The organism is Arthrobacter sp. AQ5-05 (assembly GCF_003287975.1).
Taxonomy (GTDB): domain Bacteria; phylum Actinomycetota; class Actinomycetes; order Actinomycetales; family Micrococcaceae; genus Paeniglutamicibacter.
Window position 1 is genome coordinate 111,624 of record NZ_QMKQ01000006.1, and the last position, 56,611, is coordinate 168,234.

Annotated in this window: 50 protein-coding genes and 4 tRNA genes (1 of these 54 running past the window's edge); 18 read left to right on the forward strand and 36 right to left on the reverse strand. The window is 65.8% G+C overall.

The window, feature by feature from the left end; translation table 11 throughout:
* From DQ353_RS08240 to DQ353_RS08255, 4 genes are all read right to left on the reverse strand, one after another.
* A protein-coding gene (locus tag DQ353_RS08240) for an FAS1-like dehydratase domain-containing protein (RefSeq protein WP_113762278.1) crosses the window boundary here: on the reverse strand, positions 1–390 show its 5' portion. 60 nt of this gene lie to the left of the window's left edge; only the first 390 of its 450 coding nucleotides appear in the window; it begins with the start codon at positions 388–390; its stop codon lies beyond the left edge, outside the window.
* Between the two features lie 67 nt (positions 391–457).
* Complete coding sequence (locus DQ353_RS08245) at positions 458–751, reverse strand: hypothetical protein (RefSeq protein ID WP_113762279.1); 294 nt, start codon at positions 749–751, stop codon at positions 458–460.
* A 32-nt stretch (positions 752–783) separates the two neighbouring features.
* Positions 784–1,719, reverse strand: coding sequence for a DUF2797 domain-containing protein (locus DQ353_RS08250; RefSeq protein WP_113762280.1), 936 nt, complete (start codon positions 1,717–1,719; stop codon positions 784–786).
* A gap of 1 nt (position 1,720) precedes the next feature.
* Positions 1,721–3,736 (reverse strand): MinD/ParA family ATP-binding protein, encoded by a 2,016-nt coding sequence (locus DQ353_RS08255; RefSeq protein WP_113762281.1) that lies wholly within the window; start codon positions 3,734–3,736, stop codon positions 1,721–1,723.
* 284 nt (positions 3,737–4,020) lie between these two features.
* Here DQ353_RS08255 and DQ353_RS08260 point away from each other — a divergent pair, with 284 nt between their 5' ends.
* Positions 4,021–4,629, forward strand: a complete 609-nt coding sequence (locus DQ353_RS08260) for a DedA family protein (protein WP_113762331.1) — start codon at positions 4,021–4,023, stop codon at positions 4,627–4,629.
* A gap of 68 nt (positions 4,630–4,697) precedes the next feature.
* On the opposite strand, the gene DQ353_RS08265 is transcribed toward DQ353_RS08260, so the two are convergent.
* The 7 genes from DQ353_RS08265 to DQ353_RS08295 form a co-directional block, all read right to left on the reverse strand.
* Positions 4,698–4,769, reverse strand: a tRNA-Thr gene (locus tag DQ353_RS08265).
* Between the two features lie 181 nt (positions 4,770–4,950).
* Positions 4,951–5,619 carry a VTT domain-containing protein gene (locus tag DQ353_RS08270; protein WP_113762282.1) on the reverse strand — a complete coding sequence of 223 codons (669 nt, stop codon included), beginning with the start codon at positions 5,617–5,619 and terminating at the stop codon, positions 4,951–4,953.
* A gap of 351 nt (positions 5,620–5,970) precedes the next feature.
* A tRNA-Met gene (locus DQ353_RS08275) sits at positions 5,971–6,047 on the reverse strand.
* 71 nt (positions 6,048–6,118) lie between these two features.
* Positions 6,119–6,190: transfer RNA gene (locus tag DQ353_RS08280), tRNA-Thr, on the reverse strand.
* Between the two features lie 999 nt (positions 6,191–7,189).
* Positions 7,190–9,208 (reverse strand): DEAD/DEAH box helicase, encoded by a 2,019-nt coding sequence (locus DQ353_RS08285; protein ID WP_113762283.1) that lies wholly within the window; start codon positions 9,206–9,208, stop codon positions 7,190–7,192.
* Between the two features lie 342 nt (positions 9,209–9,550).
* Positions 9,551–10,237: an MOSC domain-containing protein gene (locus tag DQ353_RS08290; protein WP_113762284.1), complete on the reverse strand. Its 687-nt coding sequence runs from the start codon at positions 10,235–10,237 to the stop codon at positions 9,551–9,553.
* Positions 10,238–10,246: 9 nt separating this feature from the next.
* A complete protein-coding gene (locus tag DQ353_RS08295; protein ID WP_113762285.1) occupies positions 10,247–10,519 on the reverse strand; it encodes a metal-sensitive transcriptional regulator in 273 nt (90 codons plus the stop codon).
* Positions 10,520–10,649: 130 nt separating this feature from the next.
* Here DQ353_RS08295 and DQ353_RS08300 point away from each other — a divergent pair, with 130 nt between their 5' ends.
* Both DQ353_RS08300 and DQ353_RS08305 read left to right on the forward strand, forming a co-directional pair.
* A complete protein-coding gene (locus DQ353_RS08300; RefSeq protein WP_113762286.1) occupies positions 10,650–11,090 on the forward strand; it encodes a hypothetical protein in 441 nt (146 codons plus the stop codon).
* Between the two features lie 61 nt (positions 11,091–11,151).
* Positions 11,152–12,339 (forward strand): amidohydrolase, encoded by a 1,188-nt coding sequence (locus DQ353_RS08305; protein WP_113762287.1) that lies wholly within the window; start codon positions 11,152–11,154, stop codon positions 12,337–12,339.
* Between the two features lie 94 nt (positions 12,340–12,433).
* Here DQ353_RS08305 and DQ353_RS08310 read toward each other — a convergent pair whose 3' ends face one another.
* Positions 12,434–13,591 (reverse strand): cystathionine gamma-synthase, encoded by a 1,158-nt coding sequence (locus tag DQ353_RS08310; RefSeq protein ID WP_113762288.1) that lies wholly within the window; start codon positions 13,589–13,591, stop codon positions 12,434–12,436.
* A 19-nt stretch (positions 13,592–13,610) separates the two neighbouring features.
* Positions 13,611–14,987, reverse strand: coding sequence for a cystathionine beta-synthase (locus tag DQ353_RS08315; RefSeq protein WP_113762289.1), 1,377 nt, complete (start codon positions 14,985–14,987; stop codon positions 13,611–13,613).
* Between the two features lie 95 nt (positions 14,988–15,082).
* Here DQ353_RS08315 and DQ353_RS08320 point away from each other — a divergent pair, with 95 nt between their 5' ends.
* Positions 15,083–16,075, forward strand: coding sequence for a DNA-3-methyladenine glycosylase family protein (locus tag DQ353_RS08320; RefSeq protein ID WP_113762290.1), 993 nt, complete (start codon positions 15,083–15,085; stop codon positions 16,073–16,075).
* A gap of 13 nt (positions 16,076–16,088) precedes the next feature.
* Here the strand turns inward: DQ353_RS08320 and trxA are convergent, their stop codons facing one another.
* Positions 16,089–16,460: a thioredoxin gene (gene trxA / locus DQ353_RS08325; RefSeq protein ID WP_113762332.1), complete on the reverse strand. Its 372-nt coding sequence runs from the start codon at positions 16,458–16,460 to the stop codon at positions 16,089–16,091.
* Between the two features lie 350 nt (positions 16,461–16,810).
* Between trxA and DQ353_RS08330 the strand changes: the two genes are divergently transcribed.
* On the forward strand, positions 16,811–17,224 hold the full coding sequence (locus tag DQ353_RS08330; protein WP_113762291.1) for a hypothetical protein: 414 nt from the start codon (positions 16,811–16,813) through the stop codon (positions 17,222–17,224).
* Positions 17,225–17,395: 171 nt separating this feature from the next.
* Here DQ353_RS08330 and DQ353_RS08335 read toward each other — a convergent pair.
* A tRNA-Tyr gene (locus DQ353_RS08335) sits at positions 17,396–17,477 on the reverse strand.
* 158 nt (positions 17,478–17,635) lie between these two features.
* On the opposite strand from DQ353_RS08335, the gene DQ353_RS08340 reads away from it, so the two are divergent.
* Entirely contained in the window at positions 17,636–18,124 is a 489-nt protein-coding gene (locus DQ353_RS08340; protein WP_113762292.1) for a YajQ family cyclic di-GMP-binding protein, read from the forward strand.
* Positions 18,125–18,248: 124 nt separating this feature from the next.
* Here DQ353_RS08340 and efeB read toward each other — a convergent pair whose 3' ends face one another.
* From efeB to DQ353_RS08365, 5 genes are all read right to left on the reverse strand, one after another.
* Positions 18,249–19,571 carry an iron uptake transporter deferrochelatase/peroxidase subunit gene (efeB, locus tag DQ353_RS08345; protein WP_113762293.1) on the reverse strand — a complete coding sequence of 441 codons (1,323 nt, stop codon included), beginning with the start codon at positions 19,569–19,571 and terminating at the stop codon, positions 18,249–18,251.
* Positions 19,572–19,576: 5 nt separating this feature from the next.
* The gene (gene efeO, locus DQ353_RS08350) at positions 19,577–20,737 is read right to left on the reverse strand and encodes an iron uptake system protein EfeO (RefSeq protein ID WP_113762294.1); all 1,161 of its coding nucleotides are present in this window, start codon (positions 20,735–20,737) and stop codon (positions 19,577–19,579) included.
* A gap of 31 nt (positions 20,738–20,768) precedes the next feature.
* Positions 20,769–21,614 carry an iron uptake transporter permease EfeU gene (gene efeU, locus DQ353_RS08355; protein WP_113762295.1) on the reverse strand — a complete coding sequence of 282 codons (846 nt, stop codon included), beginning with the start codon at positions 21,612–21,614 and terminating at the stop codon, positions 20,769–20,771.
* Positions 21,615–21,994: 380 nt separating this feature from the next.
* Positions 21,995–22,867, reverse strand: a complete 873-nt coding sequence (gene htpX / locus DQ353_RS08360; RefSeq protein ID WP_113762296.1) for a zinc metalloprotease HtpX — start codon at positions 22,865–22,867, stop codon at positions 21,995–21,997.
* Between the two features lie 106 nt (positions 22,868–22,973).
* Positions 22,974–24,254, reverse strand: coding sequence for an MFS transporter (locus tag DQ353_RS08365; RefSeq protein ID WP_113762297.1), 1,281 nt, complete (start codon positions 24,252–24,254; stop codon positions 22,974–22,976).
* A gap of 71 nt (positions 24,255–24,325) precedes the next feature.
* Between DQ353_RS08365 and DQ353_RS08370 the strand changes: the two genes are divergently transcribed.
* Both DQ353_RS08370 and DQ353_RS08375 read left to right on the forward strand, forming a co-directional pair.
* Positions 24,326–24,754, forward strand: coding sequence for a Fur family transcriptional regulator (locus DQ353_RS08370; protein WP_113762298.1), 429 nt, complete (start codon positions 24,326–24,328; stop codon positions 24,752–24,754).
* Positions 24,755–24,794: 40 nt separating this feature from the next.
* Positions 24,795–26,306, forward strand: a complete 1,512-nt coding sequence (locus tag DQ353_RS08375; protein WP_502696387.1) for a catalase — start codon at positions 24,795–24,797, stop codon at positions 26,304–26,306.
* Positions 26,307–26,544: 238 nt separating this feature from the next.
* On the opposite strand, the gene DQ353_RS08380 is transcribed toward DQ353_RS08375, so the two are convergent.
* Entirely contained in the window at positions 26,545–27,942 is a 1,398-nt protein-coding gene (locus DQ353_RS08380) for an FAD-dependent oxidoreductase (protein WP_113762300.1), read from the reverse strand.
* A 357-nt stretch (positions 27,943–28,299) separates the two neighbouring features.
* Here DQ353_RS08380 and rarD point away from each other — a divergent pair, with 357 nt between their 5' ends.
* Positions 28,300–29,253: an EamA family transporter RarD gene (gene rarD / locus DQ353_RS08385; protein ID WP_113762301.1), complete on the forward strand. Its 954-nt coding sequence runs from the start codon at positions 28,300–28,302 to the stop codon at positions 29,251–29,253.
* Between the two features lie 173 nt (positions 29,254–29,426).
* Here rarD and gabT read toward each other — a convergent pair whose 3' ends face one another.
* From gabT to DQ353_RS08400, 3 genes are all read right to left on the reverse strand, one after another.
* Positions 29,427–30,767, reverse strand: a complete 1,341-nt coding sequence (gene gabT / locus DQ353_RS08390; RefSeq protein ID WP_113762302.1) for a 4-aminobutyrate--2-oxoglutarate transaminase — start codon at positions 30,765–30,767, stop codon at positions 29,427–29,429.
* Between the two features lie 276 nt (positions 30,768–31,043).
* Positions 31,044–31,181 (reverse strand): methionine/alanine import family NSS transporter small subunit, encoded by a 138-nt coding sequence (locus tag DQ353_RS08395; RefSeq protein ID WP_113762303.1) that lies wholly within the window; start codon positions 31,179–31,181, stop codon positions 31,044–31,046.
* Complete coding sequence (locus tag DQ353_RS08400) at positions 31,178–32,755, reverse strand: sodium-dependent transporter (RefSeq protein WP_113762304.1); 1,578 nt, start codon at positions 32,753–32,755, stop codon at positions 31,178–31,180. The genes DQ353_RS08395 and DQ353_RS08400 overlap by 4 nt, the downstream gene beginning before the upstream one ends.
* 111 nt (positions 32,756–32,866) lie before the next feature.
* On the opposite strand from DQ353_RS08400, the gene DQ353_RS08405 reads away from it, so the two are divergent.
* The 3 genes from DQ353_RS08405 to DQ353_RS08415 are packed head-to-tail and all read left to right on the forward strand — an operon-like array spanning position 32,867 to position 35,262.
* Positions 32,867–34,273: a PucR family transcriptional regulator gene (locus tag DQ353_RS08405; RefSeq protein ID WP_113762305.1), complete on the forward strand. Its 1,407-nt coding sequence runs from the start codon at positions 32,867–32,869 to the stop codon at positions 34,271–34,273.
* Between the two features lie 26 nt (positions 34,274–34,299).
* Positions 34,300–34,734 (forward strand): SMI1/KNR4 family protein, encoded by a 435-nt coding sequence (locus tag DQ353_RS08410; protein ID WP_113762306.1) that lies wholly within the window; start codon positions 34,300–34,302, stop codon positions 34,732–34,734.
* A 12-nt stretch (positions 34,735–34,746) separates the two neighbouring features.
* Positions 34,747–35,262 carry an HIT family protein gene (locus tag DQ353_RS08415; protein WP_113762307.1) on the forward strand — a complete coding sequence of 172 codons (516 nt, stop codon included), beginning with the start codon at positions 34,747–34,749 and terminating at the stop codon, positions 35,260–35,262.
* A gap of 20 nt (positions 35,263–35,282) precedes the next feature.
* Here DQ353_RS08415 and DQ353_RS08420 read toward each other — a convergent pair whose 3' ends face one another.
* Positions 35,283–36,380 carry a polyprenyl synthetase family protein gene (locus DQ353_RS08420; protein WP_113762308.1) on the reverse strand — a complete coding sequence of 366 codons (1,098 nt, stop codon included), beginning with the start codon at positions 36,378–36,380 and terminating at the stop codon, positions 35,283–35,285.
* A 187-nt stretch (positions 36,381–36,567) separates the two neighbouring features.
* A complete protein-coding gene (locus DQ353_RS08425) occupies positions 36,568–37,266 on the reverse strand; it encodes a demethylmenaquinone methyltransferase (RefSeq protein WP_113762309.1) in 699 nt (232 codons plus the stop codon).
* A gap of 118 nt (positions 37,267–37,384) precedes the next feature.
* Here DQ353_RS08425 and DQ353_RS08430 point away from each other — a divergent pair, with 118 nt between their 5' ends.
* The 4 genes from DQ353_RS08430 (at position 37,385) to DQ353_RS08445 (ending at position 41,366) form a co-directional block, all read left to right on the forward strand.
* Positions 37,385–38,722: an isochorismate synthase gene (locus DQ353_RS08430; protein ID WP_113762310.1), complete on the forward strand. Its 1,338-nt coding sequence runs from the start codon at positions 37,385–37,387 to the stop codon at positions 38,720–38,722.
* A gap of 165 nt (positions 38,723–38,887) precedes the next feature.
* The gene (locus DQ353_RS08435) at positions 38,888–39,679 is read left to right on the forward strand and encodes an ABC transporter substrate-binding protein (RefSeq protein WP_113762311.1); all 792 of its coding nucleotides are present in this window, start codon (positions 38,888–38,890) and stop codon (positions 39,677–39,679) included.
* 92 nt (positions 39,680–39,771) lie between these two features.
* On the forward strand, positions 39,772–40,566 hold the full coding sequence (locus DQ353_RS08440) for an amino acid ABC transporter permease (protein WP_113762312.1): 795 nt from the start codon (positions 39,772–39,774) through the stop codon (positions 40,564–40,566).
* A gap of 11 nt (positions 40,567–40,577) precedes the next feature.
* Complete coding sequence (locus DQ353_RS08445) at positions 40,578–41,366, forward strand: amino acid ABC transporter ATP-binding protein (RefSeq protein ID WP_113762313.1); 789 nt, start codon at positions 40,578–40,580, stop codon at positions 41,364–41,366.
* Between the two features lie 265 nt (positions 41,367–41,631).
* On the opposite strand, the gene DQ353_RS08450 is transcribed toward DQ353_RS08445, so the two are convergent.
* From DQ353_RS08450 to DQ353_RS08460, 3 genes are all read right to left on the reverse strand, one after another.
* Positions 41,632–42,600 (reverse strand): carbohydrate ABC transporter permease, encoded by a 969-nt coding sequence (locus DQ353_RS08450; protein WP_286166686.1) that lies wholly within the window; start codon positions 42,598–42,600, stop codon positions 41,632–41,634.
* Complete coding sequence (locus DQ353_RS08455; RefSeq protein ID WP_113762314.1) at positions 42,597–43,526, reverse strand: carbohydrate ABC transporter permease; 930 nt, start codon at positions 43,524–43,526, stop codon at positions 42,597–42,599. The genes DQ353_RS08450 and DQ353_RS08455 overlap by 4 nt, the downstream gene beginning before the upstream one ends.
* A gap of 76 nt (positions 43,527–43,602) precedes the next feature.
* On the reverse strand, positions 43,603–44,931 hold the full coding sequence (locus tag DQ353_RS08460) for an ABC transporter substrate-binding protein (RefSeq protein WP_113762315.1): 1,329 nt from the start codon (positions 44,929–44,931) through the stop codon (positions 43,603–43,605).
* Positions 44,932–45,235: 304 nt separating this feature from the next.
* On the opposite strand from DQ353_RS08460, the gene DQ353_RS08465 reads away from it, so the two are divergent.
* Complete coding sequence (locus DQ353_RS08465) at positions 45,236–46,255, forward strand: LacI family DNA-binding transcriptional regulator (RefSeq protein WP_113762316.1); 1,020 nt, start codon at positions 45,236–45,238, stop codon at positions 46,253–46,255.
* Between the two features lie 59 nt (positions 46,256–46,314).
* The gene (locus DQ353_RS08470; protein ID WP_113762317.1) at positions 46,315–48,177 is read left to right on the forward strand and encodes a glycoside hydrolase family 35 protein; all 1,863 of its coding nucleotides are present in this window, start codon (positions 46,315–46,317) and stop codon (positions 48,175–48,177) included.
* Between the two features lie 95 nt (positions 48,178–48,272).
* Here the strand turns inward: DQ353_RS08470 and menD are convergent, their stop codons facing one another.
* From menD to DQ353_RS08505, 7 genes are all read right to left on the reverse strand, one after another.
* A complete protein-coding gene (menD, locus tag DQ353_RS08475) occupies positions 48,273–49,970 on the reverse strand; it encodes a 2-succinyl-5-enolpyruvyl-6-hydroxy-3-cyclohexene-1-carboxylic-acid synthase (RefSeq protein WP_113762318.1) in 1,698 nt (565 codons plus the stop codon).
* A 43-nt stretch (positions 49,971–50,013) separates the two neighbouring features.
* The gene (locus DQ353_RS08480) at positions 50,014–51,132 is read right to left on the reverse strand and encodes a hypothetical protein (protein ID WP_113762319.1); all 1,119 of its coding nucleotides are present in this window, start codon (positions 51,130–51,132) and stop codon (positions 50,014–50,016) included.
* Positions 51,125–51,652, reverse strand: a complete 528-nt coding sequence (locus DQ353_RS08485; RefSeq protein ID WP_113762320.1) for an RNA polymerase sigma factor — start codon at positions 51,650–51,652, stop codon at positions 51,125–51,127. The genes DQ353_RS08480 and DQ353_RS08485 overlap by 8 nt, the downstream gene beginning before the upstream one ends.
* A 186-nt stretch (positions 51,653–51,838) precedes the next feature.
* Positions 51,839–53,914 carry a PhoX family protein gene (locus tag DQ353_RS08490; RefSeq protein WP_113762321.1) on the reverse strand — a complete coding sequence of 692 codons (2,076 nt, stop codon included), beginning with the start codon at positions 53,912–53,914 and terminating at the stop codon, positions 51,839–51,841.
* 205 nt (positions 53,915–54,119) lie between these two features.
* A complete protein-coding gene (locus DQ353_RS08495; RefSeq protein WP_113762322.1) occupies positions 54,120–55,118 on the reverse strand; it encodes an o-succinylbenzoate synthase in 999 nt (332 codons plus the stop codon).
* 28 nt (positions 55,119–55,146) lie between these two features.
* Positions 55,147–55,833 carry an SRPBCC domain-containing protein gene (locus DQ353_RS08500; RefSeq protein ID WP_113762323.1) on the reverse strand — a complete coding sequence of 229 codons (687 nt, stop codon included), beginning with the start codon at positions 55,831–55,833 and terminating at the stop codon, positions 55,147–55,149.
* The gene (locus DQ353_RS08505) at positions 55,830–56,420 is read right to left on the reverse strand and encodes a winged helix-turn-helix domain-containing protein (protein WP_286166687.1); all 591 of its coding nucleotides are present in this window, start codon (positions 56,418–56,420) and stop codon (positions 55,830–55,832) included. The genes DQ353_RS08500 and DQ353_RS08505 overlap by 4 nt, the downstream gene beginning before the upstream one ends.
* Positions 56,421–56,611 lie beyond the last annotated feature (191 nt).

Sequence of the window (56,611 nt, forward strand, 5' to 3'; positions counted from 1 at the left end):
GGTGGTGGCGATCTCGGCGCGGGTGGAAATCATGGCCCCGCCGCCCATGGCGCGCACGGTGTCCACGTGCAATTCGGCAACCAGCTGGTCCCCGGCCACGATGGGACGGTGGTGGGTGAAGCGCTGGTCGGCGTGCACCACGCGGGAGAAGTCGATGCCGCTGTCGGAATCGTTGACCAGCAGCGCGTCGGCGCGCTGGGCCACGATGATCGCGAAGGTCGGCGGTGCCAGCAGGTCTCCGTGGCCCAGCTGCGCCGCGGCGTCCAGGTCGTAGTGGGCCCGGTGGGTGGCCTTCACGGCTGCGGCGAATTCGCGGATCTTTTCGCGGCCCACCACGTAGGGCTCCTGGGCCGGGTAGTTCCGGCCTGCCAAGTCGGGATTGATGCTCATCGGTTGTGCCGCTCCTGTGTGGGACGAGTGCTGCTGCTTGGGTGAAAGATGTGGGCCCGGGGATCGGCTAGGGGGTGTCCCCGGGGGTGTTGTTGTTGCGCTTGCCGCGCTTGGGCGGCCGGGGCCGGACCAGTCCCTGGGAGACGCGCCAGGCCCTGGCGTCGCGGGCGCGGATCACCATCCCGATCAGGTGGGCCACCAGTCCGATGCCGATGATGCCCATGGCCGTGTACATCAGCGGCCGGTTGTGCGTGTTGGCACCGATCAGGGCCAGGACGATGCCAGTGCCCGAAACCACCATCGACCCGATGGCCAGTTTCTTGTACAGTCCGGAAGAAGCTTCCCAGGGGGTATTGGTCATGCTCCAATCCTAATTCAGCGCCGCAAATCGGCTTAGAACAGTGCGCCCTGGACCGGTGGCGACTGTGTCGCATGTTCACCCAGCGCCAGTTTGCGCCCCTTCAACACAGCCGCATTGGCCACGAACATCTCCGGTTGCCCGCCCAATTCCATGCCCAGCACCTGCCCGGAGACCGCGGCCACGCAAAAACCGTGGGGTCCTTCGGCGAGGTTCCCCGGGTAGGGCTGCAGCCGGCGGGCGTCGAAACCGGCCAGCAGGACCTGTCCTTGGGGCGGCGGGGTCCAGGTCTCCTCGACCGTGTGCGAACCGGCCAGGGTTCCCGGGTCCAGCGACGCGAGAAGGCTGCGCGCGGCCTCCGCCCTGGAAGCGTTCAGCGCATCGAGTTCCACGGTGCCCACGTGGTTTTCCAGCAGGCCGCGGACCTTGGAGTTGGCCCTGACCTGTTGGGTGAATCCGAGCTCGCTGGTGAGAAGGTCCTCGAGGTCGCGCACCGAGACCCCGTCGGGGCACCAGGCGACATAGCGGGCGCTGATCGCGCCCTGTTCGGCCAGGCGGCGCCACTTGCTGGGGTTCGCGGCAGTGCCGACCTTGGTGGTTCCCTGGGCAAACGTCGCCACGTAGAGCCAGTGCGGTTGGTCCAGGTAGTCGCGCAGGCCCGGACCGGCGCGGCCCGTGCGATGGAATTCATGCATCGGCCGTGATTGGTCGGCGGCCGCGCAAGGTGCGCACTGGGTGCCGCTGGCAATCAGGGAGCCGGTCGGGCAGGGCACCAGGGTGCGGTGGGTCCTGTCGGCGATCAGTTGGTGGCCCAGGCACCAGCGGCCGGGCAGCACCCTGAAGCCAAGCCGCGTTTCCGGTTCCAGCACCACGTCGCGGGCGTGCCGGTTTTCATCATCGAGCACCAGCGACGGGGTTCCGGGGGCCGCGGGCCAGCGGATCCCGCGGCAGAGCAGGGCGCGGGTTTCCACCTCAGCCGTGCAGTGCCCCGGCCACGGCGGCGGTGGCGTGCAGCCAGGCCCGGCGTGTTGCCGGGCGCAGTCCCTCAAAGCGGATCTGCCCCTTGACCAGTGCCGCGTCGTAGGGGACGGTGACCACGGAGCGGGCCAGGCGGCCGAAGCCGTGGGCGATGCGGTCAAGCTGTTCGCTGTTGCCGTGGGGCTGGTGCTGGGAGACGATGACGACGGCGTTTTGGGCCAGCTCGGCGTAGTGTCCCCCGCGCTTGGCCAGGGCCTCGAGCAGCAGGGCGCCGGCCTCGGCGTGTTCCTCCACCGTGGTGCTGGCGATGACCAGCTGGTCGGTGTGGTCGATCATGCGCATCCAGCGTTCGGCCGACTCGTCGTTGCCCGAGTCCATGATGGTCAGGGAGAAGAAGCGCGAGGCTATCGAGTGCAACGCGTCGAAGTCCGCGGCGTTGACGAACTGCTCGCTGGCCAGCAGCGTCGGGTCGGTGCGCAGGACGCTGTAGCAGTCCTCGGGCTGGTAATGCGTGTAGTCGTGGATGACCGGGTCCCCGACCTTCACGTCCTTGAGCCGCGGTGCGGCAGCCAGCAGGTCCATGGAATGGGCGGTGTGCGGCCCCTGGCTGGTGCGCCAGCCCAGGGTTCCGCGGGTTCCGTTGTTGTCCCAGACCAGGACCGGGTCCCCGGTGTTGCGGCCGAAGACGGCCGAGAGCAGCACCGCGGTGGGGGTCTTGTTGGCTCCGCCCTTGCCGTTGACCACGGAGATGGTCTTGGGTTCGGTGAGCCGGGTGCCGACGACGCGGCGCCATTTGCGTTCCTCGACCTCCTCGGCCGAAGGTTCCATGTTGAAGCCCAGACGCGTGAGGAAGCCGCGGAAACCGCGTTCGGCACGGAACGTGGTCTCGTCCTCGGGGCGCAGGAACGTGTCGCGGGTCCCGGCTGCCGGGTTCATCTCGCGGAAGGCCTGGCGGCGCCCTTCGGGCGTCGTGAGGTCCTCGGCCGGTGCTGAGCTGTCCGCCGTCTTGGCCGCTGCCGCGGCGGGCGCGGCGGGGTTTCCGGCGGCCTTGGGTGCGACCGGCTTCGGAGCAACCGGCTTGGGCGCAGCAGGCTTGGCTGGGGCAGCAGCAGGCTTGTTGTCTGTCGTGGCCGTCGGCTTGGCGGGTGTTGCCGCGGGCTTCGCGCCCGGTGCGGCTGCCGGTTTGGCGGCCGCGGGAGCAGGCCTTGCGGCGGGGATGGCTGCCGTCGGAGCCGGCTTTGCCGCGGTAGGTGCGGGCTTTGCTGCGGCTGGAGCGGGTTTCGCTGCCGGTGTGGCGGCGGCCTGTGCAGGCTTTGGCTCCACGGGAGCCGGCTTGGTTGCGGGGGTGGCTGCAGGCTTGGCGGCTTCCGGCTTCGCGGCCGGGGCCGCGGGCTTGGCCGGTGCAGCGGGCTTGGCCGGTGCAGCGGCTGCGGCAGGTTTCGGGGAAGCAGTGGCTGCGGGCGCGGGTGGCTTGGCGGCGCTTACGGCGGGGGCCGCGGGCTTGGCCCCGGTTGCAGGCTGTGTCTCGGCCTTGGGCGGAACGGCCTTGGCATCCGGTGCTTTTGCTGCTGCTGGCGCCGGTGCTGCTGGTTTGGCTGCGGGCTTGGCATTTGCCGGCGCCGGTGCAGCGGGCTTGTTCACGGTCTTGGTGGCGTTGCCGTCCTTTTCCGGGGCTGGCGCGGCGGCTGCGGGCCTTGCCGGAGCCGACGGAGCCGGTTTGGGTTGCGGCTTTGCGGGGGCCGTTGCGCTCGACGCGGCCGTCGGTGCGGTCTTGGCGTTTGCGGCGCCTGCGGTGTTGACCGGGCTGGCTGGTCCGGGCTTGGCGGTTGCGGCCGGGGCTCCTTCGAGGCCGGCTTCGGGAACGGCATCGAATTCGTCCGGCACCCGGGGCTTTGCCGCGGCCTTCTTCGCGTCGTCCTTGGCCTGTTCTTGGGCTGCCACTTCGGCTTGGCGGGCGCGCCGCAGGGAAGCACGGGTCGGGAACTCTTGGTTGAAGTCCGCTTTCGGCATGTGCTTCGTCCTCTCCTGGAGATTCATGGTCGTCGAGAGCGAATGACCCCAACGAGTCCAACCTTCCAGGTCGGGCACGCATGATTGCGGCTTTCGCACTTCGTCCATCTTATCGGGCAACCCACGTGAACCGCCGGATTGAGTCGGCTTGATCACAGGCGCCATCAAAGTAGGAAATGGTATGTGTCGTGGCTAGCCTTGGAGGTGGAAGCCCGCGTTGACCTACATTGGGAGCCCGGGACACTGAACGAACAGGATTTCTCTTGGACTTTTTCTCCACTGCCTTGGACGCACTAAGTGCCTTCATCTTCGCTGCTGCAGGAAACCCCCTGTCGTACTTGATGATTTTCCTGTTTTGCGCGATTGACGGCTTCTTCCCGCCGGTGCCCAGCGAATCGCTGGTCGTGGCCTTGGCTTCCCTGGTGCCAACCCACGGAAATCCGAACCCCTGGCTACTGGGGCTGGTCGCCGGCCTCGGCGCCTTCGTCGGTGACAACGTGGCATACCTGATCGGGCGCGGCATCGGAACCGACAGGTTTGCGTGGATGCGCCGGAAGCGGCTTCAGCACGCCTTTGCCTGGGCCGGCTACGAATTGCGGCTTCGCCCGGTCTCCCTGATCCTGGTTGCCCGGTTCGTTCCCATCGGTCGTGTCGCGGTGAATCTGGTGGCGGGAGCCACGGGTTTCCCGCGCCGGACCTTCATCATCCTGACCTGCTTTTCCAGCCTGGGCTGGGCAACCTATTCCGTCCTCATCGGGATCCTGGCCGGCCGGTGGTTCGAGGAACACCATCTCCTGGGCATGGCGGTCGCCGTGGCGGTGGCCATCGGACTGGGGATCCTCATCGACCGGATCGTTTCCAGGGTCAGCGGGAACACGTCGTTGCGGAAATAGCCGGAGCCGACGCAAAACAAAAACCGCGGCTGGACCCGTTATCCGGGCCAACCGCGGTTTTTTTGTCGAGCCCCCCACCGGAATCGATCCGGTGACCTCGTTCTTACCAAGAACGCGCTCTACCACTGAGCTAGGGGGGCAACGAGAAAACACTCTACCCAATGATCGACCTAAATTGCACATCGAAAACCGCGGACATGACCAACGCCACATTTTGGCGCCTTCGACAGTGCGTTTCCGCCCGTTCGAAGCCGGCAGCCGCCCCCCTCCGGCTCTGTATCCGGGGGCCGTGCCGACCCGCAATCCGGATGGCCCGGTGCCTCAGCTTTCGGTTGCCTTGCGCCGCCCGGCCTTCAGCAGCTCGAGCCCAATGGGGATGACGGAGACGAGAACGATCGCGATGAAGATGACATCAATGTTCTTGCCGACCCACTCGTATTGGCCCAACCAGAAACCCAGCAGTGTCACGCCCACGCCCCACAGCAGGGCTCCCAGGAGGTTGTAGAGCGCGAAGACTCGGTAGCGCATGTGCGCCACCCCGGCGATCACCGGGGCGAACGTCCTGATGATCGGGACGAATCGGGCAAGAACCACGGCCCGCCCGCCGAAGCGTTCGAAGAAGACATGCGCCTTGTTGACATGCTCCCTGTGGAAAAACCTTGAATCGGGCTTGTTGAAGATTGCGGGGCCGGCCTTGCGGCCGATCAGGTATCCGGTTTGGTCACCGGCGAAAGCCGCAATAACGATCAGCAGCGCAAACAGCGGCAGGCCGACATCCAGGGCGCCGGTGGCGACCAGAAGCCCTGCGGTGAAAAGCATGGAATCACCGGGCAGGAAGAAACCCACCAGCAGTCCGGTCTCGGCAAACACGATGCCGCAGATCAGCAGGATCACCCACGGGCCCAATGCGGGATTCCGCAAGAAGACATCGGGGTTCAGCCAGTCCGGCAGGAAACTCGCCGACGCCGGCCGCACCGCAATCGCAGCCATCGTTGCATGCAGATTCAGAAGTTGGATCACCGAACAAACCATACGGCACCACATCGTCTCACGAGCAGGACTACACCGATCGGAACCGGTTTCCCAGCCGATTCACGGCCTGCACTCGGACATGCCCCGCGGGTTGAGCCCCGGCGCGAAAGTCGCGTTTCGCCACAGCCGTGCAACTGCCCGCGTCGTTCACTCAGCGGATAGGTCCAAGGGGGCCAATGGAAGGAACGCGCCGGATGACAAAAAGGGGCGCGCCGTCGGGTGCACCCAGGCCTGCACTTGGGCACTTTTTTGCCTGTTTTTGGGCAAAGAAAAAGCCCCGGAATCGTTGAGATTCCGGGGCTAAGTCCTTGGTAGCGGCTCCGGGACTCGATCCCGGGACCTCACGATTATGAGTCGTGCGCTCTAACCAGCTGAGCTAAGCCGCCACGAATGATGAGACCCGCGTCCGCGCCAGGTTCCCTTGCGGGCCGACTTGGACGCGGGCCATTCCATTCAGAGCCCCCCATCGGAATCGATCCGATGACCTCGTTCTTACCAAGAACGCGCTCTACCACTGAGCTAGGGGGGCAACGAGTAAGAACTCTACCAGCAATTTTCGACGCTGTGAAATCGGGATGGCACTTTGTGATCGACCACACAAAATCCCTTGAAAGCGGCACGTCAGGGTGTCATTCGGGTCGGAATGCAGTGATGCGAATCACCAGGCAATTGGTCGGGGCGGTGCCGCAGAACGCTCCTGTTCCCGTGATGGCGGCGACGGAGGCCAAGGGTCTCGTCTTCGGGACACCTTGGCCGGGAGGTTCAGTCATGCGCCGGTCCGGAATCGCGCCTGGCTCCCCATCCGCCTTCTCCCTGCGTTGCGACTGGTTGCCGTTGGCGGAAATAGGCAGGCATCGGATCCGGACCATTCTCCCGCACCATGGATGGGCTCCGTGACGCCTCCGGATGCACCGGGAACCTTCCAGGTGGGACCGCATCCTGGAGGCACCGTGGGTTCTGCACGGGAGCCGAAGGAACTGAAAAGAGGACGCGAATTCGCGCGGAGGTCCCGCAAGCACCCGCAGGCGCGAGCAGCTTCTGTTGGAGTCGCGGGGCCCGCCGCGCGCGCTGCTGCAGCCGTGGCGGCAGTGCTCACCTCCCGAATCCGTGAAACCGTCCCCGGCCACCTCACGAAAGCCTCCATGGATGGCCGGCAGAGGCCGCGGCCGCCCCCGCCAAGTCGCCCATGGGCCGGGGAACGGTGCAGGTCCATGCTCGTCGTCCGGGGCCACCTGGCGGCCCTGCCAGTGCACGCCCCCGCAACCCACAGGGGCCGCAGGATGTCACCCCCGGGGGAATCCAGCGGTTCCGCGAAGGCACCTTCCATTTCCGGTTGGCACCCGTGGTTGCAGGTGATCCCCGACGGCATGGACGCATCGGGTTCATGGCCTGCCGGCTCCTCGCCGCACGGCGGGGAACGGGCCCAACACGCATCCGGGCCGGGGCCGGGAAAAGCAAGACCCCCGGCGGGAGTGCCCCTCCTTGCCAGGAAGGACACCCCTCACCGGGGGTCGTGGCTGTTTAGTGCCTAGTAATCGCGACGGCGCGGGCCGCCGGTGGTGCGTGGCTTGCGCGAGGAGCCGCCGAAGCTGCGCTCACCTGCGCCGGCACCGGCGTTGCCGCGGTATCCACCGCTGCGCTCGCCACCGGCGTTGCGGTCGTAGCCGCCGCGGTCGCCCTCGGAGGAGCCGCCTTCGGTACGACGGTCGTTGCCACCGCGGTAGCCACCGCCGCCACCGCTGCGTGCGCCGCCCTGGTAGCCGCCGCCACCGCCACGGCCGCCGCTGTAGCCGCCGCGTCCGCCGCCACCCTGGTAGCCGCCGCCGCCTTCGCGGTCGGACTTCGGGCTGCGGCCGTTGTCCAGCTCGAGGTGGATCAGTTCGCCACCGATGCGGGTGCGGGACAGCGAGCGGATCTGCTCCGAGGAGAGGTCTGCCGGCAGTTCCACCAGGGTGTGGTCGGCACGGATGTCGATGCCACCGATCTGGGCGGAGGTCAGGCCGCCTTCGTTGGCAAGTGCGCCAACGATGGAGCCGGGCATGACGCGCTGGCGACGGCCCACCGCGATGCGGTAGGTGGCGTTGCCTTCGGTCAGGGAGCGGGACGGTCCGCGGGAGTTGAATCCGTCGCGTCCGCCACTGGCCAGGCGTGCCTGCTTGGCCGGGGCCGCAGGCATTTCCTGCATGAGCAGCGGGCGGCCGCCCTGTGCCATGTGGGCCAGCGCCGCGGCGATCTCGACCTCGGTGATGTCCTCGTGCTCGGCCGAGTACTTTTCCACCAGGTTGCGGAAGACCGTCAGGTCCTGCGAGGAGATGGTCTCGCCGATCTGGTCGGCGAACTTGGCCAGGCGCTTGTCGTTCACTGCGTCAACGCTCGGCAGGTGCATGTGCTCCACCGTCTGGCGGGTGGCCTTTTCGATGGCACGCAGCAAGTACTTTTCGCGCGGGGTCATGAAGAGGATCGCGTCGCCCGAGCGGCCGGCACGGCCGGTGCGGCCGATGCGGTGCACGTAGGACTCGGTGTCGTGCGGGATATCGAAGTTGATCACGTGGGAGACACGCTCCACGTCAAGGCCGCGGGCCGCAACGTCGGTGGCAACCAGGATGTCGATCTTGCCATCGCGAAGGTTCTCGATGGTGCGCTCGCGCTGCTGCTGCGGGATGTCACCGTTGATGGCTGCGGCGGTGAAGCCGCGGGACTTGAGCTTGTCGGCCAGGTCCTCGGTTGCCATCTTGGTGCGCACGAAGGCGATAACGCCCTCGGACTTCTCCGACTCCAGGATGCGGGTCATGGCATCGAGCTTGTGGGCTCCCATGACCTGCACGTAGCGCTGGCGGATGTTGGTGCCGGTCGAGGTGTTCGACTTGACCGAGATTTCCTGCGGGTTGCGCAGGTACTGCTTGGAGATGCGGCGGATCGAGGACGGCATGGTGGCCGAGAACAGCACCACCTGCTTCTCTTCCGGGGTGGCCTCGAGGATCTTGTCGACCTCTTCGGCGAAGCCCATGCGCAGCATTTCGTCGGCCTCATCCAGGACCACGTACTGCAGGTCCGACAGGTCCAGGGAACCCTTGTTGATGTGGTCGATGACGCGGCCCGGGGTGCCAACGACAACCTGGGCGCCGCGGCGCAGGCCTGCAAGCTGCGGGCCGTAGGCGGATCCGCCGTACACGGGAAGGACGGTGAAGTCGCCCATGTGCTTGGCGTAGGAGGTGAAGGCCTCGGCGACCTGGAGCGCGAGCTCGCGGGTCGGGGCAAGGACCAGGACCTGGGTCTTGCGGGCGGTGCCGTTGAGGTCGGCCAGTTCGGCCATCTTCGACAGCGCGGGAAGGGCGAACGCGGCGGTCTTGCCGGTGCCGGTCTGGGCAACGCCCACGACGTCGCGGCCTTCGAGCAGCAGCGGGATGGTGGCTGCCTGGATCGGGGAGGGCTTTTCGTAGCCCAGGTCGGAGACGGCGGCGAGAACGCGGCCGTCGAGGCCCAGATCGGCGAAGAGGATCGAGTCTTCTTCGGTCTTGGTTTCGGCGGTGGGCTGGTTTTCGGGCATGTCAGAAGACAAAGAGAATTACCTCATTCATAGGGGCGGATGGACCCCGTATCAACGAGGTTCCGCAGCACAATCGGACTCAATCACTTTGGTCCGGCGACTCCCCTATGAAAGGAACAACCCGCATCAGATGGCGGGCTCACACACGACAGCTCCTGCCTCAAGAATTGGGCAGAATGCGAGGGAAGCCGGATACAGTGAACACCTAATCTTATCGCCCTTGGCGCAACATGGGGTACTTAATGCCGGTGAGGTTGCGCACACGGTGTGGCAAACCGGACTATGATGTGCCCGTTCACGGCTTTAAACCTTCCCGTTTCCCGGGGGTGGACCCCTGGCCGGCTACCGCCCCGCGGCGCCGGGCAGCGTGCGAAGGACCTTCTCCGGAAGCCGGTGGCCGGTGGCCGCCTGGTGGGCCAGCAGCGCCTCGGCCTGCACGGGCGTGGGGCCGAAGAAGACGTCGCGGATCCGCACCCCGTGCCCGGGACGCGAAAGCACCACGACCTCGTCGCCCGCGCGGACCTTGCCGGTGCGGATGACCTTCAGGAAGCAGCCTACGTCCCCGCGTTCGGTGAACCGGGGCACCCAGTTTTCCGCCTCGAGATGCCGGGCAAAGGTGGAGCAGGGAACCCGCGGGCAGGTGACCTCCAGGACCACGGAGGCGCCGATCCGCCAGCGCTCCCCCACCACGGCGTCGGACGTTTCGACGCCGGAGATCCGCAGGTTCTCCCCGAAGAGCCCGGCGACGACTTCCCGACCCAGATCCGCACTCCAGCGTTCGGCCTCGGCCGTGGAGTAGGCGTAGATCGCCTGGTCATAGCCGCCATGGTGTTCGCGATCCACCTGGGTGTCGGCGTAGAGCCCGAGCTTGCGCACCTTGACCGGTCCGGCGACGGGCCGTTTGTCGATGGCGGTGATTCCAACCGCGCCGGCGTCGGGCTTCAGCGCGTGCACGATGCACACCGCCTCCAGGCGCCCACTGGCGATGTCGGCGGATTCGGGGTGTCCGGTGGCGGGGTTCGGGCTCATGGAAAAAGCCTATGCCAGGGACAGAAAGAGTTTCTCCAGCTTGTCCCGGTCCAGCTGCGCGGACCCGGGCTCCCGGGCCTCGGCAAGCATGCAGGATTGCAGGCCGCTGGCGATGATGCTGAAGCCGGCCCGGTCCATGGCCTTGGAGGCGGCCGAGAGCTGGGTGATGACCTCGCTGCATTCGCGCCCGTCCTCGATCATCCGGATCACGGCGGCCAGCTGGCCCTGGGCGCGCTTGAGGCGGTTGAGTACCGGTTTCAGTTCAACGGGGTCGAGTTCCATGCCCCCAGAATATACACCCCGGGGTACGGACAAGAAGCGCGCCACGGCGCAGGGCCGAATCCGCGCACCGGCATTCATCGGGTAACCTGCGGTGCATGGAGAAGAAGCAAAACGCCCTCGGGGCAGCGAAGTGAAAACCGCCAAGGACGCGCTGCCGGCCTCGCTGCGCACCGCCCGCTGGTGGTGGGCCGCCGCCTGCGCCTCCGCGCTGGCATTCGCCGCCGGGTTCTTCCTCAATGCAGCCTCGCGCCCGGCCAACGAGGCGCCCGGATTCTGGGGCGCGGGCATCGCACTGGTCGGGCTGGGCCTGGTCATCGGGTACTGCACCTTCCAGCTCTGGTTGGGCAAACTGGCCGGGCGGATCTCCCTGACCTGGTGCGGGATCATCGTGGGCATCCCGCTGCTGACCCGCGGGGTGCGGTTGGGCATCTTCGGCGCGCTGCTGCTGGTGGGCGTCGCGCTGCTCTGGAGCCCGGGAGCCACCAGGTACTTCGCCCCGCAATCCAAGGCCGCCCGCGCCAGGCGCCGGGCCGAACGCAGTGCCGAGAAGGCCCGCAACCAGCGTCGGTGACTCCCCGGGACCCGGGCATCGACCCATGTCGGAGCGCGGCAAACCATGGCAGAGTGCACCCATGAACACTTTTGCGATCACCAATGCACATGTCGTCCCGATCATCGGGGAACCGTTCACCGGGACCGTCGTGGTCACCGGATCCGTCATCACCGCGCTGGGCCCCGCGGCGAAGGTCCCGGCCGGCGCGCAGGTCCTCGACGCGGACGGAGCATGGCTGCTGCCCGGGTTCATCGACGCGCACGTGCACCTGGGCATGCACCCGGAGGGCGAGGACGGTTCCGGAGCCGACGTGAATGAGATGACGGACCCGAACATGGCAGCGGTGCGCGCCATCGACGCCGTCGACCCCTTCGACCCCGGCTTCGACGATGCCCTTGCCGGCGGGGTGACCACCGTGAACGTGAACCCCGGGTCCGGGAACCCGATCGGTGGACAGACCGTGGCGATCCACACGCACGGGCGCTACGTCGATGAGATGGTGCTGCGGGCCCCCAGCGGCATCAAGTCGGCCCTGGGCGAGAATCCCAAGCGCGTATACGGGGCCAAGGACAAGACGCCCTCCACCCGGCTGGGCACCGCAATGGTGATCCGCCAGGGGTTCATCGAGGCGCAGAACTACCTGGCCGCCAACGACCCGGACAAGCGCGACGCCAAGCTCGAGGCCCTGGGCATGGTGCTGCGCCGGGAGATCCCGTGGCGCCAGCACGCCCACCGCACCGACGACGTGGCCACCGCGCTGCGCCTGGCCGCGGAGTTCGGCTACGAGCTGGTCCTTGACCACGGCACCGAGGCGCACGTGATCGCCGATGTGGTGGCCGCCGCCGGGGTGCCGGTGCTCATCGGCCCGCTGTTCACCACCAAGTCCAAGGTGGAGCTGCGCGGCCGCTCGCTGGCCAACCCGCGCCGGCTCGCCGAGGCCGGGGTGGAGATCTCGATCATCACCGACCACCCGGTGATCCCGATCAACTTCCTGATCCACCAGTGCACGCTGGCGGTGAAGGAGGGCCTGGACCGGGACACCGCGCTGCGCGCCGTGACGATCCACCCGGCGAAGGTGCTGGGGCTTGCGGGGCGCATCGGTTCGCTGGAAGCCGGCAAGGACGCGGACCTGGTGCTGTGGAGCGGGGATCCGCTCGATGTCTTCTCCCGGGCGCTGCGCGTGTGGATCGGCGGGAAGCAGGTCATGGAATACGATGCGGCCACCCGCACCCCTGTCGTGGCCGCCCGCAAGGTCGTGCCCGAATAGGCGCAAGCCGGCCCGGAGCCCAACCACGCGAGGTGCGTGCCTGGCGGAATGTCCCGTCGGGCACGCACCTCGCGTGGTTGCTGCGGCCTGGTGCCTACAGCCGGGCGAAGGCCTGCTCGAGGTCGGCGAGCAGGTCGGCGATGTCCTCGATGCCCACCGAGAGGCGCAGCAGGTTCACCGGAACGGCCAGCTCGGTGCCCTTCACCGAGGCGTGGGTCATCTCCGAGGGGTAGTTCATCAGCGATTCGATGCCGCCCAGGGACTCGGCCAGGGTGAACACGCGGGTCGCCTCGGCCACGGTGCGTGCCGCGTCCTCGCCACCGGTGAACTGCACCGAGACCATGCCGCCGAAGCCGCTCATCTGCTTCTTGGCCAGCTCGTGCTCCGGGTGGGACTCCAGGCCCGGGTAGTGCACGGCCTCGACCTCGGGGCGCTGTGCCAGCCAGCGGGCCACGGCCATCGCGTTCTCCGAGTGGGTGCGCATGCGCACGCCCAGGGTCTTCAGGCCCCGGGTGGTCAGGAACGCGTCCATCGGGCCGGAGACCGCGCCGACGGCGAACTGGATGAAGCCGATGGCCTCGGCCAGCACCGGGTCCTTGACCACCACGGCGCCGCCGACCACGTCGGAGTGCCCGCCGATGTACTTGGTGGTGGAGTGCACCACCACGTCCGCGCCCAGGTCCAGGGGCTGCTGCAGCGCCGGGGAGGCGAAGGTGTTGTCGACCACCAGCAGGGCGCCGGCATCGTGGGCGATCTTGGCGACCGCAGCGATGTCGGTGATGCGCATCATCGGGTTCGAGGGGGTTTCCACCCAGACCAGGCGGGTCTTGTTGGCCGCAATCGCTGCCTTGAGCGCGGCGTGGTCGGACATGTCCACCGGGGTGTTGCCGATGCCCCAGCCCCCAAGCACCCGGGAAATGAGCCGGTAGGTTCCGCCGTAGGCGTCGTTGCCCAGCACGATGTGGTCCCCGGGTTCGGCCAGCGCGCGGATCAGCGAGTCCTCGGCGGCCAGGCCCGAGGAGAACGAGTAGGCGTGGGTGCCGTGTTCCACCGCGGCGAGCTGTTCCTGCAGGGCGTCGCGGGTGGGGTTTCCGCCGCGGCCGTATTCGTAGCCGGCGCGCAGGTTGCCGATGCCGTCCTGGGCATAGGTCGAGGAGAAGTGCAGCGGCGGGACCACGGCCCCGGTGCGCGGCTCGAACGCCTGCCCGGCGTGGACGGCGCGGGTGTTGAATCCTTGGATGTTCTCAGTCATGAAAGGGGAGCCAACTTTCTTAGTGGGTGAGGTAGGTGAGCAGGTCGTGGCGGGTGACGACCCCGGCCGCGGCCCCGTCGTCGGTGACCAGCAGGGCGTCATGCTGGGAGAGCTGTTCCTTGGCCCGGTCAATGGTTTCGTGGATGCCGATCAGCGGCAGCGCGGTGGCCACCAGCGGGCCCACCGGGTCGGTCAGGGAGATCTCGTTGCGGAAAAGCTTTTCGGTCAGCGTGCGCTCGTCGATGTAGCCGCGGACCTCGCCCAGGCGCACCGGGGGTTCGGCGGAGAGCACCGGCAGGGCCGAGACCCCGTATTCGCCCATGATGCCGATCGCGTCGCGGACCGACTCGTTGGGGTGGGTGTGGACCAGCGCCGGCAGGCCCGCGGGCTTGGCGGCCAGCAGCGCACCGACGGTGTCCGTGGCGTCGTCGCGCAAAAAGCCGTAGGAGCGCATCCAGGCATCGTTGAAGATCTTGCCCAGGTAGCCGCGCCCGCCGTCGGGCAGGATCACCACGAGAATGGCCTCGGCCGGAAGGTCCTTGGCCACCTGCAGGGCGGCAACCACGGCCATGCCCGAGGAGCCTCCCACCAGCAGGCCCTCCTCCTTGGCCAGGCGGCGGGTCATCGCGAACGCGTCCGCGTCGCTCACGGCGATGACCTCGTCGGGGACCTTCGGGTCGTAGTTCCCCGGCCACATGTCCTCGCCGACGCCCTCGACGAAGTAGGGCCGGCCGGTGCCCCCGGAGTAGACCGAACCGTCCGGGTCCACGCCGATGACCTTTACCGGGCCGGCGGCGCGGTCGGCGGAGATGTCCTTGAGGTAGCGACCGGTGCCGGTGATGGTGCCACCGGTGCCGGCGCTGATGACCACGTGGGTCAGCGTGCCGTCGGTGTCATTCCAGATTTCCGGTCCGGTGGTTTCGTAGTGGCTGGCCGGGGCCGCGGGGTTGGAGAACTGGTCGGGCTTGTAGGCCCCGGGGATCTCGCGCACCAGGCGGTCCGAGACGCCGTAGTAGGACTCGGGGGAATCGGGGGCGACCGCGGTGGGGGTCACCACGACGTCGGCCCCGTAGGCGCGCAGCACGTCGCGCTTTTCCTCACCGACCTTGTCGGGGGTCACGAAGATGGTCTTGTAGCCCTTGAGCTGGCCGACCATGGCCAACCCCACCCCGGTGTTGCCGCTGGTGGGTTCCACGATCGTGCCCCCGGGGAGCAGCTGCCCGGCGGCCTCGGCGTTTTCCACCATCTTCAGGGCGATGCGGTCCTTGATGGATCCGCCGGGGTTCAGGTATTCCAGCTTGACCAAGACCGTGGCCTCGATGTCGGCGGTGACCGAATTGAGCTTGACCAGCGGCGTATTGCCGATCAGGTCCAGGACTGTGCGCGCATACTTCATGGCGCCACTCTACCGGCGCGCCGTCACATTGAAGACGCCGTTCGTAGTGAATCTTCATGCGCCGAAACGCGGTGGCCCGGTGGGAGTATGGAGCTATGCCCGATTCGTCAGCAACAGCCTTGCCGGGGTGCGATGCGCACGCCTCGTGGAAGCCGCACCGCTCGTATTCGCTGCGCCAGTCCCTGGGCATCCTGCAACGCGGTGCCGGCGACCCGGCCGCCAAGGTCACGGACTCAACGGCCTGGCTGTGCTTCCACGCCCCGAGCGGACCGGTCACGCTTCTGGCCAGGCACCCTGCGGGTCGCGACACCGAGGTCTTCCTCAAGGCCTGGGGCCCGGGCGCGGAGCATGCGGTGGAGCGCGGGCTGCATCTGCTTGGCGCCTACGACGACTGGCGCGCCTTCGACGCCCCTGAAACCTCGGCGTTGCTGCACCCGGTGGTGGCCCGGAGCAGGAAGTTCAATCCGGGCCTGAGGTTTCCATCCACCGGGCGGGTGTTCGATGCACTGCTGCCGGCCATCCTCGAGCAGAAGGTCACCGTTACCGAGGCCCACTTCGCCTGGCGCCACCTCTGCCTTGCCGTTGGCGGGATCCCCCCGGGTCCCGCACCGGCGGACATGCGATTGCCCCCGTCCCCGGCGGCCATCCGTTCCTTGCAGCCGTGGCAATGGCACCAGGCACGTGTGGATTCCAAGAGAGCTGCCACCGCGGTTCGTGCGGCGGAGGCCGCCGCAAGCCTCGAACGCTGGGCGCTGCTGGAGCTGGGGGCCGTGCGTGAAAACGTGATGGGCGAAGGGACCCTGGCCGCCGCGCTGGGATCGATTCCCGGGGTGGGCCCGTGGAGCGTTGCCGAGGTGCTGCAGCGCACCCATGGCGCGCCCGACCATGTGTCGGTGGGTGACTACCATCTGGCTGCATTCGTCGGCCAGGTGCTCACCGGCCGTCGGGTGGATGATGCCGGGATGCTGGGGTTGCTGGAGCCATTTGGCGGGCATCGTCAGCGTGTGGTGCGCCTGATCGGCCTTTCCGGGCAGCGCAAGCAGTCCTTTGGTCCTCGGCTGGCGCCCATGGACCATCGACACCGCTAGTGAAGTGTGGAAGCTACTTGGCTTCGGCTTCCTGCTGGGCGATCTGTGCGTGGACCTGCTGCATGTCGATGCCCTTGACGGCAACCACAAGGTCGTCCAGCTGCGAGGCATTCATGGCACCGGGCTGCGAGAAGACCAGCACCTTGTCGCGGAAGGCCATCAGGGTGGGGATGGAGGTGATGTTCGCGGCGCGCGCCAGGCCCTGTTCGGCTTCGGTGTCCACCTTGGCGAACTTCACATCGGTGAATTTCTCGGAGATTGCGTCGTATACCGGGGCAAACTGGCGGCAAGGTCCGCACCACGCTGCCCAGAAATCTACGAAGACAATGTCATTTTCTTCCAGCGTCGTCGTGAACTCAGACTCGGTGATATTGATAGTAGCCATGTACCAACGGTACCGCGTGATGCCCTTGGTGCCGCAGTCGGGCCCGGGTTTTCGGCGTGCATCGCCCCTGTCCACGACGGCACGGGGCCGGCGGTGGATACTTATCCACAGATTCGCGGCTTCGCCCCCACGGGCTTTCGCACGACCTTATGCTCGAAGGAATCCTCGTCACCACCCGAAGGAGGCCGCCATCGACCGCACCACCAAGGAACCCACGGGCATCGCAGCCCCATCGGGTTCGCCAGAGCGCCCAGCTCCCCTGTCGGGAGCACCGGTTCCATGGATAACAGGAAGGATGCATCCGGGCCGCGGCCGTATTTTCGGGAAGGCGGCAGGATGCCGACAAGGACATGACACGCTGCACATTGTTGCTGGTAACCACGGGAGGGTCCGGACGCAAGGCGCTCTCCGAGGGAATGCTGTTGGCCGAGCGCTACGTCGATGCGCTCCCCATGGATTTGGCCATCGTCGAGTCCACGCCGTTCGCGGTCGCCCCGTCGTTGCGGATCCAGGAACGGGTGTCTGTTCCCGTTCCGCTCGAAGACAGCTCGGCCGCGGCCACGTCCGTTGGCCCGCTGCAGGCCATCTGGGACGGGAGCCGGTGGCTCACTCCCGGATCGTGCCCTCCCGGGCCGCGGGATGGCAACGGGGCCACCGAATGGCAGTGGGCCCACTATCACGCGGTGTTGGGGGCCCCGAAGGACTCGATCATGTTGCTCTGGGACATCTATGTGGTGCCGATGAGCGAGCAGATGGCGGCCTGAAACTTGGGTGGCCGGGGAATTGCCACAGGATGTTGATGTGGGTCGCATCCCGGGGTGCCTCTTCGGTCCGCCCAACCCTCGTTGCCCGTGTGACTTGCGTCAACGTCTGGAGGGCATGAAAAAAGTCCGTGTTCGAATCCTGGGATTCGAACACGGACCTTGTTCATTCGGTGGCAGATACTGGATTCGAACCAGTGAAGGCGTTGCCAGCTGATTTACAGTCAGCCCCCTTTGGCCACTCGGGTAATCTGCCGAATGTTCTCTTCGGAACGAGTAGAAACTCTACATGCCTTTTTCCCAAAAATAAAATCGGGGGCCTCCCGAGGGGTAAACCTCCGGTTTTTCGGCCATTTGCGGCTCCCCGGTATTCTTGTAGGCAAAGCACACATTCCCTACTACGAGGAGGCTCACATGGCGAGCGATTCAACTTTTGATGTTGTCAGCAAGGTCGACAGCCAGGAGGTGTCCAATGCAATGAACCAGGCACAGAAGGAAATCGTCCAGCGCTACGACTTCAAGGGCATCGGTGCCGAGATCGACTTCAGCGGCGAGAAGATCCTGATGAAGGCAAACTCCGAGGAACGCGTCAAGGCCGTTCTCGACGTGTTCCAGTCCAAGCTGGTCCGACGGAACATTTCCCTGAAGTCCCTGGAAGCCGGCGAGCCGTTCGCCTCGGGCAAGGAATACCGCATCGAGGCCGAGATCGTCGAGGGCATTGCCCAGGACGTGGCCAAGAAGATCAACAAGCTCATTCGCGACGAGGCGCCCAAGGGCGTGAAGTCCACCATCCAGGGTGACGAACTGCGCGTGTCTTCGAAGTCCCGCGATGACCTGCAGACCACCATGGCGTTGCTGCGCGGCTTTGAGGAAGCAGACCTGCAGTTCGTGAACTTCCGCTAAGCGGATCTTCCGCTCCCCCGGGCCCGCCGTATCCAAGAGGAAGGATGTCCGGGACCACCATTGGTGGTTCCGGACATCCTTCCTTTTTGCGTTAACGATGGGTGTCGGGCCGGGTTTCGTGCCCTCAGGAAAACAGCGACTGCCCCAGGTACTGGCCTTGGGAGATTCCCGGAGGCACCGCAAAGAGACCGGATCCGGTGTGTTTCAAGTACTCCACGAGCGCATCGTTCTTGGCCATGGCGTTTTGCATCGGCACATAGTGCGTGCGCGGGTCGATGACGAAGGCAATGAAGAAGAGCCCGGCGTCCAGCCGGCCCAGTCCGTCGGATCCGTCGGTGTAGTTGAATCCGCGGCGCAGCATCTGCACCCCGCCGTTGGCCGAGGGGTGGGCAAGTGCCACGTGTGAATCCACCGGCATGATCGGTCCGCCGCGTCCGGGCATGGCGAAGTCGGGTTCGGAGAATTCCGTGCCGCCGGACAACGGCGCCCCCTCGCGCTTGGTCCGGCCGAAGATGGTTTCCTGCTCACCCAGGGACGTCCTGTCCCAGGTTTCGATGTGCATGCGGATGCGCCGGGCCACCAGATAGGTTCCCCCGTTCATCCACGCTTCGTTTCCAGTGTTGCCGCCGACCCAGACGTGCGTATCCAGCGCCTTTTGCTCCTCGGCCTTCAGGTTTGCCGTGCCGTCCTTGAACCCGAAGAGGTTTCGCGGGGTCATCTGGCTGGTGGAGGTCGAGGAGGTGCGCCCGAACCCGATTTGGGACCATCTCACCCGGGCCCGGCCAAATCCGATGCGTGCCAGGTTGCGGATGGCGTGGACCGCGACCTGCGGGTCGTCGGCGCAGGCCTGGAGCACGAGGTCTCCCCCGCTGCGGGCTTCCTCCAGCGCGTCGCCGGGGAAATGCGGCAGGTCGATCAGTGCGGCGGGGATGCGCCCCTGCAGCCCGAAGCGCGGCCCGCGGGAATCCTCGAAGAGGGACCGCCCGAAGCCGACGGTGACGCTCAGGTGGCTGGCTGGCAGCCCGATGGCCTCGCCGGTGTCTTCCGGCGGGGCATCGTAGCTGCCGCCGGTCGCACCGAACTCCCCGACGTCCGCGCCCTTCATCAGGTGCTCGATGGCAGCCGTCCAGTCCTTCAGCAGCGACACGAGCTCGTCCCGGCTTTCGACCGTGACATCGAAGGCCGCGATGTGCATGCGGTCCTGCATGGGGGTTGCGATGCCGGCCTGGTGCTGCCCGTGGAACGCGACGATGTCATCGGCCTGCGCTCCCGAGGAGGCTTCCGCGCCCAGGACAGCATGTCCCAGCGCCCCCGCGGCGATTCCGAGACCGCCGGCCCCGGCGGCGACCAGCAGCGAACGGCGGCTGGGCGCGGCCTTGGGCGCAGCCTCGTCAGGCTGGGTGTTCTGGCCCGGGCCCTTGGCACCGGTGGTGTTCCTGCCGCGCATGCTTCCTACTTCACCACGGCGGCGGTCAACTTGGACAGCGGCTCGGCCAGCGCGTCAACCGCGGCGCTCAGTTCCTGCACCTGGGCCTGGTCCAATTCGTCGTAGAACTCGAAGCCCTGGCCCTTCTTGTGGCCGTCGAGCAGCTTCTGCAGGGCGTCGAAGTTCTTTTGCAAGGTGGCGTCGAGATCGGCGTCGGAGTCGGTCAGCAGCGGCTTGAGGTCCTCGTAGGCGATGCGGGCGCCATCGACGTTGGCCTGGAAGTCCCAGAGATCGGTGTGCGACCAGATTTCCTCCTCGCCGGTGACCTTGCCGGTGGCAACCTCGTCGAGCAGTTCCTTGGCGCCGTTGGCGAGCTTGTCCGGGGTGTAGGTCAGCTCGCGGGTACGTGCGTAGAGTTCCTCGGTGTCGGCGACCATCTTGGTGGCCAGCGCGGCCCGCTCGGCATCGCTCATGGCCTTGTAGCCGGAGGCCGGAGGCCAGAGGTCCTTTTCCGCGCGGTGCCATCCGGTCCAGTCCTGCCCCTTTTCCAGGTCCGCCTCGCGGGCGTCCAGGATCGGGTCGAGGTCGCCGAAGGATTCGGCGACCGGTTCGATGCGTTCCCAGTGCATGCGCACGTTGGGGTAGAGGTCCTTCGCGGTGGCGGTGTCCCCCGCGGCGAACGCCTGGGCAAAGTCCTTGGTGCCGGTGAGAAGCTGTTCGGTTTGGTCCTTGACATAGGCGGCGTACAACGTGACGGCCTGCTTCTGCTTTTCGGCCCGGTCGGTGCTGACGCTCTGGCCCGCCGGTGCCGCACCCAGGGCAAGCTCGGCCCGGATGCCGTCTCCCACCATGCCCGGCTTGCAGGCGGTGATGTAGTTGCCTTCGGGAGCCACCACGACCAGGTCGCGGCTCAGGCCCGGGCCGATGTTTTCGACTTCACCGATGATCCGCAGCCCGTCCTGGGCCAAAAGGTAGAACTCGGTGACCTGGGTGCCCTCGTTCTTGACGGTGAACTTGACCGTTCCGCCCGGCGCGCTGGTGGTCGAGAGCGTGCAGGCGTCTGCAGTGCTGGTGACCGCGATGGCCCCGTCGCCATCGGCCTCGGGTGTGTTGGTGGTGCAGCCGGTGATGGACAGGGCTGCCACGGACAGTGCCGCGGTGATCTGCAGCGGGAGAGCGAGTTTCATGAAGGTCCTCGGGATTGGGTGCGAGAGGGTGTCAGGCGGAGACCGGCTGCGGGGATGCTGCCCGCTTGGCTCCATTGTGGGTGTGGATCTTGCGGAAATAAAGGATTGTCACCGGCACGACGTAGGCGACCCAGGTGGTGGCCTCGACCCAGGTGGTGGCGGGCGAGAAATTGAAGATGCCCTTGAGCAGGGTGCCGAGGAAGCCGGAGGGGGCAATGAGGTGCGAGACATCGAAGGCGAGGTGGTGCAGGCCCGGGAGGATTCCGGCCTCCTGCAGGTCATGCACTCCGTAGGCCAGGACGCCGCCGGCGACGACGATCAGCGCGGCCCCGGTCCAGGTGAAGAACTTCGAGAGATTGATGCGCAGCACGCCGCGGTGCAGCAGCGCACCGAGCACCACGGCGACCAGGATTCCCAGGGTGGCGCCCAGCAGCGGCTGCCAGGTTTCCCCGGTGGCCCGCGTCGCGGCCCAAAGGAACAGCGCGGTTTCCAGGCCCTCGCGCCCCACGGCCAGGGCAGCGACCAGCACCAGCGCCCAGCCCGAACCTTCGGCGGCTTCATCGACCTTGCCGCGCAGGTCGCTGGCCAGCGTCTTTGACGCGCTCGCCATCCAGAAGACCATCCAGGTCACGAATCCGACGGCGAGGATCGACAGTCCTCCGCCGATGGCTTCCTGGGCCTCGAAGGTCAGGCCCCGCGGCCCGAAGGTCAGCAGAGCTCCGAAACCCAGCGAGACGGCGATTGCGACCGCGACGCCGGTGAAGATCCGCGGGATCAGCGCGGTGCGTCCGCTTTTGCGCAGGTAGGCCAGCAGGAGGACAACGAGGAGTACCGCTTCAAGGCCTTCGCGCAGGCCGATAAGGAAGTTTCCGGTCATATCTGGGGTACCTTCGTGGTTCACCGCCGGTCGCAAGGGGCCTGTGGGGCAGGTCGCTGGTTGGACTTAGGCGTGGCTGGGTTCAATAGGCCATGCACCTATTGCCTAATGAGGTTACGCCCGACTTAGTTCCCGCCGCAAACCGAAATCCGTTGCGATTCGGACGCCGCACAACGCGCCACGACTGCCCTTGGGCGACAAAACGACATTTCACTTGGGCGGATAAGGAAGCGCCCGGGAAAATGCCGATCCCCGAAGATTGCGTGGAAAGTAGAGGCCCCGGCCCATGATGCTTCCGCAGCCGAAACTCCGCGGCACGGCAAAGGCGGTTCCCAAAGGGAACCGCCTTGACGTTTGCTTGTTCGGTGTTGTCCGCCGGGTCAGTAGCCCAGGGACTGGCCTGCCATCTTTTCCAGCCGGGCAATGCGGTCGTTCATCGGCGGGTGGGTGGCGAAGAGCTTCTTGGCTCCGCCCAGGAAGGGGTTGGCGATCATCAGGTGCGACGTGTTCACCAGGCGCTGGTCGTCGGCCGGCAGCGGTGCGCGCTGAACCCCGCCCTCGAGCTTGCGCAGGGCCGAGGCCAGCGCCAGCGGGTCGTTGGTCAGCTTGGCCCCGTCCTCGTCCGCGTCGTATTCGCGGGTGCGGCTGATGGCCATCTGGATGACGGCGGAAGCCAGCGGGGCGAGCAGCGACATGGCGATCAGGGCGATGGGGTTTGCGTTGCGCCGGTCCCCTCCGCCGAAGAAGAGCATCATCTGCGCCACGGAGGTGATGACACCGGCCACGGCAGCGGCAACCGAGGAGGTGAGGATGTCGCGGTTGTACACGTGCATGAGTTCGTGGCCCAGCACCCCGCGCAGCTCGCGCTCGTTGAGAAGCTGCAGGATTCCCTCGGTGCAGCAGACCGCGGCGTTTTCCGGGTTGCGCCCGGTGGCGAAGGCATTGGGGGCGTTGGTCGGTGAGACGAAGAGGCGCGGCATGGGCTGCTGGGCGGCAACCGAGAGCTCGTGCACGATCCGGTACATGGCCGGCTGGTCCGCCTCGGTGACCGGGTAGGCCTGCATCGAGCGGATCGCCAGCTTGTCGGAATTCCAGTACCCGTAGGCGGTGGTGGCCACACCGATAAGCGCGAAGATCCAGATGAAGCTGCTGCTTCCGGTTCCCGACGCCAGCAAGGCACCAATGGCCAGCAGCAGCGCGAACAGGCCGCCGAGCAACCCCGCCGTCTTCAGGCCGTTGTTGTGATTGTGCACTGCGGTTCACTCCTCGTTAGACGTTCCGGACTTGCCGGATCGATGCTTGCATATAGTTTACTAAGATCTACTGTGTGCTGGCTTTGTTCCCGCTGGGGCCCGGCTTTCAGGATCGTGGGCACCTGGCGTCGTATCGCAGGAACCCCGGTTCCCAGCGCATCAAGGAGGCCGCCACCACGATGCACGCGACGCCGCCGACCAACAGCGTGGTGCCCTCACCCAGCCCGCTGGCCACGGTCCCGGAGAGCATCTCCCCCAACCGCGGCCCGCCGGCGACCACCACGATGAACACCCCCTGCAGCCGTCCGCGCAGGTGGTCGGGGGTCGCGGTCTGCAAGATCGTGGTGCGGAAGACCGAGGAAATCGCGTCCGCGACCCCGGCCAGCGCCATGCAGGCGGCGGCTGGCCAGATGCACACGCCGGCCGAACCGTCGGCGGGGATCGGTCCGCGTGCGGCCAGGATAACCACCACACCGAACAGGCCGATGCTTGCGCCCCACACGCTGACGCAGACGAACACCGCCACGCCCTGGCGGTGGATGCGGCCCACCGGCCCGGAGAACAACCCGGCCAGGAACGCGCCCATGGCGGTTGCCGCAAGCAACAGGCCCATGGTCAGCTCGCCCCCGCCGATCAGCACCGCGCCGATGGCCGGCAGCAGCGCGCGCGGCGCGGCGAGCACCATGGCCGCCAGGTCGATGAGGAACGTCATGCGCACGTTGGGCTGGGAACCCAGGAACCTGAACCCCTCAATGACCGACCGCAGCCCCGCCTTGGCCGGGGTGCCGGAGGGAGGCAGCGACGGCAGCTTGTACACGGACCAGACGGCGGCGGCGTAGGTGAGCACATCGATGGAGTAGGTCCAGCCAAAACCGACCTGGGCGACCAACAGCCCGCCGAGCAGCGGGCCGACCATCTGGGCGATGCCGAAGGTGACCATGTTCAGCGAGTTCGCCGCCGGAAGCAGCTTCAGGCCCACGATGGCCGGGATGATGGCCCCGCGGACGGGCTGGTTGATGCCGCCGGCCGCCGAGTGGATGGCCACCAGCCCGTAGAGCACCCAGACGTTGTCCACGCCCAGCCAGGCCTGGGCCGCGATGGCGGCGGTGGCCGCCCACAGCACCAGCGCGGAGCCCAGGGCGACCTTGCGCCGGTCATGCGCATCGGCGATCGATCCGCCGTACAGGCCCGTGAGCACCAGCGGCACCAGGGCGAAGGCACCGAGCAGCCCGACGTGAAGGCTGGAGCCGGTGAGCGCATAGACCTCGAGACTGACCGCCACCAGCGTGAGCTGGCCGCCGACCGCCGCGAGGGCATTGCCGATCCACAGCCGCTTGAATGCGGGGCTTTCGCGCAAGGGGGTGAGGTCAGCCAGGAGTCGTGCCACGAATCGAGTCTAGCCACCGGCGCCACGCCGAAACGACAGCTATCTTGACATATTCAAAATAAGAAGGTGGAATGGATCACATGGACTATTCGGCGCAGATGCGGGACCTCGGCCTGCGGGTTACCCGCGGCCGCCTTGCCGTGCTCGAGGTCCTGGACGAACACCCGCACTCCTCGGCGGAGAAGGTTGTCGAGGCGGTCCACCACGCGTTGCCCGATGTTTCCATCCAGTCCGTTTACAACGTGCTTAATGATCTGACGGAGCAGGGCATGCTGCGCCGCTTCAGCCCCCCGCACTCGCCGTCCCTGTACGAGACCCGCGTGAACGACAACCACCACCATGCCCTATGCACCAGCTGCGGCCGGATCGAGGATGTGGAATGCGCGGTGGGCCACGCCCCCTGCCTGACCCCCTCGGACAGCCATGGCATGGTCATCCAGATTGCTGATGTCCTCTACCAGGGCATCTGTGAAGACTGCAGGAAGACCGGCGCCGCCTAGCTGCGCTCCGGGACACCGGCAGAAGAGTTACCAACCCACAATGAAGGAGAATCTCTTGAGCGAGAACTTCACCACCACCCAGTCCGGTGCCCCGGTCGCCAGCGACGCACACTCGCTGACCGCAGGTCCCGACGGCATCACCGCGCTTCACGACCGCTACCTGGTCGAAAAGCTCGCCTCGTTCAACCGCGAGCGTGTCCCGGAGCGCAACCCGCACGCCAAGGGCGGCGGAGCCTTCGGTGAACTGGTTATCACCGAAGACGTTTCGAAGTACACCCGTGCCGCGGTCTTCCAGCCGGGCGCCACCTCCGAGACGCTGCTGCGCTTCTCCTCGGTGGCCGGCGAGCAGGGCTCCCCGGATACCTGGCGCGACGTGCGTGGTTTCGCACTTCGCTTCTACACCACCGAAGGCAACTACGACATCGTCGGAAACAACACCCCGGTGTTCTTCATCCGCGACGGCATCAAGTTCCCGGACTTCATCCACTCGCAGAAGCGCCTGGGCGCCTCCGGCCTGCGCGATGCCGACATGCAGTGGGACTTCTGGACGCACTCCCCCGAGTCCGCACACCAGGTGACCTACCTGATGGGCGACCGCGGCCTGCCGACCTCCTGGCGCGAGATGAACGGCTACGGCTCGCACACCTACCAGTGGATCAACGCCGAAGGCGAGCGCTTCTGGGTGCAGTACCACTTCCACTCCCGCCAGGGCGTGCACAACATGTCCAACGAGGAAGCCGAGAAGCTTGCCGGCTCGGACGCCGACTACTACCGTCGCGACCTGTTCGACAACATCGCCGCCGGAAACTTCCCGACCTGGGATGTCTCGGTGCAGATCATGCCGTACGAAGAGGGCAAGACCTACCGCTTCAACCCGTTCGACATCACCAAGACCTGGTCGCACAAGGACTACCCGTTGATCCCGGTCGGCCACTTCACGCTGAACCGCAACCCGCAGAACTTCTTCGCCGAGATCGAGCAGGCAGCCTTCTCGCCGTCGAACCTGGTTCCGGGCATCGACATCAGCCCCGACAAGATGCTGATGGCCCGCGTGTTCTCCTACCCGGATGCACAGCGCAACCGCATCGGCACCAACTACAACCAGTTGCCGGTCAACCAGCCGCACGCCTCCAAGGTCACCACCTACATGCACGAAGGTGCCATGCAGTACACCTTCAACGCCCCCGAGGCCCGCGTCTACACCCCGAACTCCTTCGGCGGACCGGAAGCCGACGCAGCACGCGCCGGTGAAGGCAGCTGGGAAAACGACGGCGAGCTCGTGCGCGCCGCAGCGACCCTGCGCTCCGAGGACGACGACTTCGGCCAGGCCGGTACCCTGTACCGCGATGTCTACACCGCCGAGTCCAAGGAACGCTTCCACGCGAACCTCCTGGGCCAGTGCAACGGCATCACCATCGAGTCCATCCGCGAAGGCTTCTTCCAGTACTGGACCAACGTCGATGCAAACCTCGGCCAGATCCTGCGCGACGGCTACGCAGCCGGCATCGCAGGCTCCACCGACGGTGCAGCTGAAATGGCCGGCAAGGCCTAACCCGCCCCTGGCATGCACCAAGTAACAACGGTTCGGCCCGGCCTCCCCGCACTGGGGAGGCCGGGCCGAACCGTTTCATGCTGCCAACCCGCCAGGCGGGCCTGGCCCGGGCCTCGAGCCGGTTCCGATGGACATCCGGCCGCTGCAACGGCTGCCGGGAAGCCTTTCGGAATCACGCAAGAACAAGGGCCCATGTTCTCCGCTACTTCGGAAAACACAGGCCCTTGCGCTATACAGTCTAACCTCGGGAAATCTTGACCATTTCCTCGCGCTCCACAACCTTCACGCGGGCGCGCTCCACCGGACCGTTTGAGGTCTGTGCCGGGGAGGCTGCGGCACCCAGGGAAATCTCGTGCGCGTCCAGCTTTTTCCAGCCGTCCCAGGTCGTGTACCGGACACCGCGGGATTCGAGCAGCTCGATGATCGCGTCCTCGCCCGGGTTACCGGCCACCGGCAGCGACAGGCGGTCCTCCAGCAGGTTCCCAATGGTCTCGAGGGCGTCACCCTTGGTGTGGCCAATCAGGCCAACGGGGCCGCGCTTGATCCATCCCGTTGCATAGAGACCCGGAACGTGGGCGCCATCGGCATCAAGCACACGCCCGCCCTCGTTGGGGATGACACCGCGGCGTTCGTCGAATTCGAGCTCCGCCAGCTCCGAGCCGAGGTAGCCGATTGCACGGTAGACGGCCTGGACCGGGTAGTCGATGAACTCGCCGGTGCCCTTGACGTTCCCGGTGCCGTCGAGCTCCTGGCGCTCGAACCTGATGCCCGCAACCTTGCCGTCTTCGCCCATGACCTCGACGGGGTTGTGCAGGAAATGAAGGTGCAGGCGCCGCGAGGCACCGGTGTCCTGCTCCTCGACGATCCAGTTGGTCAACGTGTTGACCATCGTCTTGACCTGGTTGTTGGACTTGATCAATGCGTCCGAGGCCTCGTCGAATTCGAAGTCCTCGGGGTAGAGCACGATGTCCACGTCGCGGCTGTGGGACAGCTCGCGCAATTCCAGCGGGGTGAACTTCACCTGTGCCGGGCCGCGGCGGCCGAAGATGTGGACGTCGGTGACCGGCGAACCCTTAAGGCCCTCGAAGACGTTGTCCGGTATTTCGGTGACCAATAGGTCCTCGGGGTGCTTGGAGAGCACGCGGGCCACGTCCAGGGCCACGTTTCCGTTGCCAAGCACCGCGATCTGCTTGGCTTCCAGCGGCCAGGTGCGCGGCACGTCCGGCTGGCCGTCGTACCAGGAGACGAAGTCGGCCGCGCCGAAGGATCCCTCAAGGTCGATTCCCGGGATGTCCATGCGGGCGTCCTTGATGGCGCCGGTGGCAAAGATGACCGCGTCGTACATGTCGCGGATGTCGCGCAGCGTCAGGTCCCGGCCGTAGGTCACGTTGCCCAGGAAGCGGATGTCGCCGCGGTCAAGCACCTTGTGCAGGGCGTTGACGATGCCCTTGATGCGCGGGTGGTCCGGGGCGACGCCGTAGCGGATCAGCCCGTACGGGGCCGGGTAGGCGTCAAGCAGGTCGATGCTGACCTCGAACTCGCGCTCTGCCTTGGTCAGGATGTCGGCAGCATAAACGCCGGCCGGACCTGCCCCGATAATGGCGACACGGAGCGGGCGTACTGCTGAATCGGACACGAGGGAGGTTCCTTCCGGAGAATGATCACTGGACAGCGCAAATAGCGCACACACAACTAGTCTAATTGGCACCGGTCGCCGAACGTGAACCATTGTGGGGATGCTCACGCCCTGGGTGCCCTGCCCCCGCTTGCTGCGGGCAATCAGCACGTTCCGGCACCGCCTCCGGGCCTCCGGCGGGCGCGGGCCCGCGATAGGCTCACATAGAAGGGGCAAGACGTGCCCCAACACGACGCCAAACACCCATGCTACCCGTGAGCATCGTGAACCGGCGCCTGGCCGACCCAAGACCTGCGCGAATCCCTGACGGGTTCGCGCGCCCGGAATGGAACCAATGCACGCCCTGTTGAGTCGATCATGACCCAAACTCCGTCCACAGCAACGGCCACCGCCATCGCGGGCGGGCCCGCCGCCGAACGCACCAGGGGCCTGCTCCAGGGCCTGGGTGCGTACGGTCTGTGGGGACTGCTCCCGCTGTATTTCCTGACCATCGCCATCGCCTCCCCCTGGGAGATCGTTGCCAGCCGCATCGTCTGGTCGCTGGTTTTCTGCGCGATCCTGTTGACCGTGACCAAGAACTGGGGGCGTTTCCTCGCGCTGGGCCGTGACCGCCGGGCGATGGTTCGCTTGGCGGTGGCCTCGGTGCTCATTGCGGTGAACTGGTTGACCTACACCTATGCGGTGCTCAACGGGCATGCGGCGGAGGCCGCCCTGGGATACTTCATCAACCCGCTGGTATCCATTGCCCTGGGCGTGATCTTCCTGAAGGAAAAACTGCGCAGGTTGCAGTGGGTGGCCATCGGGTTCGGGCTGGCAGCGGTCATCACGCTCACCTTTGCCTACGGCAACGTCCCCTACGTCGCGTTGACTCTGGCATTTTCCTTCGGCTTGTACGGCTTTGTGAAAAACCGCGTGGGCCGCACCGCCACGGCGCTGACATCCCTGAGCATGGAAACAGCGATCCTCGCCCTCCCTGCCCTGGGGTTCCTGGTCTGGCTGGTCGCCTCGAACACCGACACGGTTCTTTCCGCCGGGCCGGCGCACTTCTGGCTGCTGGCCGCCAGCGGCATCATCACTGCCGTCCCGTTGCTGCTCTTCGGGGCCGCGGCGCGACGCCTGCCGCTGACGACGCTGGGCACCTTGCAGTTCCTGGCCCCGATCCTGCAGTTCATCGTGGCCCTGGTGGTCTTCAATGAACCCATGCCGGTGGAACGACTGATTGGTTTTGCACTGGTCTGGGTCGCGGTGGCCATGCTGTGCATCGACATGGCCCGACAGCCGCGCAGGCTCACCCCGACACGGGTTTCCTAGCCGGCTTCCGGGCGCGCTGATCCGGGGATGTTCGTTTGGAACCGGGCGACCAGGCACCTCGGGCCATCGACGCCAGGAACGTTCGGGCGGACACAAAAAAGGGATCGATCCGGTTGTCCAAAGCCCTGGACAGGCGGATCGATCCCTTTCTTGGTCTGGCGCCAACCCCTGGGCTAGGCGTTGGCGCGGATCGCACCTTCGAGGACTTCGAACGCCTCGGCCAGCAGCTCGTCGCTGATGACCAGCGGCGGCAGCAGGCGGATGACGTTGCCATAGGTGCCGCAGGTGAGGATCAGCACGCCGGCAGCCAGGCAGTCGGCGGCGATCTTCTTGGTGATCTCCGCATCCGGCTCGGTGCCGCCGGCCTTGACCAGCTCGATGGCCACCATGGCGCCGCGGCCGCGGATGTCACCGATGACCGAAACCTCGGAGGCGATCTTGCGCATGCGGGTGAAGAACTGCTCTTCGATCTCGCGGGCGCGGGCCGCGAGGTCGTGCTCTTCCATGTACTTGATGGTTTCCAGCGCCGCCGCGACGGCAACCGGGTTGCCGCCGTAGGTGCCGCCCAGGCCGCCGGGGTGGACCGAGTCGAGCAGTTCGGCGCGTCCCACGATGCCCGACAGCGGCATCCCGCCGGCAATGCCCTTGGCCACGGTGATGATGTCCGGGACGATGCCCTCGATGTCGGAGGCGAACCACGCACCGGCGCGGCAGAAGCCGGCCTGCACCTCGTCGGCGACGAAGACGATGCCCTGTTCCTTCGCCCATTCGGCGATGCGGCCCAGGAAGCCCTCGGCCGGGACGATGAAGCCGCCCTCGCCCTGGATCGGCTCGATGATGATTGCAGCGATCTGGTCGCCGCCGATCTGCTTCTCCATGGCCAGGATGGCGCGCTCGGCGGCTTCCTTGCCCGAGATGTTCGGGTTTTCCTCGCGGTACGGGTAGCTCATGGGCATGCGGTAGATTTCCGGTGCCAGCGGGCCGAAGCCGCGCTTGTACGGGGCAGCCTTGGCGGTCAGGCCCATGGTGAGGTTGGTGCGGCCGTGGTAGGCGTGGTCGAAGGCGACGACGGCCTGGCGGCCGGTGGCCACGCGGGCAACCTTGATGGCGTTCTCCACGGCCTCGGAACCGGAGTTGAAGAAGACTGCCTTCTTGGCGTGGGTTCCCGGGGTGATTTCGGCAAGCTTCTCGGCCAGCTCGACGTAACCCTCGTACGGGGTGACCATGAAGCAGGTGTGGGTGAAGCGGGCGGCCTGGGCGGCCACGGCGGCGGCGACCTTCTCGTTGGAGGCGCCGACGGACGTCACGGCGATGCCGGAGCCCAGGTCGATGATGGAGTTGCCGTCGACATCGACGATGATGCCGCCATCGGCATCCGCGACGTACACCGGCAGCGCGGAGGCCACGCCCGCGGCGACGGCGTTGGTGCGGCGTGCTGCCAGCTCCACCGACTTCGGTCCGGGGAATGCGCCGTTGATCTGTCGTTTTTGTTCAATGCGGTAGGTGATGGCCATGAACGTTCAGTCCTTTCCCGGACCCGGTTCCCCCTGGTTGCGCCGTGCGGCGGCAATGGCGACGAAGACGCGCGGGGAAACCCGGTGATGTGGTGGTGTTTTCTACCTCGAAGCCTACGCGGTGGCACGGAGCGCCCGCCAGTGAACTTGGCACAGTCGGCTTCGCGCGGCGCAGTGCAGATGCACAGCCCTCCACCGTCCCCAAACGGGCGCGGGCCCGGGCCCCGGGGTCGATTCCCCGGGGCACGGGCCCGCGCGTGGTGCGTTTGTTCGGCGTTAGAGTTCCGGCGCGATGTCTTCGGGTAGCTGGTCCTCGTCTTCGGGGTGCCGGGACAGGTTGACCAGGGAGAGCGCAAGCCCGCCCCAAATGGTCAGCAGCGCGATAACCAACATGGTGATGGCGATGGGTGTCATGATACTTTTTCCTCATCTTCGTCTGCGGCGATCGCAGCATATTCGGGGTCGTCAACCTTGGATTTGCGGCTCCAGGGCACGAGCGTCAGGATGACCGCCACGACGACGAGGGCTCCGGCCATGCCCCACCCGTAAATGGCCAGGAATTCCACCGGGTAGCCCTCGTAGGGCTCGGTGATCTTGGTGACGAACTCGTTGTACAGCATGTAGGCCAATGCCAGCGGTGCAACGACGCCCACCAGGACCATCCAGGTCCGGCGCATCTTGACCGTGGAGGTCCGGTTCAGGTGCGTCGAGAGCAGCGGGAGCTTGCGGAACACCCAGGAGATCAGCACAACGGCCACCAGCGCGCCGGCGAGGATGCCGAAGCTGTTGACGAAGGCGTCGAAGGTGTCCAGCAGGTACAGGCCTGTCACCGTCGGGAAGAGCACGATCGAGATCAGCGCAACCGGGACGCACACGGACACCGCAGAGGCGACACGGCCCCAGCCCGTCTTGTCCTGCACGGCCGCCACGATGACCTCGAGGATCGAGATCAGCGAGGTCATGCCGGCGAACACCAGTGACCCGAAGAAGAGCACGCCCATGAGCGCCCCGAACGGGGCCTCCGAAACGATGGTTGGGAAGGCGATGAAGGCCAATCCGACGCCTGCCGTGGCGACCTCGTCGATGGCGCTGCCGGCGGCCTGGGCCATGAAGCCCAGCGCCGCGAAAACGCCGATGCCGGCGAGGATCTCGAACCCGGAGTTGGCGAACGCGACGACCATGCCGGAGCCCGTGAGGTCGGTCTTGCGCTTGAGGTACGACGAGTAGGTGACCATGATGCCGAAGGCAACCGAAAGCGAGAAGAAGATGTGGCCGTAGGCGGCGGCCCATACGCCCGGGTCGCCCAGTGCTTCCCAATTGGGGGTGAAGAACGCGTTCAGGCCGTCAATTGCGCCCGGCAGGAACAGCGACTGAACCACCAGAAGCACGAACATGACTACGAGCAGCGGCAGGAAGATGCCGTTGGCTCGCGAGATGCCCCTACGCACTCCGGCAACCATGATCACGATGATCACCAGCCAGACGACCAGCAGCGGCCAGAAAATACCCGGGACGTACTCGAGCTTTACCCCCGGGACGTCGGCGACTTGCAGGAAATCCCCCATCAGGAAGCCTGCCGCGTCATCACCCCATGCCTTGGTGACCGAGAACCAGGTGTACATGGCTGCCCAGGCGATGATGACTGCGTAGTAGATGGCGATGATGAAGCACACCAGCACCTGCCACCAGCCCAAGACCTCGGCACCACGGTGCAGTCGCCGGTATGCCAAAGGCGCGGAGCCACGGAACTTGTGTCCGATTGCGTAGTCAAGGAAGAGCAACGGGATGCCGGCACTCAGAAGCGCCGCCAGGTACGGGATGAGGAAGGCGCCGCCGCCGTTGTCGTAGGCGATGTAGGGGAAGCGCCAGATGTTACCCAGGCCGACGGCGGAGCCGATGGCGGAGAGGATAAAGAGTTTTCGCGACGAGAAGGTTTCCCGGCGCTCCTGGGCGGGTTTTCCGCCCTGGACTGAAGATGGAGTGGTCATGGATCAACGTTACCCAAGATTGCCTCCCAATTTGTGAATTGAATCCCTTAAGTGGTCGCTTCCGGCCATCCTTGTAGTACGAGTGCACAAAAGATCTCCTAGTATTAGTGCATGGCGATCACTCTGTTGAAACTTCTTGAGTCCGGCACCCTTGGACTCAAGGCCCACACCGACATCTCCGGGGTGGGACACAAACCCATCGAGTGGTCGGCCGTGACCGAGCTGCGCGACCCCTCCCCCTTTCTCAGCGGAGGGGAAATCGTGCTCACCACGGGCCTGCGGCAAAACACGATTGCCAACCAGGAGGCCTTCGTCGCCACGGTCCACGGCGCAGGCGCCCTGGCGCTGGGCTACGGGACCGGCCTGAGCCACCGCAGCGTCCCGGCCGCGGTGATCCGCAAGGCCACCGAGCTGGGCCTGCCCGTGTTCGAGGTCCCCTATGAAACCCCTTTCGTCGCCATCACCAAGCTCATCGCCGACGCCTTGAACGACGACCACCTCAAGCGCCTCGAGCAGCTTCTCCAAGGCCACCAGAAGCTCGCCTCCACCCTGCTGACCGGCGGGTTGCGGGCCATGTTGCGCGAACTGGCCCGGATGTTGGGCACCGCGGTGGCCCTGACCCAATATGCCGCCCGGATCCACGGACCCGAATTGGGCGACGATTCCTGGCACGAGGTGCCCATCGCCACCGGGCTGCGGGACAAGTGCACCCTTTACCTGTCCGAGCCCTACGAGCATGACGGGTTGGTGCACTATGCCCAGGGCCTGATCGGCCTGGAACTTGCCAACCAGGCCAGGCTGCGCGAATCCAACCGCTTGGTCGCCGGGCAGGCGTTCTCCGACCTGATGGCCGGAACCCTCAAGGGCTCGGAGGCCAACGCGCGGCTCCAGGGAATCGGCGTTGTCCCCAGCCAGCCGCATTCGGTGGTACTGGTCGCCGCGTCCCCGGGCAAGGAAAAGGCCCTGCGTACCCTGCCCATCCCGCCGCAATTCGAGCACATCGTCTCGGCCATCGTCGAGGACCGGCTGGCATTGGTGGTGGCACGCAACGACGGCACCGAGGTCGCCGATGGGATCGACAGCTACCTCCAAGGTGCGGGCATCGGGGCGCGTGTCGGGTTCGGCGGCGGCTACACCCAACCCAACGGCCTGCGCTGGAGCTTCTTCGAGGCCATCGAGGCGCTGCGCCACGGCGAACGCATCAACACCCCTTCCAAGCTGTCACTGACCTCGCTGCTGCTGGCCGCCCGCGACGTTCCGCTGCAGGCCCTGGCGCAAGAGGCCCTGGAGCCGCTGCAGGTCTTTGACAAGAAGCACTCGGCCGAGTTGTTGGGCACATTGCGCAGCTATCTGGAACTCGACGGAAGCGTCGGCGCCGTGGCCGAGGCCCTGGGGTTGCACCGGAACACCGTGCGCTACCGGCTGCAGCAAATCAGCGAACTCTCCGGCTACGACCCCACCACCACCGCGGACCGGGTGCAATTGTGGCTGGCGCTGACCGCCTTGGACCTGAACTAGGGCGCCGGCCGACTAAGATGGTTGGCATGGCTGAAATGTTCCTTGAGAAGTTCCGTTCGCTGGTTCCGCTTTACCTCGAGGACGAGTGGCAAGTCGAAGACGGACTGACCGAGTCCGAAATCGAAGACGCCCTGTCCGAGGTCGGCTCCCCCATCCCGCTGGTCCTGCGCGAGTTCTACATGGCCCTGGGCGGCTGCGAGGACCTCATGGAGGCCTACCATTACTTCTTCGACCCCGACGAGCTCGAGATCGAAGACGGCTACCTCTTGTTCCTGGAGGACGAAGAGGAAAAGTACGTGTGGGGCATCCGCGTGGACCAGCTCGAGGTCCCGGACCCGATCGTGTACCGACGCCAGAACGCCCGCGGCATCTGGAAGTCCGAGGAAGGCACCTTCAGCGAATACGTCCTGGACATGTTCAGCTGGGTGTTCGACGAGCTCTCCCCCGAGCTGAACAACTAACGCACCCCTCTCATGGGCGGATTGTGGAAATCGCATGCCCCGCAGGGTTATGCCTGCCCGTTTTGCGAGCTGCTGGCCGGCGGTGAGCTCTCGGAGGGCAATCTCTGTGTGCCCTCGGACTTGATCTATCGCACCGAATCCGTCGCGGTCATCATGGCCTGCGACGGCTTCGGGCCCTACGGCGGGCATGCCATGGTTATCCCGGTCCAGCACCACGAAGCGCTCTACGACCTGCCCGACGAGGCGGCCGCGCACATCATGTTCGAAACCAGGCGCATCGCCTTGGCCATGAAGCATGCCTGGAACCCGGAAGGCACCAGCACCCGCCAGCACAACGAGCCGGCAGGGAACCAGCACGTCTGGCATTACCATCAGCATGTCTTCCCGCGCTTCCCCGGCGACAACCTCTACGGGCACCTGCGCCACCGCGTATCGGTGGAAGAACGCGCGCAAAAGGCCGCCCGGTTGCGGGCGGCCCTTGACGAGGCGAACCTTTGGGGAGAAACCCCCGAAGGATTCGGTTCTTAGTTCTTGGTGTCCAACCCGGCCTAGAGCTCGCGGGTCACCACGGCGTCGGCAAAAGCGGCCAGGGATTCCTTGACGGTTCCCTCCGGCAGCGGTGCCAGGGCCTCGATTGCGGCATCGGCCCAGTGCCGGGCCACATCCCAGGCCTGGTTGGTGGCGGGATTTGAGGCCACCGCGGCAACGGCGCTGGCCAGCGCGGCGTCCTCGGTCAGGTCCCCGTCCACCAGCTCCAGCACCTTCGCCGCTGCGGTGTCCCCGGCCGCTGCGGCATCGCGCATCAGCAGGATCGGCAGCGTCGGGACGCCCTCACGCAGGTCGGTGCCCGGGGTCTTGCCCGAACGGACCTGCGCGCCGGTGACGTCGATGACGTCGTCGGCAACCTGGAAGGCCACCCCGACCTTCTCGCCGTAGGAGCGCAGCACCTCCACGTATTGCGCCACCCCGCCAAAGAGCGCGCCGAAGGCACCGGAGGTGGCCAGCAGCGATGCGGTCTTGTCGGAGATCACGTTCAGGTGGTGCTCGATCGGGTCGTCGTTCTCGCGCGGGCCGACCGATTCGTGGAGCTGGCCAAGGCAGAGCCGCTCGAAGGTGCGCGCCTGCATGGACACGGCCTCCGGGCCAAGCTCCGCGCCGATCACCGAGGCGCGGGCGAAGATCAAGTCGCCGGTGAGGATGGCCACGGAGTTGCCCCAGACCTCGTGCGCGGTGGGAGCGCCGCGGCGCAGTGGCGCCGAGTCCATGACGTCGTCGTGGTAAAGCGTGGCCAGGTGGGTCAACTCCACGATGGCAGCGGCCTTGATGACGTCCTCGGTCACGCCGTCGCCCAGCAGAGATGTGAGGATCACCAGCAGGGGCCGGATGCGCTTGCCTCCGGCCTCGACCAGGTGGCGGCTGGTGGCATCGATCAGCGGGTCGGAATTGGCGATCGCGTCGCGCAGCAGCTTCTCGACCTTGGCCAGCCCTGTGGCGATGGCGGGACCGAACTCGGGGTCCTGGGCGATGAGCCCAAAACCGCCGGGAAGGTTGACCGCGGCGGCCAGCACGCTGGTTTCCGGGTTCAAATCGAAGGAGTCGTGCACGCCGTGTCCGGCAGCTGTCCAGTTTGTCTGGGAATCGGTCACTGTTCTAAGACTTACTATCTCTCGACGGTCGGCTCCAGGGGCGGCGTGTGGCCGATTCTGGGTGCTGGTCGGTTGGCACCAGCTGCTCAAGTACAAGGTTCACTCTATCGCCATTCACCGCGCCGGCTCCCTTTGTGCCGGGATCGCGGCAGGTCGAGGACGCCAGGGAGCATGCGTTTGGCCATTCTCAGGCCTGGGGCTTGGTGGCCCGATGCACCGCCACGATGCCTCCGGAGAGGTTGCGGTAGCGGCAGTTTTCCCAGCCGGCTTCCTCGATCCACGAGGCCAGCCCGTCCTGGGTGGGCCAGGCACGGATGGATTCGGCCAGGTAGACGTAGGCTGCGGGGTTTGAGGAAAGCTTGGTGGCCACCGGCGGCAGCGCACGCATCAGGTACTCGGTGTACAGGGTGCGGAACGGGGCGAACGTGGGGTGGGAGAACTCGGCAATGACCAGGGTACCGCCGGGCTTGGTCACACGCAGCATTTCCGCCAGTGCCTGCTTCGGCTCATTGACGTTGCGCAGCCCGAAGCTGATGGTGGAGGCATCGAAGCTGTCGTCGGCGAAGGGCAGGTTGGTGGCGTCCCCGGCAACGAAGTCGATGTCTGGGCGGCGGCGCTTGCCGACCTTGAGCATGCCCTGGGAGAAATCGCATGCCACGACGCCGACTCCGGCATCCGCGTACGGTTCCGAGGAGGTTCCGGTGCCAGCGGCCAGGTCAAGGACCCGCTGGCCGCGCCTGGCGCCCACCGCCTCGACGACGACCTTGCGCCATCGCCGGGTTTGGCCCAGGGAGAGGACGTCGTTCATCACGTCGTAACGCGCGGCGACATCATCAAACATGGCTTGGACTTCTTCGGGGCGCTTTTCCAGCGATGCACGGCTCACCGTTTCATTGTTGCAAAGTTCCCCGGCATCGGGAAAACCCTTGGGGCTCCGGCGCCCGGGTGAGCGGGGCCACTGCCGCCCCACGGGGCCTGTTCCACGGCGGTAAGCTAGGCAGATCATGACTTCGCAACTTTCCGCCGCCTTGGGGACCCCGGTCCCGGGCACCGTCCCGCAACTGCGTTCGATCACCGTCCAGCGACCGGCCATGAGCGAGCACGGCCTGCTCGACTACATCACCCGCGACGATTCCCTGGTGTGGTCCCGGCACGGCGAGGGAACCATTGGCTTTGGCCAGGTCGCGAGGTTCGAATCCACGGGCCCGGAGCGCTTTGCCCTGGCACACCAATGGTGGGATGCGGTCTCGGACGCGGCACTGGTACGGGACCCGCTGGATTTCCCGGGCACCGGTCTGATCGCCTTCGGGACGTTCGCCTTCTCATTTTCCAGCACCTATGCCTCGCGCTTGATCGTGCCGAGGATCGTGGTGGGCCGCAACGAGTCCTGCAGCTGGATCACCTACACGGTGGCTGACCCCGAGGCGGACTTGAGCGCTGAGGCGGCCGAGGCGGAGCTGGCTGCCCTGCTGGAGGACTACTCCCCCGAGCACGAGCTGGGCGAGGGCCTCGACCGGTTGGTGGCCGGGCAAATCTCGGAGCTTGAATACGAGGACTCGGTGCGCAAGGGGGTCGCGGTCATCGAATCCGGTGCCGCGACCAAGCTGGTGCTCGCCCGCGACGCGGTGGCCGAGCTCGGCTCCCCGATCGCCGTGGCCCAGGTCCTGCGCCAGCTGGCGCTGCGCTACGACGACTGCTGGACCTACTCGGTGGACGGGCTCATCGGCGCTACCCCGGAAATGCTGGTGCGCGTGCGCGGGGACATTGCCGAGGCCAGGGTCCTGGCCGGCACCCTTGACCGAGCCACAGCGCCGAGCGGGGATTCCCGCTACGCCCACCGCATGCTGATCGAGGACGAGAAGCAGCGCCACGAGCACCAGTTGGCCATCGACTCGCTCACCGAGCAGCTCGGCCCGCTGGCCTCGGGCATGGACGCCCCTGACGAACCCTTTGTGTTGCAGCTGCCCAACGTCTGGCACCTGGCTTCGGACGTCAAGGCGTCCCTCGCGGCCAGGGCCGATGGTTCGGTGCCGAGCGTGCTTGATTTGGCCGAGGTCTTCCACCCGACGGCCGCCGTGTGCGGGACTCCCACCAAGGAGGCGGGCCGGATCCTGCGCGAGCTCGAGGGCATGGATCGCGGGCCGTACGCCGGACCCGTGGGATGGATCGACACCCGCGGAAACGGCGAGTTCGGCATTGCCCTGCGTGGTGGAGTGATCGAATCCCCCACCTCGGTTAGGCTCTACGCCGGGTGCGGCATCGTTGCCGCTTCCGATCCGGCGGCCGAGCTTGCCGAGTCCTGGGCCAAGATGCGCCCCATGCGTGAGGCGCTGGGCATCTAGGTATTTGGGCAAGCCCTCGTCATACAACGATTTCACAACGGGCCTTGTTTACCCAGAGAAAATGAATGTAGCCTGTGAGGCATATCTCAAAAGGGCTGCGCTGCCGGTTAGAATGATCTTCAACGCAAAACCTGCGAGCGGTTACCTAGAGAAGGATCACACTCCATGCGGATTACATCAACCGTGCTCAAGTCATTGGCAGTAGCGGCCGTGGGGGCCCTGGCCTTGACTGCCTGCGGCAGCAACGATACCCCGGCGGCATCGTCGACCGACGCCAATGCGCTCAAGCTCATCAATGCCGGCAAGCTCACCGTTTGCTCCGACATCCCGTACGAGCCGTTCGAATTCGTCAAGGACGGCAAGAACGTCGGCTTCGACATGGACATTGCCGCCGAGATCGCCAAGGACCTGAGCGTCGAGCTCAACGTGATCGATTCGAGCTTCGACTCCATTGAGTCGGGCCTGTTCAGGACGCAGTGCGATATCGCAATTTCCTCGGTCTCCATCACCGATGCCCGCAAGGGAAACATGGATTTCTCCACTCCCTACATGGACGACGACCTGACCCTGGTGGCCAAGGAAGGTTCGGGCGTCACCGACCTCGAATCGGCCAAGGGCAAGAAGGTCGGCGTACAGCAGGCAACCACGGGTGCGAAGTTTGCCAAGGAAAACGGCCTCGACGCCATTGGCTACGAGGACTCGGGCTTGCAGATCGCTTCATTGAAGGCCGGGACGACTGTTGCAACCCTGGGAAACCAGTCGGTCTTGGGCTACGCCATCAAGGATGATCCGACACTCAAGCGCGTTGCCGATTTCAAGACCGGCGAACAACTGGGTGTCGCTGTCCCGAAGGGTGCCACCGCAATGCTTGACCAGGTCAATACGACGCTTAAGCGCCTGACCGATGACGGTTCACTGGCCAAGTTCACGGCGACCTGGTTTGGCTCCACCAACTAGCATCAACCAAGTTTGACGCAAGCATTCAGGCGAGGCCCTGGCTCCCGATCGGAACCGGGGCCTCGCCAACTTTCACGGAAGGCTTCAATCCCATGGCCATGACAACCCGTCAACGCGCCCGATTAAGCAAAATCATCCAGATCGTCATCTTTGTCGGCGTCATCGTGGCGGTGGTGCTCCAAGTCGACTGGAAGATCCTCGGCGACAATTTCTTCGCCTTCGACAAGCTGGGTCCGATCTTCCCCGACCTGATTACGGTCGGCCTGAAGAACACCCTGTACTACACGGTCATCTCATTTGCCTTTGGGTTGGCCTTGGGCCTGCTCCTGGCGCTCATGAAGATGGCCAGCTTCGCCCCCTATCGTTGGTTCGCCACCGGTTTCATCGAGTTCTTCCGCGGTGTACCGGCAATCCTGGTCCTCATCGCCTTGGGCTTCGGCGTGCCCACCGCGTTCCCGGGCAACAACTGGCCTCAGCCCGTGGTGGTCATGGTTGCCCTCGGTCTCGTGTCCTCCGCATACATTGCCGAGACCCTGCGCGCGGGCCTGCAAGCCGTTCCCAAGGGCCAGATCGAAGCTGCAAGGTCACTGGGCATGCCTGCATGGCGCGCCATGGTCACCATCGTGATTCCCCAGGCGTTCAAGATCGTTCTTCCCCCGATGACCAACGAAGTCATCTTGCTGACCAAGGATTCGTCGCTGGCGTTCATCTTGGGAGCAAGCATGGCGCAGTACGAAATGACCAAGATCGGTCGCGACGGAATCACGTCCCTCGGCGCGGGCATCACCCCGTTGATCGTGGCCGGTGCGTTCTACCTCGTCATCACCATTCCTTTGAGCCTGATCGCTCGAAAGTTTGAATCCCGTTCTGCACGGACGAAGCGATAGGGAATTTCCTCATGACTGACAAAAACACCCAAACCACGTTCAAGGCTTCAGGCGTGGATATCCGGGGACTGCACAAGTCCTATGGCGACAATGAGGTCCTCAAGGGCATTGACCTGGAGGTCAAACCCGGCGAGGTCGTCTGCCTGATTGGCCCCTCGGGCTCGGGGAAATCCACTTTGTTGCGCTGCGTCAATCTCCTGGAACAGCCAAATGCCGGAGTGATCCATGTGGGCGGCTTCGAAGCCACCGACCTGGACGTGGATTTGGACAAGATGCGCCAGAAGGTCGGCATGGTCTTCCAGCAGTTCAACCTGTTCCCGCACCTGACCGTCATGCAAAACTGCACCGTCGCCCAGACCAAGGTCCTGAAGCGACCGGCAGCGCAGGCCCAGGAAACGGCCCAGAAGAACCTCACCCGTGTAGGTCTTGGAGAATTCGGCGACCGCTACCCAGACCAGCTCTCCGGCGGCCAGCAGCAGCGTGTGGCCATCGCCCGGGCACTGTCGATGGATCCAACCCTGATGCTCTTTGACGAGCCGACATCCGCTTTGGACCCGGAGACCGTGGGCGAGGTGCTGGCCATCATGCGCTCGCTGGCCAAGGGCGGCATGACGATGCTGGTGGTGACCCACGAAATGTCCTTCGCCAAGGAGGTCGCAGACCGGGTGATCTTCATGGACGGCGGCGTCGTCGTCGAGCAGGGCCCCGCCAAGGAGGTCATCGGCAACCCGCAGCAGCCGCGTACCCAGGACTTCCTCAAGCGCGTGCTCGATCCCACCCACGTGGAAATCGCAGAGTAGGTCCCGCACAGCACAAATCCCGAGGGGGCGGCTGGCATCCACACGGATGCCAGCCGCCCCCTCGGTCCTTAACCACCTCGCCAGCGGGGCACCCCCGGCCTTCACTGCTTCATTTTCCGTGGACACCGGGTGCGGCGTACGGTCCCGACTTCCGCCCCCACGCAAAAGAAAGGTGGTCGGCATTCCGCTTTCAAGGAATGCCGACCACCTTTCGCCCGTCCCGGCCCCGGGTCCCGCGACAGTGCCCGGACCATGGTTCAGTTGACTATTTCAGCGCTCCGGCGGTGAGTCCTGCCTTCCAGAAGCGCTGAAGGAACAGGAAGAGCAGCAGCAGCGGAATGATCGATACCAGCGCCCCAATGACCACCAGCGACATCGGGACCTTGCCGTTGGAGGCGAACCAGGAGACCAGGCCGACGGTGACCGGTTGCAGCGAGGAGTCGTTGATGACCATCGCCGGCAGCAGGTAGTTGTTCCAGATTTCCACGAAGTTGAACAGGAAGATTGTCACCAGCACCGGGGTCATCATGCGCAGGCCTATCCGGAAGTAGATCCCCACCTCGCCCACCCCGTCGATCCGGGCGGCCTCGATGATCTCGTCGGGCACCGATTGGGCCGCGAAGACGCGGGAGAGGTAAACGCCGAAGGGACTGACGATGCTGGGCAGGATCACCGCCAGCGGGTTGTTGATCAGCCCGACCTCGGAGAACATCAGGTACAGCGGCAGGGTGAACAGGATCTTGGGGATCAAGACCGCGGCCAGCACCACCCCGAAGACGACTTCGCGGCCGCGGAAGCGGTACTTGGCCAGGGCGTAGCCGGCCATCGAGGCAAGCAGCGTGCCCACGATGGCACCCACACCGGCGTAGAAGATGGAATTGAGGATCCAGCGCATGAAGATGCCGTCGCGGGAGGTCAGCAGCTCGCCGACGTTGCTGCCCAGGTGCATCCCGTTGAACCAGAAACCGGGGGCCGAGAACTGCTCCCCCATGGGCTTGGAGGCCGCGACCAGCAGCCACCAGATCGGCACCAGGAAGTAGAGCGCGAAACAGCCCAGCACGATGGTGACCACCAGGCGGCCGGCCAGCGAGGTCTCGCGGTTGTTGCGTGGCCCCGAGCCCCGTGCAGCGCCAAAGTTCCGGCCGAGGCGGGCACGGGTTGCCGGCGGCGGTGCCATATTCGTTTTGGGGTCGGCCGGGGACAGGGAATCGTCGGCGGTCAGTTGGCTGCTCATGCGTCCGAGCCTCGGTTCGTGATCTTGAAGAAGGTGATGGACAAGATGCCAACCAGCACTGCGAGGATCACCGAGGTGGCTGCGGCATAGGGGTAGTTCTGTGCAGCGGTGGCTGCCTGTGCGGCCATGAGCGGGGTGAAGGCCGAGTCGATGGAGCCGCCCGAGACGCTTTGCAGCACCTTGGGCTCGTTGTAGAGCTGGGCCGTGCCGATGATGGAGAACACCGCGGTCAGGATGAGTGCCGGGCGGACCATGGGGATCTTGATGTTCCAGGCGATGTTCCAGGCCGAGGCGCCGTCGATCTTGGCCGCCTCGAGGATTTCCCCGGGAATCGACTGGAGCGCGGCGTAGATGATGATCATGTTGTAGCCGGTCCAGCCCCAGGTCACGATGTTGGCGACCGACCACAGGACCATGTCCTCGCCAAGGAACGGGATCTCGATGCCCAGCGGTGCCAGCAGGGCGTTGATCGGGCTGGAGGTTCCCGAGTAGAGGAAGGACCACATGAGTGCCGCGATGACGCCGGGAACCGCGTAGGGCAGGAAGCTGGTGAGCCGGAAGAATCCCTTGGCCCGCGCCGAGCGTGAATCGATCAGCAGGGCGAGCCCGGTGGCGAGGGCGAGCATGATGGGCACCTGGACGACGCCAAAGAGCAGCACCCGGCCGAGGGACTCGATGAACACCGGGTCGGTGAACGCCTTGAGGTAATTGGTGAACGGGTCAAAAACCAGCGTCGGCGCCGTGAGCCCAAGTCCGTCGCGCTTGAGCACAAACAGGCTGCGGTAGACCGCGAAGCACAGCGGCGCCAGGTACATGCCCAGGAAGATCACCGCAAAGGGGGCAAGCAACAAGGCGGCGGTGCGCGCCTGGCGGCCGTTGCCCCTTGGCTTGGGAATCGTTGCTCGGGTTGGGGTGACCACGCTCATGGTGCTGCTGCCTTCCGGTGTTTGGTGCAAGGGTTGAAACCCGTGGCGGCCCGGCCGGGCCGCCACGGGACTCGGGTTAGTCAGCGACGTTGATGCCCTGGCTCTTCATGTTCTCCACGGTAGCGGTGTTGGCCTCGACCAATGCGTCGACCAACTTGCCGTTGCCTGCCCAGCCCTTGTTCAAGCCGTCGTCAAGCTTCGTGGTGGTCAGCGGCATGTTCGGTCCCCACGTCCAGTCGCTGTTGACCCTCAGTGCTTCTTCCTTGAACACGTCGAAGATCTTCTGTCCCGAGAAGTACTTGTCTTCCTTGGCCAGCTGCGGCAGATCCAGCAGTGCCTTGGCCGCCGGGTAGAGGGCAGCCTTCTCGATCAGGTTGCCGTAGCTGTCGGCATCGGTGGACAGGAAGTTGGCGAACTTCCAGGCTGCCTCGGGGGTTTCACACCCCTTGAGCACCGCGGTGGCCGAGCCACCGACGTTGCCCACCGAGGGGTTGGCGGCATCCCACTGCGGCATCGGGGCCACGGCCCACTTGCCGGCGCCGTCCGCCGCGTCGCCCTTGATGACCCCTGCCTGCCACACCGCGCCGACCAGGGTGGCGATCGATCCGTCGCCCAATCCCTTGAACCATGCCGGATCGTACATCGGCGCCTTGGAGATGGTGCCGGCGTCGACCAGCGACTGCCAGTATTCGGCGACCTTCTTGTTCTCGTCCGAATCGACGGAAACCTTCCAGCTGTCGCCCTCGATGCCGAACCACGGGGCACCTGCCTGCCAGGACATGCCGGCATAGTCGTAGTTCGCGTACGGGGAACTGATCTTGATCTTGGGGTCGGCTGCCTTCAGCTTCTCGGCCGCGGCCTTGTACTCGTCCCACGTCGACGGAACCTCGATGTTGTGCTTTTCGAAGAGTTCCTTGTTGTAGTACATGGCCATGGGGCCGGTGTCCACGGGGGCGCCGAACACCTTGTCACCGACCTTGACGCTGTTCCATGCGAATTCCACGTATTCGCCCTGGTTGGCATTGGCGTACTGCGAAACGTCTTCCAGCGCACCCTGCGCGGCGAAGCTGGTGAGGGTTTCGTATCCGACCTGCCCCAGGCAAGCGGCGTTGCCGGCCTGCACGGCGTTGAGCATTTTCTCGTAGCCGCCGCGCGAACCGGGCTGGATCTCCTCGTACTTCACCACTACATCGGATTGGGAAGCGTTGAAGGCCTTCACGGAATCCGCATAACCCGGAGCCCACCCCCAGAAGGTCAGCTCCGCCGGAGCTGCCGCTTCGCTGCTTGAGGGCGCGGGAGCCTGCGACTCCACCGGGGCCCCGCTTGCGCCGCCGCACGCGGTCAAGGCCAGGGTTGCTGCGAGGGCACCGGCTGTGGCTATCCCCCAACGCTTCAAACTCTTCATGTTTCCTCCACTTGCTACCACCGGCTGTCCGGTACGGCTGTCAAAGACTGGGTCTTCGGGGTTTCGCCCCGATACCTGAAGCAGCCCGGGATCTCCCAGGGGTGAACTCCTGTGAGCCGCGCAACATCAAGCGTGAAAACCAGAATGCCATAGGTTGTTATCGATAACAAGCGATCCGTGAACTTTCCTTGGGCTTTCGCATTCCATGGCCAAGAATGGTTGGCATCACATAGAGTCACTTGACGTGTAACATTCGTTTCCAACGCCTGACACATGACGCACTCCAACAGAAACGAGGGACTCGATGGCCCAGAAACCGTCCCGCGCACCATCCATGCGCGATGTTGCCCAGCTAGCAGGGGTTTCGGCACAAACCGTTTCTCGCGTCCTGAGCGACCACCCGAATGTGCAGCCGGATACCCGCCAGGCGGTCAGGGAGGCCGCCCGGTCCCTGGGCTACCGCAGGAATGCCACGGCCCGCGCACTGGTCACCGGACGCAGCAACATGATCGGCGTGATCACGCTTTCAACCAGCTCCTACTCGCGCATGACCTTGATTGTCGGCATTGAACGCGAAGCTGCCGCACGCGGGTATTCGGTCACCTTCGTTTCCATCACCGACCTGTCGGCCAGGTCCTTGGAAGAGGGGCTGAGCAGGCTTGTTGCCCAGGGCGTGGACGGAATCATCACCGCAATCCCGCTCCAGGGTTCCTCCGCCGAAGTCGAAAGCCTGTTGAACGAGGTCCCCTCGGTGGCCATTGATTCCCCCCTCCCCGCAGGCCAACAGGTCGCGGCCTTTGACCAGGTCCATGCCGCCAGGCTTGCCGTCGAACACCTCATCGAGCGCGGCCACACCAACATCTGGCATGTCGCCGGACCACAGGACTGGGTCGAGTCCGATGCACGGATCACCGGCTGGAGAGACGCCCTTGAATCCGCGGGCCTGCAGGTTCCCCCGGAAATCTATGGAGACTGGAGCGCCGCATCCGGATACCGGGCGGGGCTGATCCTGGGGCGGATGCCGGATGTCACCGCCGTCTTCGTGGCCAGCGACGAAATGGCCTTCGGGCTCATCAAGGCGGTGACGGAGCTGGGGCGCGCGGTGCCCGAGGACATTTCCGTGGTCGGAATCGACGACATCGAACTGGCGCCATACTGCACTCCCCCGTTGACAACCGTCCGCCAGCCACTGGAAGAAATCGGCCGGCACGCGGTGCAACAGCTGGACTCCGAACTCGGCGAGCATGCGCAGGGCGGTTCCCGGAACCAAACCAGGCTCATCACCCCCGAGCTCATCGTCCGTTCCAGCACCTCGACCCGCTAGACACCCGGGGCAACGAAGGCCTCGCCATTGCAATTTTCTTTGTTATCGATAACAATCAAATGACACAACGGCGGGGCCACGACTGGTTCTCCTTAGTGCGACGTAACGCCAGTGCCTTCACTTCGTGGCTGGGCACCAGCTTCGAGCCAGAACCGAGGAACAAGAACGTGATCATCAGCGGAGCCCTTCACTACTTTCGGACGCACCCCGAGCAGTGGCGCAGCAGATTGCATTGGCTCAGGCTCATGGGGTTGGACACGGTTGAAACATATGTGCCGTGGAACCTTCACGAGCCGCGTCAAGGCCAGTTCAATTTCAGCGGCGGCGCCGACCTCGAACGCTTTGTGAAGCTTGCAGCGGAGGAAGGGCTCAAGGTCATCCTGCGCCCCGGACCGTACATTTGCGCCGAGTGGGACAACGGCGGTCTGCCCTCATGGCTGACCGCCCAACCAGGGATCCGCGTCCGGACCCGGGACACCCGCTACGTTGCTGCCGTGGAAGCCTTCTTCGACGAGTTGTTGCCGCGCATGGTGCCGCTGCTGGAAACCCATGGCGGCCCCATCTCCATGGTGCAGGTGGAGAACGAATACGGCTCCTTCGGATCCGATGCCCGTTACCTGGAACTGGTCCACAAGGCGCTAGTCCAGCGCGGCATCGATGTCCCGCTGTTCACCTCCGACGGCCCGGAGGACCACATGCTCACCGGCGGCATGGTTCCGGGAATCACCGCAACGGCAAACTTCGGCTCCGGCGCCGGCGGTGCCTTCGCCAACTTCCGCCGCCACCGCCCCAACGACCCGCTCTTTTGCATGGAATTCTGGAACGGCTGGTTCGACCACTGGGGCGAGGAACACCACGTCCGCCGGCCCCAAGACGCCGCCGAGGCACTCGACGAAATGCTCACCATGGGTTCATCGGTGAACTTCTACATGGCGCACGGTGGAACCAACTTCGGCACCGGGGCCGGGGCGAACTACGTTCCTCCGCACGCAGTGTCCGGCGGCACCTACCAGCCCACCATCACCTCCTACGATTACGATGCTCCGCTGGACGAACGCGGAGCGCCCACGCCGAAGTTCCACGCCTACCGGGAGGTCATTGCGAAGCATCGGCGGGTGCCGGAACTCGAGGAATTCAACGAGCCGCTGTTACCCCACACCCAGCTTGTCCCGGAGGCCGCACCCGTGGGGCTGCGCGCCTACATGGACCTCTTGGCCAGCCACGGGAACCCAACCATCGAGTCAGGCCACCCCTTGAGCTTCGAGGAGCTGGGAATTTCCCATGGCGTGGTCCGCTATGCCACCACCATCCCCGGCCCGAGACGCGCCTACCCCTTGAGCATCGACGGGCTCAACGACCGCGCCCACCTGGCCGTCGGAGGACACGTCGTCCACGTCTTTGAACGCAACGACCAGCAATCCCACGACCTGCCCGTTCCTCCCGAGGGACTGGCCATCGAGCTCTACGTCGAATCCATGGGCCGGGTCAATTACGGACGGCTGGTCGGGGAGCGCAAGGGCATCCTGGGCGCGGTGCTGCACGAACGCCAGGAGCTTCACGGCTGGTCGATGACCGCCCTGGAGCTCCCCCAGGCCCCCGCTGACGAGCTGCTTTTCCAAGCACCCGCGGCTTCCCCGGGCGAAGCGGCATTCCATGCCTTCGGATTTGTTGCGGCTGGACCGGCGGATGGCTTCATCGACCTCTCCGGCTGGGGCAAGGGCTATGTCTGGGTCAACGGTTTCTGCCTGGGCAGGTTCTGGGACGCGGGCCCCCAGGCCAGGCTATATCTCCCGGCCCCCGTGGTCCGCTCCGGAGACAACCGGGTGCTCATCCTGGAACTGGACGGACGCTCCGCGGACGCGCCGGCCATCTTCCCCGCCCCGGATCTTGGTGCCGGTTCCGCACCGTTGGCACCGCAATAGGACGGCCGATCCCCCGCGAACGGCAGCGGGCCCGAATAGGAGATGCGCCAAATTTCATCCCAAGGGAGGGCCCGCCCCTTTCCTGCGGCTTCGGCCTAGTGGATTTGTGGCCAGGCCAGTTCGCTGGCTCGTGCGGCGATCCCCGCATGCAGGGCACGCAGCCCCGATCGCGGAACGGCCACTTCGATGATGCGGCGGGTCCCGGGGCGCTGCAGCACGTCCCGCAAATCGTCCACGGTGTCCACTGCCAGGTATTCCCAGCCATAGGCCTCAGCCAGCGGCTGGATTTTCACCCGGTGCGGTGTGGCAAAGAGCCGCTCGACGGCGTTGGCGTAGCGCCCGGATTCGGCCACGGCACCGTGTTCCAGGGTGGAGAAAATGGCACCGCCTGAATCGTTGAGGACCACGACGTCCATCTCGGGCTCGGATTCCCCCGCACCGATCAGCAGCGCACCCACGTCATGCAGGAATGTCACGTCGCCGACCAGAAGCGTGGTCTTGCGCCCGCCGCGCGCCTGGGCGATGCCCGTGGCGGTAGCCAGGGTTCCGTCGATCCCGGCCAGTCCCCGGTTCGCGTAGACCGTTGCGGCGGGACGAGGTGCCGGGCGTCCGCAGAGGTCGGCGTCGCGGATGACGTTGGAGGATCCAAGGACCAGGTTCCCGCGCGACAGTGCCCAGATTTCGCGTGCGACCGCCGGTCCGTTCAGGTCGCCGCCCGCCGCCAGGGCCTGCTCGATGGCTTCCCCGGCCTGCCGCCCCAGCGCCTGCCACTGCCCCAGCCAGCCTTCGGGCCCGACTCCTGCGAACTGTGCCAATGCGGCGGGATCGGCGATGGCTTGCTCGCGCCGGCGTCCCGGTTCAAACCACGGGGCGGGGGCCGGGGCCCACAGCGCCGAAACGATGTCCGGGTTGCCCAGAAGCAGGCCCACGGGCCTGGTCAGGGTGGGACGGCCGAAGAGGACCACTCGCTCGATCCTTGCCATGTGCCCGGCCAGCAGCGTCCGGTACGGGCCAATGGCGTTGGGCCCGAATCGGGCGTTGGAACTCGGCTCGGCAAAGAGCGGCAGGCCCAGCGTCCGGGCGAAGTCCTCGGCCTCGGAGCCGGCACCGTGGCCGGCCACCACCACGGTTCGGCGTTCGGTCACAGGAATGTGGTTCCGCCATCCCGGGTCGTTGTCGGATGCGAGCGCGACGGGCGGGTGGGCGACGTTGGCACCGAATTCCGGCAACCTGTCCCCGGGTGCCGGAACCAGCGGGTCGCGGAATGCCACGTTGACCTGCACCGGGCCCGGCGCCACCGCGGCGGTGCCCCGCGCGAAGGCCAGGGCCTCTCCCACCAGGGCATCGGGGTGCCTTCCTGCGGGAATGGTGACGCTGCCGCGCACATGTGCACCGAACAGGTCGATCTGGTTGGTGGTCTGGTTCGCCCCGGTCCCGTGGAGTTCCGCGGGTCGGTCGGCCGAGAGGACCAACAGCTTGGCTCCGACGTGGTTGGCCTCCATGACTGCCGGCAGCAACTCCCCCACAGCGGTGCCCGAGGTGGTCAGCACCGGGACCGGCCGGCCGCCGGCCAGGGTCAGCCCCAGCGCGGTGAACCCGGCAACGCGTTCGTCGATGCGCACATGCAGGCGGATGGTCCCTGCGGCTTCCGCCTCGGCCAGGGCGTAGGCCAGCGGGGCGCTGCGTGATCCAGGGCAGATCACCACGTCGCGGACCCCGTGGGTCTGCAGTGCGGCAAGCAACAGGCGGGCAACTTCCATGGAAGAAAGTTCGGGAACGGAATCGGAGGGCATGACTACCATCCTAATTCCGTCCCCGACCAGAACTTCTTTCCGTCTATCCAGAGATGGCGATGTAGCGGGTGACCATGCTGGTCTCGAAATGCCCCCGCGTTTCCGGGTCGTCGTCGGCCACGAACTCTTCCATGTAGTTCGTCAGGCGCCCGGTCTCCGGGTTGAACATCAGCATGGTTCGGTACGTTCCGCCGCCTTCGGGTGTTTCCACGCCAAAGACGACGGCTTCCCGGTCCCATCGATCGGTGGTGGTCCCGATGACCTTCAGCCCGTGGAGTTTGGCCAGAGCTCCCAACAGCGATGCGGATTCCGCCTGATCGAGCCTTCTGTCCATCATGACAAAGCCCATGACCTGCAAGAATCCCTGGGGGCCGTCGTTGACCATGGCACTGTCCGGCCGCAATTTGTCGTGGATGCCCGAATAGAAGTCCTCGGCGGTGCGACCCGGTTCAATGTCGAACATGGCCTTGCGCTCGCCGGGAGCGAACTCGTAGTTGATCACGGTGCCGGGCTTGTCCATCAGGTTCTTGCGGTTGTACTTGACGGATTCGCCGGTCAGCGAAAAAGGCTCTCCGACGGTTTGCCGGATCGTACTGCTGCCATCCGGGTTCACACGATGTTCGTTGAATGTCGGGATCGACAAGCGGTCATCGTAGATTCCGCCGTCACCGTAGGCACCTCCCTCCCAGTGCCCGATGACGATCCGGCTCGGATCAAAGCCGGCCGGATCAGGATGGGATTCCGCTGCCTTGATAAGTTGCCCCAAGGCTTCCTTGGTGCCCACGGTGCTTGGTGTCATCTTTTCCAAGGGCATGGGTGATGCGGTCGCCTTGGTGGCGCCATCCAAAGCGGATCCCAGAGGCACCGCCACGAGCACTCCGGCGGCGACGGCAGCCAGGGCTCCCAGCACCCACCTGCGCATGGTCTTGCGTTTGGCATCCAGCGCCACGACGTTGCAGGACACTGGTTCCTCGGCCGCCCCTGCGGCGGGCTCCGAAGAAGTGTCCGTTGGAGCCTTCGTGGCGGGTGGTGCGGCCAAGATGGAGGCCAGGTCGTCCAGGGCGCGCTGATCCAGCTCCGGGACCTGTTCGACGGGGAACGGGTTGGCATTCCGGATGCCTGCGTCGAGCGTGCTGTCGTCCTCGAAAAGTTGCTTAGGCATGGTGGACCCCGCTTCGTAGGATGTTCTTGAGTGACTTTCGTGCGCGGCTGACCCGCGCCCAGGCCGCTTCCCGGGAGCACCCCAGGACGTTGGCCAGTTGCTGGGCGCTGAGCTCCTCCCAATAGGTCAGGTACAGGATCTCGCGTTCGGCATCCCGCATGCCCAGCATGGCCTCGCGCAGCTGGAGGGAGTGTTCGCCCCCGGCACCGCGTTCGGGGCAGTGCTGCAGCTTGACCTCGAGTGCGGCAACCCGGAGCTGGCGCCGGTACTCGTTCCCAATGAGGTTCTTGCAGGTCTGGTACAGGAAGGCCAGACCCAGGTGCTCGGCCTGCTCGAACTTGGACCAGGCCACCCTGAAGGTCTCGCTGGCCAGGTCGCGTGCCGTCTCGTGGTTGTTGATCCGGCGTTGGGCAAACGCCAGCACCAGCCAATAATGCTGACGGTAGAAATTGCTGAACCGCTCTTCGGGTGCGCTTGGGGGTGTGCTTTCGCCCTCCAGCAACCTTGCATCCGGTTGCATGGGCCTCCCTCGATCTCGTTGGTAAGTCTTATACCCTATCTATTTCCGCCATCGGGGCGTTCCTGACATGGGGAAACCGAAAACCTTCCGGGCACGCAAAAGTGCCCTTGGGGGCAACGAGTCGTCTCGTTGCCCCCAAGGGCACTTGATGGTGCATCGACGCCGCATGCATGCGGCAAAGCGCGGCTACTTCTTGGGACCGTTGCCCTTGGCCGAGGTGAAGACCTGGACCACCGAGGGGCGGGGGCCGTAGACCTCGCCGCGCTTGGCCTTCGAGGGGTTCAGCACGTAGTCCGGGAAGAACGAGATCGGGTCGGCGAAGGTGCCGCCCTCGCCGGGGTGCTGCACGGCCACGAACACCGAGCCGTCGCGGTCGTGGATCAGCGGTCCGCAGGTCTCGGCGCCGGCCGGGACGGCCAGGAACTGCTCGACCTTCCCGCGGTCTTTCCCGGTCAGGGTGACCTTGTGCAGGGCGTCGCAGTAGCCGATCGTGCCGGGCTGGCCGTCGGTGGAGATCCAGAGGTTGCCCTTGGAGTCGAACGCCAGGTTGTCGGGGCAGGAGATCGGCGAGACCTTTTCCTTGGGGTACCCGGAGAAGTAGGTGCTCGCGTCCTTGGACGGGTCCCCGGCGACCAGCAGGATGTTCCAGGAGAACTCGGTGGCCGTCGCTTCGTTGTTGCGTTCGGTCAGTTCGATGACGTGGCCGTCGCGGTTCTTGGTGCGTGGGTTGGCCTCGTCCGCGGTTGCCTTGCCGGTGGTGTTGCGCTGGGTGTTGTTGGTCAGCGCAATGTAGAGCTTGCCGGTGACAGGGCTCGGCTCGACGTCCTCGGGGCGGTCCATCTTGGTGGCCCCGACCTTGTCGCCGGCCAGGCGCGTGTAGACGAGTACTTCTTCCAGGCTCATGCCCGGGACCTTGGAGGCCCCGTCCTTGGCCAGCGGAATCCAGCTGCCGGTGCCGTCGAAGGAACCGTCGGCGGGAACTGCGGCCGACCCGTCGATCTGGGAGGCCGGGGAGTTCCCGGAGAACTTGGCAACGTAGAGGTCGCCCTCCGAGAGCAGGCCCATGTTGTGCTTCCGGTCCCCGCGGCGGTACTTGGCCTTGGAGACGAACTTGTAGACGTAGTCGAAGCGCTCGTCGTCGCCGGAGTAGGCCACGGCGCGGCCGTCGTCGGCGATGCGCACGTTGGCGCCCTCGTGCTTGAAACGCCCCAGCGCGGTGTGCTTCACCGGGGTCGAGTCCGGGTTCTGCGGGTCGATCTCCACGATCCAGCCGAAGCGGTTGATCTCGTTCTCGTAGCCGGGATTGGCCGCGGAGAAGCGCGGGTCCACGTCCTCCCAGCCGCGTTCGGTTGGCGTGTCGGCGATGCCGTAGCGGGCGTCGGTGGCCGACCCGGTGCCGCGGAAGTACTGGTTGAAGTTTTCCTCCCCGGAGAGCACGGTGCCCCACGGGGTGGTGCCGCCGGCACAGTTGTTCAAGGTGCCCAGCGCCTTGCGGCCGGTGGGGTCCGCGACGGTCTTGAGCAGCGTGGAACCGGCGGCCGGGCCGTCGATGGCAAAGGCCGTGGTGGCGGTGATGCGGCGGTTGCGCTCGCCCCCGCGGACGTAGGACCAGGGCGTCCCGGCCTTGACGCGCTTGACCTCGACCACGGAGAACCCGTGGGCGGCCATGGCGATCTTCGCGGCTTCGGCCTTGTTAGCCTCGAACCATGCCGGGTCGAACATCAAATCTTCGTTGGTGTATTCGTGGTTGGCCACCAGCACGCCGGAGCGACCGGAGTACTTGTCCACGATGATGTTCAGGTAGTCGTTGTTGTAGCCGAACTGGCCGGCCTGGCGCTTGGCGCTCTGCTTGGTGATGTCGAACTTCGGGGCGTGGTTGAACAGCGGGTCGCCCCAGCGGATGATCGGTGCCCAGTCGTAGCCCTCGGGAACGGTTATGGCATCAACGGTGCGCGGCACCGGGGCAATGGCATTGAAGGACAACTTCCCGCCACCCTGGGGGGCCACAAGGGTGTCGGCCTGGGCGGCCGGAGCAGCCAGGGTGTCCACGCCGATGACCAGGGCGGCCGAGGCCACGGCCCCGAGGCCCAGGATGGAGCGGCGGCTCAGGGCGGCGTCGGCAATGTCGCGGAAGTAGCTGTTGGAGCTGGTGTTGCAGACGTCCTTGGCACACGCGTTGCCGCACTTGAAGTGGCAGGTGGCCGCGTCTCGGTTGCCGCGGGTGTGGCCGAGCATGGGAAGGAAGGTACGTGTGGGGCTCATGGTTTTCTCCGTGCAACGCTATCGAGTGGATGACTTCGATTCCCAGCGTTCCAGCCACCGGTGAGCGTCCGGCCGCCACGAGGTTAACGGCGGGCAACCGGAGGGTGTCGGTTTCCGGGCATAGGGGCCACTTTGTGGCCCGGGTCACGGAACCGGAGGAGATCCGGTTTTTTGCGACGGGCAAGGCCCATGCGCCGGCTGCATATCAGCGGTTGGCCGCCAGCAATTCCCGGTGGCAGTCGGCCAGGCGCTGGTGCCACCAGGTGCGGCGTTCGGCGGGGACCGCGTGCTTGGCCAGCAGGTCGGGGTCGGCGGCGATATCCCGCAAGCGCAGTTCCCCGCCCACGGCCAGGAACCTGTCGGTGGTGATGTCGGAGGAGAAGAGCGATCCGGTGGCCAGTCCGCAGGCGTAGGGCAGCTCCGGCAGCGCGGCGGCCAGGGCTGCTCCCTGGCGCAGGCCGATGGAGGTGTCCAGGGCGGAGGAAACCACCGCCGGCAACCCGGCGTCGCGCACCACCTGCAGTGCCCGGCGGACCCCGCCCAGCGGCTGGGCCTTGATCACGATCAGGTCAGCCGCCCCGGCGCGGGCCACCGCCAGCGGGTCCGATTCCTTGCGCACCGATTCGTCGGCGGCGACCAGCACCCCGAGTCCGCGACGTGCGACTTCCTCGCGCACCCGCGCCAGGCCGTCGATGCCTGCCACGGGCTGTTCGGCGTATTGCAGCCCGAAGCCGGCCAGCGCCTCCAGTGCCGCCATCGCCTCGTCGTGGCCCCATCCGGCGTTGGCATCGATGCGGATCGCGGCAGCGGGAAACAGGCGGCGGACCTCGGCCACCCGGGCCACGTCCTGGGCGAGGTCCTGGCCGGTTTCGGCGACCTTGACCTTGATGGTGTGCGCCGCGTCGTAGGAGCCCAGCACCGCTTCGACCCGCTCCGGGCCCACTGCCGGCAGCGTGGCGTTGACCGGAATGGATTGGCGCACCGGCTCCGGATAGCCGTCCCAGGCCGCCTCGATGGCCGAGCGCAGCCAGGCGGAGGCCTCGGCCGGGCCGTATTCCAGGAAGGGGGAAAACTCGCCCCAGCCTGCCGGGCCCTGAAGGAGCAGCGCCTCGCGGTGCCGCACCCCGCGGAATTGCACGGTCATGGGCAGGGAAACCACATGTGAGGCGTTGATTAGCTCGTCAAGGTCCGGCATCTGGTTCATGGGTTCCAGCCTATCTTCCCTTACACGGTCAGCTCCGGTAGGCGGCGTCGAGCGCTTCCTGCCAGGCCGCGGTGTTGGTCTGGGCTTCGGCGCCGGCGGCGAAGTCGTGGACGGTCACCCCGACGGGGCCGCCGAAGGCGTTGCGGCCAAAGATCCGCACCAGCGCGTCGGAGGTGCGCAGCCCCACGAAGTTCTCGTTGCGGAAGTCCACGGTGGCGCGGGTGGTTCCGCGCCCGGGCAGCTGCAGCTCGCATTCGGTGCCGGCCGCGGCGTCCTCCAGGCCCAGGGTCGAAAGCCAGGTACCCAGTGCATCCGGGGCCTTGGAGGCCTCGGGTCCCTGGATGTCGCTGAAGACCACCGGGAGCCCATCGAAGTGGCGCAGGTACTCGCCCAGGGTATGCAGGTAGAAGACGGTATGCCTGGAGGCCCCGTCGTATTGGTTGTCCCAGTCCTCGACGAAGATCCCGGAGTGGACATAGCGCACCGCGGTGCCGTTCTCCCCCGGGGTCAGCACGTGCTCGAGCTGGTTGAACCAGCCGTCGGGCCCGTCCATCCGGGTGACCAGGTGCGTGGGGTACTCGTCCACCGTGCGCACCGAGGGCCACTGGTCCGTGGGGAACATCCACGCAGCGGTGCCGTTGGTGACAGCTTCCCAGATGCGTTCCGGGGTGCTGTCCATCACCAGCACTTCGACGATCTCGAACTCCTTGCTCATGGCGTGCCTTCCTTCAAGGTTGGGTGCAGGGCCACGACCAGGCGGTGGGCCCGGCCGGTGGTTGAGTTGGTGTTGACGTGGTATTTGGTGGCGAGCCGGGCTACTGCGAGGCCGAGTTCGGCACTGAATTCCGCCCGTTCGCGGGCGGAGGCGAAGACGATGTCCGCGTCGATGGCGAAGGTTCCGAAGCCCTTGCGGGCCCTGCGTGCGCCGATCAGAAGGGCGCCGACCTCACGGATGGTCCGTGCGGCCAGAGCCAGCAGCCAGGTTGCGGAGAATTCGTTGCGCAGGTCCTCGGGTGCCGGTGTGAGGGAGGCAAGGCTTTCCGGCGAGATCACGTAGGACGCCGCGGTCGCCTGCAGGAGCCGTTCGGTCATGATGCCCTTGTGGCGCAGTTCCACCTGCGCCAGCAGTCCGAGCTCGGCCATTTGGTTCAAGTGGTAGGTGATTTTCTGGCGCGGGATCTCCAGCCTGGCCGCCAGCATGCTTGCGCAGGCCGGTTCGCCCAGCCCGGCCAGCAGCCGCCGGCGCATCGGGTCCAGCGTTGCGGCCGCGGCCCGCGGGTCTTCGATCACTTCGAGGTCCAACGTGCCTCCAAGAATTTCAACGACAAATTAATTTGTCAAGAGACCGGCGCGGAACGGAAGTACGCTAGGGCGTGTCTCCTAATCGCGTTTGGTCTCATTTGGCAGAATTAACGGGTGAAATCCCGTTACTCAGTGCTCTCCGATGACCAGTGGGAACTGATCGCCCCGCTGATGCCCGATTCCACGGGCAA

Coding starts and splice junctions, on each gene's coding strand:
- DQ353_RS08340 (WP_113762292.1), top strand. CDS start 17,636: ATGGCGAGCGATTCAACTTTTGATGTTGTCAGCAAGGTCGACAGCCAG.
- DQ353_RS08445 (WP_113762313.1), top strand. CDS start 40,578: ATGACTGACAAAAACACCCAAACCACGTTCAAGGCTTCAGGCGTGGAT.
- DQ353_RS08330 (WP_113762291.1), top strand. CDS start 16,811: ATGACACGCTGCACATTGTTGCTGGTAACCACGGGAGGGTCCGGACGC.
- DQ353_RS08480 (WP_113762319.1), bottom strand. CDS start 51,132: ATGCCTAAGCAACTTTTCGAGGACGACAGCACGCTCGACGCAGGCATC.
- DQ353_RS08415 (WP_113762307.1), top strand. CDS start 34,747: ATGGGCGGATTGTGGAAATCGCATGCCCCGCAGGGTTATGCCTGCCCG.
- DQ353_RS08440 (WP_113762312.1), top strand. CDS start 39,772: ATGGCCATGACAACCCGTCAACGCGCCCGATTAAGCAAAATCATCCAG.
- DQ353_RS08310 (WP_113762288.1), bottom strand. CDS start 13,591: ATGACTGAGAACATCCAAGGATTCAACACCCGCGCCGTCCACGCCGGG.
- menD (WP_113762318.1), bottom strand. CDS start 49,970: ATGCCCTCCGATTCCGTTCCCGAACTTTCTTCCATGGAAGTTGCCCGC.
- efeU (WP_113762295.1), bottom strand. CDS start 21,614: ATGACCGGAAACTTCCTTATCGGCCTGCGCGAAGGCCTTGAAGCGGTA.
- rarD (WP_113762301.1), top strand. CDS start 28,300: ATGACCCAAACTCCGTCCACAGCAACGGCCACCGCCATCGCGGGCGGG.
- DQ353_RS08460 (WP_113762315.1), bottom strand. CDS start 44,931: ATGAAGAGTTTGAAGCGTTGGGGGATAGCCACAGCCGGTGCCCTCGCA.
- DQ353_RS08435 (WP_113762311.1), top strand. CDS start 38,888: ATGCGGATTACATCAACCGTGCTCAAGTCATTGGCAGTAGCGGCCGTG.
- DQ353_RS08490 (WP_113762321.1), bottom strand. CDS start 53,914: ATGAGCCCCACACGTACCTTCCTTCCCATGCTCGGCCACACCCGCGGC.
- DQ353_RS08305 (WP_113762287.1), top strand. CDS start 11,152: ATGAACACTTTTGCGATCACCAATGCACATGTCGTCCCGATCATCGGG.
- DQ353_RS08495 (WP_113762322.1), bottom strand. CDS start 55,118: ATGAACCAGATGCCGGACCTTGACGAGCTAATCAACGCCTCACATGTG.
- DQ353_RS08405 (WP_113762305.1), top strand. CDS start 32,867: ATGGCGATCACTCTGTTGAAACTTCTTGAGTCCGGCACCCTTGGACTC.
- DQ353_RS08500 (WP_113762323.1), bottom strand. CDS start 55,833: ATGAGCAAGGAGTTCGAGATCGTCGAAGTGCTGGTGATGGACAGCACC.
- DQ353_RS08400 (WP_113762304.1), bottom strand. CDS start 32,755: ATGACCACTCCATCTTCAGTCCAGGGCGGAAAACCCGCCCAGGAGCGC.
- DQ353_RS08485 (WP_113762320.1), bottom strand. CDS start 51,652: ATGCAACCGGATGCAAGGTTGCTGGAGGGCGAAAGCACACCCCCAAGC.
- DQ353_RS08455 (WP_113762314.1), bottom strand. CDS start 43,526: ATGAGCGTGGTCACCCCAACCCGAGCAACGATTCCCAAGCCAAGGGGC.
- DQ353_RS08290 (WP_113762284.1), bottom strand. CDS start 10,237: ATGAGCCCGAACCCCGCCACCGGACACCCCGAATCCGCCGACATCGCC.
- DQ353_RS08315 (WP_113762289.1), bottom strand. CDS start 14,987: ATGAAGTATGCGCGCACAGTCCTGGACCTGATCGGCAATACGCCGCTG.
- DQ353_RS08430 (WP_113762310.1), top strand. CDS start 37,385: ATGACTTCGCAACTTTCCGCCGCCTTGGGGACCCCGGTCCCGGGCACC.
- DQ353_RS08465 (WP_113762316.1), top strand. CDS start 45,236: ATGGCCCAGAAACCGTCCCGCGCACCATCCATGCGCGATGTTGCCCAG.
- DQ353_RS08320 (WP_113762290.1), top strand. CDS start 15,083: ATGCCCGATTCGTCAGCAACAGCCTTGCCGGGGTGCGATGCGCACGCC.
- DQ353_RS08255 (WP_113762281.1), bottom strand. CDS start 3,736: ATGCCGAAAGCGGACTTCAACCAAGAGTTCCCGACCCGTGCTTCCCTG.
- DQ353_RS08370 (WP_113762298.1), top strand. CDS start 24,326: ATGGATCACATGGACTATTCGGCGCAGATGCGGGACCTCGGCCTGCGG.
- trxA (WP_113762332.1), bottom strand. CDS start 16,460: ATGGCTACTATCAATATCACCGAGTCTGAGTTCACGACGACGCTGGAA.
- DQ353_RS08375 (WP_502696387.1), top strand. CDS start 24,795: ATGAAGGAGAATCTCTTGAGCGAGAACTTCACCACCACCCAGTCCGGT.
- DQ353_RS08410 (WP_113762306.1), top strand. CDS start 34,300: ATGGCTGAAATGTTCCTTGAGAAGTTCCGTTCGCTGGTTCCGCTTTAC.
- DQ353_RS08270 (WP_113762282.1), bottom strand. CDS start 5,619: ATGGCTGCGATTGCGGTGCGGCCGGCGTCGGCGAGTTTCCTGCCGGAC.
- DQ353_RS08470 (WP_113762317.1), top strand. CDS start 46,315: ATGACACAACGGCGGGGCCACGACTGGTTCTCCTTAGTGCGACGTAAC.
- DQ353_RS08295 (WP_113762285.1), bottom strand. CDS start 10,519: ATGGAACTCGACCCCGTTGAACTGAAACCGGTACTCAACCGCCTCAAG.
- gabT (WP_113762302.1), bottom strand. CDS start 30,767: ATGGCCATCACCTACCGCATTGAACAAAAACGACAGATCAACGGCGCA.
- DQ353_RS08450 (WP_286166686.1), bottom strand. CDS start 42,600: ATGAGCAGCCAACTGACCGCCGACGATTCCCTGTCCCCGGCCGACCCC.
- DQ353_RS08395 (WP_113762303.1), bottom strand. CDS start 31,181: ATGACACCCATCGCCATCACCATGTTGGTTATCGCGCTGCTGACCATT.
- DQ353_RS08245 (WP_113762279.1), bottom strand. CDS start 751: ATGACCAATACCCCCTGGGAAGCTTCTTCCGGACTGTACAAGAAACTG.
- efeO (WP_113762294.1), bottom strand. CDS start 20,737: ATGAAACTCGCTCTCCCGCTGCAGATCACCGCGGCACTGTCCGTGGCA.
- DQ353_RS08285 (WP_113762283.1), bottom strand. CDS start 9,208: ATGCCCGAAAACCAGCCCACCGCCGAAACCAAGACCGAAGAAGACTCG.
- efeB (WP_113762293.1), bottom strand. CDS start 19,571: ATGCGCGGCAGGAACACCACCGGTGCCAAGGGCCCGGGCCAGAACACC.